The organism is Winogradskyella maritima, from assembly GCF_042650215.1.
GTDB lineage: Bacteria > Bacteroidota > Bacteroidia > Flavobacteriales > Flavobacteriaceae > Winogradskyella > Winogradskyella maritima.
Map to the genome: position 1 here is coordinate 1,672,254 of NZ_JBHSAT010000004.1, position 57,671 is coordinate 1,729,924.

The window sequence follows — 57,671 nt, forward strand, 5'->3', positions numbered from 1 at the left end:
GCGCTAAAGACACTGGAATAGAAGACGCTATCGACCATGGTCGCTCTGGACTTTTAGTCAATGCCAATGATCAGACGGAAGTTATAGAGGCCATAGATCAGCTGTCAGAGCAATCCGAAACCTTTGCAGAAGGCGCCAAATTATGGGCGGCAAAGCACCAATGGTCTAACATTGTTGAGGCCTATAACAAATTATTGACCGAATGCGACTAGTCATTATATCCCATACCGAGCATTACAAATTACCCAATGGTGAGCTAGTGGGTTGGGGACCAACGGTCACGGAAATTAATCATTTGGCACAGGACTTTGAAAGCATTGTACATCTTGCCATGTTGCGGGATATGCCCGCACCACCTAGTGCCTTGCCTTATACGCCGTCCAATATCCAATTCAAGGCTATTCCAGCCGTGGGTGGCTCGGGCTTTGGCGCTAAAATTAGGGTACTTAGCCATGCATTTAAAACTATAAGTATAATTAATAAAGTCCTGAAACAAGCCGACGCATATCAGTTACGATTGCCCACCGGCATTGGGGTCTACCTTTTACCTTATTTAACGCACTTCTCAAGTAAAAAAGGCTGGTACAAATATGCGGGGAATTGGAATCAAACCAAACCGCCTTTGGGCTATCGTCTGCAGCGCTGGTTTTTAAAACGACAGTCGCGTCCAGTCACCATAAATGGGTGTTGGCCCACGCAGCAAACCCACTGTCTGACGTTTGAAAATCCCTGCCTAACACAGGAAGAGCTGAAAACAGGACAGCAGTGCAGAGCGACCAAAGCGAAAACCGATCAGCTGGTGTTATGCTATGTCGGGCGCCTGGAATCCCAAAAAGGGGTTGGGCGTCTATTGAAAGCACTAGAAACCTTGCCTCCAGAAACACAAGCGCGCATCGCCAAAGTACACTTGGTAGGGGATGGCCCAGAACGCCACAAGTTTGAAACCTTGGCGCAAGGTATTCCAATAGACATCAGATACCACGGCTATCTTCCAAGGCACGAGGTTTTTGAACTCTATAAAGCCTCACACTATTTTATCATGCCCACCTTGGCCTCTGAAGGCTTCCCTAAGGTCTTGGCAGAGGCGGCCAATTTTGGCTGTGTACCAATAGTGACCAATTTGTCTTCCATATCACAATATATTAAAGAGGGAGAATCAGGATATCTGATTTCACCAAATGACATGGATGCCTTAGCTGAACGCTTACACCGCATCCTGTCTAGTACTGATAGCGAGTATAGGTCGGTTGTGGATGGCGCCTCCTCTTTTGTATCACGCTTTACGTTTATCCATTATAGGGAGAAGATACAGGAGCTTGTAAAGGGAATGTAGGGATTTTCGATTTAGGATTTTGGGATTTGCAGTTGTCAGTTGACTATGTGCAGTCGGTGGTTTTTTTACGAGTCTATTTCGTCATATTAAAACTGAGATTGTCACCTTGAGCGCAGTCGAAAGGTTTTTTACTAAGATTAAGGATATTGAGGAGGTTTCGACTGCGCTCAACCTGACATTAGGGGAGTGTAGGGATTTGCGGTTGTCAGTTGACAATGTGCAGTCGGTGGTTGTTGTTACAAGTCTATTTTGTCATATTAAAGCTGAGATTGTCACCTTGAGCGCAGTCGAAAGGTTTTTACTAAGATTAAGGATATTAAGGAGGTTTCGACTGCGCTCAACCTGACATAAAGGTAATGTAGGGATTTGCAGTTGTCAGTTGACAATGTGCAGTCGGTGTTTTTTTTACGAGCCTATTTCGTCATATTAAAACTGAGATTGTCACCTTGAGCGCAGTCGAAAGGTGTTTTATAAGATTAAGGATATTCAGGAGGTTTCGACTGCGCTCAACCTGACATTAGGGGAATGCAGGGCTTTGCAGTTGTGAGTTGACAATTTGCAGTCCGTGGTTTTTATTATAAGTCTATTTGTTACAAGTCTATTGCGTCATATTAAAACTGAGATCGTCACCTTGAGCGCAGTCGAAAGGTGTTTTACTAAGATTAAGGATATTAAGGAGGTTTCGACTGCGCTCAACCTGACATAAAGGTAATGTAGGGCTTTGCAGTTGTGAGTTGAAAATTTGCAGTCCTTGGTTTTTATTATAAGTCTATTTGTTACAAGTCTATTGCGTCATATTAAAACTGAGATCGTCACCTTGAGCGCAGTCGAAAGGTGTTTTACTAAGATTAAGGATATTAAGGAGGTTTCGACTGCGCTCAACCTGACATTAGGGGAATGTAGGTATTTGCAATTGTCAGTTGACAATTTGCAGTCGGTGATTTCTGTTACAAGTCTATTTTGTCATATTAAAACTGAGATCGTCACCTTGAGCGCAGTCGAAAGGTGTTTTACTAAGATTAAGGATATTATGGAGGTTTCGACTGCGCTCAACCTGACATAAAGGTAATGTAGGGCTTTGCAGTTGTCAGTTGACAATGTGCAGTCGGTGGTTTTTGTTATAAGTCGATTTCGTCATATTAAAACTGAGATTGTCACCTTGAGCGCAGTCGAAAGGTGTTTTACTAAGATTAAGGATATTGAGGAGGTTTCGACTGCGCTTAACCTGACATTAGGGGGATGTAGGGATTTCGGTTTTAGGATTTTTGAGTTACGATTCGTGTTTGGAAGTTGGAATGCATTTCGACAAGCTCAATGTGACAAGTCGTTGGGTTTTGACTTATAGATATTAAGAATTTGGGATTTGGTGGCGGTGTCAAACTCCCCGTCTTCTCCCAAGGTCGAATCCACCCCTCTTCATCTGAAGCGGGGAGCTTTTTGATTTGTACCTAATATGATATTTTGTCTTTATTTATTTAAAATACTGAACTTATACTAGACCAAAAACTACAGAGTACTAGTCACAAGGATTCCTTCCCTAAATTAGGGAAGGTGGATGCAGCCGTCAGAGCGGCTGTAGACGGAAGGGTCTGGGCTAAAATTATCCATGGGCTAAAAATACCACCCTAATGTCAGTCCCGAAACATCGCAAGAGCCCTCGCATGTTTTGAAACTTTAGGATAAAAATAGCCGAAGTCATTAAATCAAAACACAAATTTGGAATCCCATGTCAGGCTGAGCATGTCGAAGTCGTCAAACTACGTTAAATATATATTCCAATGTCAATAATGAAACTATGGGAGAGCCCTCGCGCATTACCTGAAGCTTTAGTAAAAGAACAGTCGAAGTCCTTATTAGTATTAAGTAAAGAATAAACGATAAATAACCGATATAGATTCCTGCCTTCGCAGGAATGACAAATAAAGCTCTGCTGTTGTCATTATTTAGCTTAGAGAAGATAAAGTTTTTAGCTAAAGTTGCTTTATACAACAACACTAACTCCAAAAAATTATTTTGTTACATTAGCCCTAATGAATTGCGCCTTCATCTATGCCCATTAAACAACGTATCCAAAATGCCGATCCTTATCTAAGACAGGTGTTCTTGCACATTGGGCTGGGCGCCTTATTATTTGCCTTTAAGCCTTTCGCTAAAGTATTTTTTTTAGTGATTATGGGCTATTTCTTAATCAAAATTGTCTTATCACCACCATCAAAAGTCACCCAAAATGTCTTGCTGGGCTGTGCCTATTTTGCGGGTGCTGAAATTCTTTTTCGGATGACCAAAGGCGGCTTGGCCTATGAAGCTTCAAAGTATTTGGTGATACTCTTTGTTTTAATGGGCATGTTTTACAAGGGCATATCTGGGAAAGGTTATGCCTATTTTATTTATCTCATTCTTTTGGTGCCATCCATTCTAGTCGCTTCAGTCACCTTGAGTTTTGACGCACGATTTCGGACAAACATCGCCTTCGTATTAAGTGGTCCGGTGTGTTTGGGTTTGGCAGCTTTGTTTTGCTATAACAGAAAGATAACCTATCAACAAATCCATGAGATTATCTTATACATTCTTCTACCAATAATCAGTACAACGACCTATTTGTTTTTATACACGCCATCAATAAAAGATAAATTGACAGGAACAGCATCTAATGCGGCTTTGTCTGGGGGCTTTGGACCAAACCAAGTCTCGACCATTTTAGGCTTGGGGATGTTTTGTGTGGTGGTTCGGCTGTTACTAAAATCGCCAAATTTATTTTTTAAACTATTGAACTTGGCTTTATTGGGAGCTATGACCTTTAGAGCCTTTGTGACCTTTAGTCGCGGTGGGGTCGTGGCCGCCGTATTGGTGGTAGCGGCATTCTTATTTGCCTTAGTACCTCGTTTAAAATTAAGAAAAGTAGGACCGCTTATAGGGTCTTTGAGCCTTTTGGGAGTGGCGCTATTGTTTACATGGAATATCAGTTCATCCCAAACCCGTGGTTTGTTGGATAAACGCTATGCCAATCAGAATGCCCAAGGTGTCGAAAAAAAGGATTTAAGTACAGGTAGGACACAATTGTTTCGTGAAGAGATTGATGGCTTTTTGGAGGCACCATTTATAGGTATTGGGGCGAGTAGAGTGAAGGATAGGCGGGTGGAGGCGAGTGGTGAACAGTTACCCTCACATAATGAAATCGGCCGTTTATTGTCCGAGCATGGTTTATTTGGAATTATGTGCCTTATGATTTTACTCTTTAAACCGTTGGGGTTTCGCAGTTCCAACAGAAAAAACATTTTCTTCTTTTCCTTTTTAGCCTTTTGGTTTGCCACCATCAATCATTCTGGGATGCGCATTGCAGCGCCTTCATTACTATACGCTTTAGCCTTATTAAATATTGTCTATGAAAAACCTGCTCTACGTCGGAAACAACTTAAGCACGGCTAAGACTAACCTGTCCTCTATTCAAAATTTAGGCAGAACCCTTGAAGATGAAGGCTATCAGCTAAGATATGCTTCACATTTTGCACGGAAACCCTTACGCTTGGTACACATGCTGTGGGCGACCTTGCGCTATTCTAAATGGGCAGATAAGGTAATTATAGACACCTATAGTACCCAAAACTTTTACTATGCTGTGGCCGTCGCACAGCTGTGTAGATGCTTGGGCTTACCATACATCTGTTCCTTGAATGGCGGTAATTTACCGTACAGACTAGAACAAAATCCTAAGCATTCTAAAGCTTTGTTTGGCAGGGCCCAATACAACGTCAGCCCTTCCAGATATCTGCAACAGGCCTTTAAGACACAAGGTTTTGAAGAGGTGCTTTATATTCCAAATAGTATCGCTATAGACCAATACCCCATAACCAAAAAGACCTTTGATAGCATTCGGTTGCTTTGGGTACGCTCTTTTTCTAAGATTTATAATCCTGAAATGGCCATAGAAGTTTTACAAAAACTGAAAACTGCAGGGTATACGGTTGAACTCTGTATGGTAGGACCAGATAGTGATAGTTCTATGGCAAAGGTAAAGGCCTTGGCCAGTTCCAAAGGTCTGCAGCCTCGCATTACGGGTAAATTAACCAAGCCAGAATGGATAGCACTTTCGCAGGACTATAATATCTTTATCAACACTACCGATTACGATAATATGCCCGTAAGTGTGGTAGAAGCCATGGCTTTGGGGTTTCCTATTGTATCCACCAATCCAGGTGGCATGCCCTATCTCATTGAGGACGGAAAGGACGGCCTCTTAGTGAAAACAGGTGATACCAATGCTATGTGTCAAGCCATCATTCGTATTTATGAGGATGCTAAATTAAGGAAGGCGCTGCGATTTAATGCGCGTAGTCACGCCGAGCATTTTGATTGGCAGAACGTTAAAGAGCGTTGGCATATGGTTTTGAACGATTAAGCTTTTCAAGATAAAAAAAGCCATGTATATTTATGCAACCATAGGAATCAATGGCATCAGAATCTAGCATCCATTTCGAAATCTCAGAACGCAAGGTCCTATTGCGCCTTATGGACTTGGTTATGGTGTTCTTGGGGATATACTTAATCTCAGAATACACCGACTTTGACTACCTCAATTTTAATGTGACTAATACTGTACCCTTAATAGTATTAGCCGTTTATATAACCATTTTTGGAACCGTGTTTGAGATGTATGACCTTCAAAAGTCTAGTCGCCTGGATGTCAGTTTTAGGAACATCGTCATCTGCATGTCTACCGTCGTCCTATTCTATTTGTTGACGCCCTTTTTAACGCCATTTTTACCAGAGCAACGGATGCAAATCATTTATTTCTACCTTATTTTGGTGCTATCCGTCTTTACTTGGCGCTTAGGGTATAATACGTTTATTGAATCGCCACGCTTCTTTAAAAAAGTTCTCTTGGTAGGTGAGATGAGCCAAATTGGGCCTATTGTAAAGACCATGAACGATGCCGACCCTAATTATCAGTTCATCGGGTTTATAAATTCTGAAACCGCTAGGACAGATTCTATCAGTTATAAGGGAATGAAAGAATATAAAGTACAGGATTTGCACCAAATTGTTAGGGAAGAAAAATTGTCCGAAATCTTAATCGCCTCCACGAATTCTGAATTAATTACGCCAGACTTATACCATGAACTCATGGTATTGTTAGAACAGGGTTTCAAGATTAGGGAATTTACCCAGGTGTATGAAGAAGTCACCAATAAGGTGCCGATTCAGTACGTCGGAAAGGATTTTTATAAATACTTCCCATTTAGTCGGAATAATGAAAACCAGCTCTATCGGTTTTTCCATCGGACGTTTGATATTTTGATATCCTGTGTAGGATTGCTTTTCGGATTAATCATATTGCCTCTTGTTTTACTCGGAAACCTTATCGGAAATCGAGGGCCTTTATTCTACCATCAGGAACGTATAGGACGCAACAGTACTCTTTTTACGATTTATAAGTTACGCACCATGATAAGGGATGCGGAACAAGGTACTGCACAATGGGCACAGAAAAATGATGCTCGAGTGACCCCATTCGGAAAGTTTCTCCGTCGTTCCCGTTTGGATGAAATCCCACAGTTTTACAATGTCTTAAAAGGTGAAATGAGCATGATTGGTCCACGACCAGAGCGCCCATTCTTCGTCGCTGAGCTGGCACAATCCATCCCATTTTATGAAACACGACATATCGTTAAACCAGGCTTAACAGGTTGGGCACAAGTCAATTCTAGATATGGCTCGTCCGTCGAGGACAGTATGACCAAATTACAATATGATTTGTACTACATTAAACATCGGAGTTTATTCTTAGACCTCAATATTATGTTAAAGACGTTGAGTACGGTGTTGTATTATCGGGGACAGTAGTTTTTAGTCGGCAGTTGGCAGTTGGCAGTTGTTTTTTTGTTTAGTCGTTTAGTCGTTTAGTCGTTTAGTCGTTTATGGTTTGGCTGTTGTCTTGAATCATTGAAACAGAAAAGTGCGACTGTGAACTAAACCCTAGCTTTCCTAAAATAGCTAATCAAAAACACAAATAACGCTACAAACATCCCAATCCTGCCGATGTAATCACCGGCTATTGTATAAAATGTCATTTTATCATTTAATGTGATATTAGCCTTTATAGCCCCTTGTTTATCATAGCCTAATTGTTTTGTGATTTCTCCCCGTTCGTTAATAAATCCTGAAATGCCTGTATTTGCACTTCTTGCAATGGAACGCCGCGTTTCTATAGCGCGTAAACGAGCATAACTTAGGTGTTGCTTGTGACCTTGGGTCTCATTCCACCAGGCATCATTGGTAATAATTGCTAAAAAATTGGCGCCATTGCGAACGTAACCAGTGACAAATTCGCCATAGACGGATTCGTAGCAAATAATCGGAGCCGCTTTTTGGGTAGTGTCTATCCCTAAAAATACCGAACGTTCATCCTGTGTGGTTTTCATGGCAACGGTACCGCCGAGGTCAATCATAGCATCACCAATCAAGGGCTTTAAAACCCCTTGATAAGGGAAATTCTCAACGCCAACCACCAATTTGGATTTGTGGTACATTTTGGTGTTGTTGTCCGCATTGATAAGTACTGCAGAATTATAATCATCATACCAAAAGCCATTAGGATGCTTATTAGTTTCTTTGCGCACACGACTAGAATCTGTAAAAATATCAATAAAGGAAACACCTGTCAGAATATTGAGGTTGGGATGCTCATTTATTAGTTGGTGTAATTGCATCTTAAAAAGAGAGCGTTCAAATTCGGGAAGTCGAACCCCTTGGGCAAAGACGGTTTCCGGGGCTAGTAAAAAATCGGTATCTGCAGTGATTTCCGGTTCAGATAAATCAATCAATAACTGTGCAATTCGCGTATTCGGTAAGTCGTATTTTTCGCTGTAGGGGTCGATGTTAGGTTGCGTTACAATCACTTCAACCGTGTCTGTACCGCTTTCGTAGGTGTAAAAAATGATATATGAGATTCCAATAGGAATCAAGAACCAAAGTATAAGCGCAATACCATGTTTGCGAATGGCTTTTAAATTCTTTTGCTGTCTATACTTTAGTAGTGCATAAAACCCGATGATGTTAGCTGTCCAGACCCAAAGTGAACCACCAAAAGTTCCGGTATATTCATACCATTGAATCCAACGGATATTTTCAGAGAAGGCATTCCCCAAATTCAACCATGGCCATGAGAATTCCCAACCCAGATGTAATTTTTCAAAGGATAGCCATAAGGCCATTAAAAATAGGAGCGACTGTAATTGGGATGCGCGTATAGCTACACCATGGTAGATTCTAAAGACCGTTGCCATCAACAGACTATTCACTAAAATGGCGAAACTGGCACCAAATGGGTCGGCAAACCATAACCAATTGGTGGTGATGAGATTCCAAATAAAAAAACTGAGATAAGAGAGACCAAAGACTTTTAGACCTTTTCGCTTTTCATCACTAAGTCGAATGTCATATTCCACTTTCAGTAAGGGGATGAATGAAAAAAATAGTAGTAATGAAAAGCCGTAAGTCGGCCAGCTGAGTGCTAATAATAATCCTGAGGTAAGCGCAAGGACAAGTCGTTTCATAGATTCGTTTGAACGCTTAAAGATAAAGTTTTGAATTATTATGCATGTATAAACCCATTCAAATGTCAAACTGAGGATTGGTCGAGGCCAAAATATTTTTTGAACGAGAGCACTTTACAACGTAAGTCGAAGTGCTTATACTTCGAACTATCTAAACAAACTAAAATCCAGCTTTAGCGAAAACACATTTGAGTAGAGTGCCGCACTCTGGTCGCCAATATCTGTGTAAGCATAATCAATTTGAATGCCTTTATACTTGAATCCTACACCAAAATTAGGTTGAAAGGTGAGGTTTTCAGAATTATCAATCTGTAATTCATTCTGAAAGTTTCCCAATCCGGCACGCAGAAACACTAAATCCGTATAACCAAACTCGAAGCCCAAGGCTGGTGCTACGCTGGCGAAAGAGGAGGAGATGATATCATTAGTTTCAGCAAAGCGAACATTCAAATTTACGGCCGCTAAAAGTGTATAGTCATAGTGAAAGACCCAAGATTTTGAGGCACCAATTTCAAGTTTTGGAAGCGTAATCTCAGTCTTTTCAGGTAACTCCTGATTCTGACCTTCTACCGCGCCACTGATTTGACTGAACTTTTCTTCATCAATATTCCAAGCGTTGTAGGTGGTAGTGATATCCCGAGCCATAAACCCGAATTTCCAGTCGTTATTACCTTCAAACTGAATACCGGCATCTAATCCAAAGCCCCATGCTGATGCAAAGTCACCAATAACACGACGAATGATTTTGGCGTTGATACCATAATTCAAACCTTCAATAGGTAAACGTCTAGCGTAGGAAAAAGTCACCCCGTAATCTGCTGTGGAGAACAGGTTAATACGGTCGTAATTAATGTTACCTTGCTCATCAATCAGCTGCGTGGTATCTAAGATATCATCGACGCCAAACCGAATCAATGATAGACCAATAGCGCTTCTATCATCCAATGGCATAGCATAACCGATATAATTGTAATTGGCAATGTTGGCAAAATAACTGGAGTGCATCAGTGCCAGTTCATTGTCTTCCAATTTTACTAAGCCGGCGGGATTCCAATAGCCGGCGGTAACATCTGAGGTATGGGACGTCACGGCATTGCTCATGCCTAGGGCCGCCGCATCCACGCCAATATTCATAAATTCATTAGAATATTTACGGGCTGCTTGTCCTTGAGCTACTAAGACAGATAGCGTAAAAACAAAGAGTAAAGCCTTTTTCAAAGGGCACAATTTTTTACAAAGATGCATATTATTTTCTTTCTATTTAACTGTCTAAATCAGTACTTATTGTTTTGTAGCACAAGCATTGCCAAATACTTTTTTATTTTTACAAAAAACCAACCGAATGAATCTAAAGCGACACATTCCCAATTTTGTTACCCTTCTCAATTTAATGTCGGGTTGTATTGCCGTATTATTCGCTGTCAATGGCGTTTTCGACATGGCGGCCTTGTTTGTATTCCTCGGTATATTTTTCGATTTCTTTGATGGCTTATTAGCTCGAAAATTGAATGTCCAAAGTCCGCTAGGCATTCAACTGGATTCCTTGGCCGATATGGTGACTAGTGGTTTGGTGCCGGGTATCGTTATGTATAAATTGATTGCTATGTCTTATGGAACGGACGGTTTTTTTAGTCATGCCTTAACCTGGGATATGGACGGCAAGCACATCGCAGAAGGCTCCTTAAATTTTATTCCATTAATCGGGTTGTTTATCACCTTGGCTTCGGCTTATCGATTGGCCAAATTTAACCTAGACGAAGACCAACAGACTTATTTTAAAGGCTTACCCACACCAGCAAATGCCATTATGATTTTGTCATTGCCCTTAATCTTGAATTATGAACAGGAACTCTGGGTCGTCCAACTCTTATTGAATCCTTGGTTTTTAATCATACTCACTCTAATTAGTTGTTATTTATTGAATGCCAATGTGAAACTATTTGCCCTTAAATTCAAAAACTGGAGTTTAAAGGACAATATGATGCGCTACGGCTTTTTAATCACCGTTCTAGTCTTATTATTTATTTTGAAGCTCGTTGCTATTCCACTTATTATTTTTTTATACATCCTCTTATCTCTTTTTAATCAAAAATCGATACACTAAATTAACATGGCTGAAGTTATTTTTACATTATTAATGCTTGTAATGCTACAGGCTGTTTTAGGTTTTGATAACCTACTTTATATTTCACTTGAATCTAAAAAAGCGCCAATCAGTGAGCAAAAGCGCGTTAGGAAGGTTGGAATATTGATTGCCATTGCCTTACGAATTGTATTGTTATTTGTTTTAGTATCGGTCATTGATTATTTTCAGGAGCCTTTTTCGTTTTTAACGGGTGAGATTGAAGATGTTCTAAAATTTGCTTTTAACGGCCATAGTTTGATTGTTTTAGCAGGTGGTGCTTTCATTATTTATACGGCTATAAAGGAAATTTGGCATATGATTTCAGTAAAGGACCTTCATGATTCTGCTATGGTGGATACCTCGAGAAATAAGTCTGCAAATGCCGTCGTTACAAGTATCGTGATAATGAATTTGGTGTTCTCTTTTGATTCTATTTTAGCGGCGATTGGATTAACCAGTGATATTGAAAATTCAACCACAGCGTTTATCGTTATGGCGATTGCTATAGTTGCGAGTGGTTTATTGATGCTTTTAATGGCAGATAGAATTTCCGTTTTCTTAGCTAAAAATAGAATGTATGAAGTTTTAGGCTTATTTATTTTATTTATCGTAGGCATCATGCTTGTTACGGAAGGCGGTCATTTGGCGCACCTTAAAATCTTTGGGAATGAGATTGTTCCTATGAGTAAGACAACCTTCTATTTTGTGATTGTGGTGTTGGTGATTGTGGATATCGTACAAGGGCGTTATCAGAAGAAGCTGATTCGTGAGGAAATTGCGAAGAGTACTGATTCTGATAAGTAGGCAGTGATTTAGTTGGCAGTATTTTAGTAGGCAGTAGGCAGTAGGCAGTCTGTTTTAATCGCAGTAGTCAGTCCCAGTTTTCTGTTGCAGTTTGTAGTCACTGTTTTAAGTGCTTAGTGCAAAGTTGGTAGTGGCCAGTCGTAAGTTTTTTTGAGATTAACCGTGGTAAGTAGGTTTCGACTGCGCTCAACCAGACATTCGGGGCGAAATCGCAATTTTCAGTAACACTTCGCAGTCACAGTGTTTTGTTTGAAGTCCGAAAAGCTCCAAATCACATCCTCTAAATTCCAAATGTTTTAATTTAATGAAAGAAACCATCAATTATTATGAGATTTTAAAGTCGAATCCTATGAAATTAGTGCTCATAATAATCCTGATTTTGGCTGGAGGGTATATGTACTTTGGGCATCAAGACCGGATTCATCATTTAAATGGAGACGTTGAATATACAATAGGTGAAATAACAGATTTTCAATGGGGCTCAAAAGCTTCACCTTATTTCAAGTTTTACTTTTTTGTTAACGGAGAAAAAATTCTTGGGCGTTACGATATCACAGATGACTTTGGAACGAAAGTGACCAATGAACTAGCAAAACGCTATTTTGGTAAAACTTATTTTGTAAAATACAGTGTTGAAAAGGCTAAATACCATGAATTATATTTTTATAATGTTGTGCCTGACAGCATAAAAGACTGCTTTGAGTGCTCTTGGCTTGAAAAACCGTTTTAGGTTATATTGTTTTGGAATTTGTTAGAGTTTAGACTCGAATCTTTTTCTTTCGAAGCTCAAAATTCTGGCCGAGATAGACTTTACGTACCATTTCGTCTTCTGCTAATTCTTCAGGGATTCCGGCTTTGAGAATACCACCTTCAAACATTAAATAGGTTCTGTCGGTAATGGCCAAAGTTTCCTGTACGTTATGGTCGGTGATAAGAATACCGATATTTTTTTCGGTAAGTCTTGCAATGATGCGCTGAATATCTTCTACAGCAACTGGGTCAACGCCTGCAAAAGGTTCATCCAATAATATAAAGTTAGGGTCAGTGGCTAGTGCTCGTGCAATTTCAGTCCGTCGACGCTCACCTCCAGAGAGTAAATCGCCTCGATTCTTACGGATATGGCCCAAACCAAACTCTTCAATTAGGGATTCCATTTTGTCGTGCTGTTGCTTTTTAGACAGCTTGGTCATTTGCAATACACTCAAAATATTATCCTCAATACTTAATTTTCGAAATACAGAAGCTTCTTGGGCTAAGTAGCCAATACCGTTTTGCGCACGCTTGTACATTGGGTATTTGGTAATGTTGGTGCCTTCCAAATAAATATTACCGCCGTTGGGTTTAATGATACCCACAATCATGTAAAACGACGTGGTTTTTCCTGCCCCGTTAGGGCCTAGCAATCCTACGATTTCACCTTGATTGACTTCCAACGAAACGTCTTTGACGACTTTTCTTCCGCTGTAAGATTTCATTAAATTTTCGGCACGTAACTTCATAATTAGTTTTAGTATCGCTTCAAAAGTAGCGTATTTCAGGAATTTTGAATTGTACTTAAGTGAAATTTAACTTAGTTGAAGGTCTCTTCTTTCTTATTCAAATTTAAATATATTTCTTAAAACACCCCTAAAGTCCCCTCAAGGGGACAATCCTACAGACATAAATAGAATTAGTGTCCCCTTGAGGGGACTTTAGGGGTGTCTAACAATATTAATTAAAGTGTTTTGCTCTTGGTAGATTTAAGTTATTTCTTCCAAAGCCTCCCAGTATTCGTAAGCACGTCTTAAATGTGGAATCACTATGGTGCCACCAACTAAAGTCGCTATACCCAAAGCTTCCGCAACTTCGTCTTTGGTGAGTCCCACTTTGTGTGACTCTTCCAGATGGTAACGCACGCAATCATCACAGCGCAAAACAGTGGAAGCTACTAAACCTAGAAGCTCTTTTGTCCGTTTATCTAATGCGCCTTCTGCAAAAGCATTGGTGTCTAGGTTGAAAATTCGCTTGATGATTTTATTGTTATCCGCCAATATTTTCTCGTTCATCTTAGAACGGTAGGCATTAAATTCTTCTACGATGTTTGACATGGGTTAAATGTTTATTTGTTGAATCGTTTATTCGTTGATTTGTTTCCTGCTTCGTTGAGGCTTAAAAGAGTGAGTTGTTTATCGTTATTTTTAGTATTGCTTTACGCCTTTATTAGCACTTTGACTTTACACTCGTCACTAAACACTAACTCGCGTTCCCTTTGCTCTTTTTTGCCGTTTCACTACCACTGCCGAAATATAAATACTGACTTGGTATAATATTAAAATTGGAATCGCCACAATAACCTGACTTGTTAAGTCCGGAGGTGTAATAATAGCGGCGAGTATTAAAACGAGCACCAAGGCAAATTTTCGATATTTCCTTAAGATTTGAGGCGTCACCACACCAATCTTGGTTAAGAAAAATATAACAATAGGCAATTGAAATACAATGCCCGAAGCCAAGGCAGATGAACGCACAATAGCAATGACGGAGCTGAGGTCAAATTCATTGATAATTTTATCACTCACGCTGTAGTTGGCCAAAAAATTTAAAGATAACGGTGTCACAATATAATATCCGAATAACACCCCACAGAAAAATAAAAACGATGAAGCCAAAAGAAATCCTCTAGAATTTTTCCGTTCGTTGTTTTTCATACCAGGGCTGATAAACTTCCAAAGTTGGTAAATGACATAAGGAAAGGCGATGACGAAGCCTGCATAAATGGCGGTCCAAATGTGTGCTGAGAATTGTCCGGCTACGGTTCGGTTCTGTATGGTAAACGGAAATTCCTGATTGCAAAAGGTGCTGTCAAAATTGAACAATTGCGCCATCTTACACAAACCTCTATAGGTAGGGAAATCCATTTCAGTAGGGCCAAAAATGATGGTTTCAAAAAGAAATTCAACCAAAACAAATGCAATCACCGCACCAATAAGTACACCGATGGTCGCCCGGATTAAATGCCATCTGAGGTCTTCGAGATGGTCTAAAAACGACATCTCATTTACATTTTTCTTTGCCATTAGATGATGCCTTCTCTTATTAAATCGTGAAGATGAACCACACCTGCATATTTACCTTCACTTTCCACTAAAAGCTGTGAGATACCGAACTCTTCCATAAGTTCTTTTGCATCAATGGCCATGGCATCTTCTTCAATACGTCTGGGATTAGTACTCATGATATCCTTGGCTTTTAATCCTGAAATATCATCACTTTTGCTAAGCATACGTCTTAAATCGCCATCTGTGATAATACCAACAATGGTATTGTCTTCGGTTACGGCAGTAACGCCCAACATCTTTTCAGAAATCTCAACAATCACTTCTTTTAAGGTTGCATCAGGAGTAACTTGAGGCTTTTGGTTAGGGCCCGAAAGGTCATTCACGCGTAAGTATAATTTTTTGCCCAAAGCACCACCGGGATGGTATTTGGCGAAATCCTTGCTTGAAAATCCCCGTAGTTCCAAAAGGCAGACGGCAAGCGCATCGCCCATCACCAGTTGTGCTGTAGTACTAGTGGTTGGTGCTAAATTATTAGGACAGGCTTCCTGTGTTACAAAAGTATTCAAGACGTAATCGGCTTGTTGCCCCAAAAAGGAATCTGTATTTCCCGTAATGGCAATCATTTTATTCTTCGCATTCTTAATGAGTGGCACCAAGACTTTAATTTCAGGCGTGTTACCACTTTTCGAAATACAAATGACCACATCATCTTCCAGAATCAGACCCAGGTCGCCGTGAATGGCATCGGCGGCGTGCATAAATATGGCTGGTGTTCCGGTAGAATTCAACGTTGCTACAATTTTGCTTGCAATAATGGCACTTTTTCCGATTCCTGTAATAATAACCCGTCCTTTTGAATTCAATATTAGGTTAACTGTTTCCGAAAAATCATCCGTCAAAAATTCGGCTAATTTACCAACGGATTCACTTTGTAGTTGTATGGTGCTTTTGGCAAGCGCTAAAATGGAGGAGGTGCTGTTCAAAACTTCTTGTTTGCTAAATTTTCTTAGTTTACAGAAATTCTTATCTTTAAACTAATTGCAAATGTATAGATAAAATAGCAATAGGGATTAATGACAAATCATGAAATTGATTTACACGCCGAATTAAAAAAATACTTCGGCTTTTCACAGTTTAAAGGCCTTCAGGAAGAGGTCATCAAAAATGTCGTTGCGGGTAATAACACCTTTGTTATTATGCCTACTGGCGGTGGAAAATCGTTGTGCTACCAACTGCCAGCTTTGATAAAAGAAGGGACGGCAATCGTGGTGTCACCTTTAATTGCTTTGATGAAAAATCAGGTCGATGCTATCCGTGGTGTCTCTGAGCACGAAGGCGTAGCACACGTTTTAAATTCTTCCTTGAATAAATCTGAAGTTAAACGTGTTAAGGAAGATATTACAAACGGTATCACAAAATTGCTTTATGTAGCGCCAGAATCCTTGACCAAAGAGGATTATGTTGAATTCCTAAGAACCGTTACCATTTCTTTTATGGCGGTGGATGAAGCGCATTGCATCAGTGAATGGGGTCATGATTTTAGACCAGAATACCGAAACCTTAGACATATCATAAAACGTATTGGTGATGATATCCCAATTGTAGGATTAACGGCTACAGCGACGCCGAAAGTGCAGGAAGATATCCTGAAAAGCCTTGGAATGACGGATGCCGTGACCTTTAAAGCGTCTTTTAATCGTCCTAATTTATATTACGAAGTCCGTCCGAAAACCAAGAATGTTGATGCGGATATCATACGATTCGTGAAACAGAATGAAGGAAAATCGGGCATCATTTATTGTTTAAGCCGAAAACGGGTTGAAGAATTGGCACAGGTGCTTCAGGTTAACGGTGTCAACGCGGTGCCTTACCATGCAGGGTTGGACGCCAAAACACGGGTAAAACATCAAGATATGTTTTTGATGGAAGACTGTGATGTGGTTGTAGCGACCATAGCCTTTGGAATGGGAATTGATAAACCCGATGTGCGCTTTGTGATTCATCATGATATTCCCAAGAGCATCGAGAGTTACTACCAAGAAACCGGACGGGCTGGACGCGATGGAGGTGAAGGCCATTGTTTGGCGTATTATGCCTACAAAGACATTGAAAAGCTCGAAAAGTTTATGTCTGGCAAACCTGTGGCCGAGCAAGAAATCGGTCATGCACTTTTACAGGAAGTGGTTGCTTTTGCCGAGACATCGGTATCCCGACGAAAATTTATATTGCATTACTTCGGGGAAGAATTTGATAATGAGACGGGCGAGGGCGGTGATATGGACGACAATGTCCGAAACCCAAAACCTCAAAAAGAAGCACAGGAGGATGTCAGCATTATTTTAGATGTAGTAGATAAAACTAATGAAAAGTATAAATCAAAAGATTTGGTGCAAGTCATTATTGGGAAATCCAATGCATTGATTTCATCTCATAAAACCGACCAACAGACCTTTTTTGGTGTAGGTAAGGCCAAGGACGCTAGGCATTGGATGGCGCTGATTAGACAAGTACTGGTCGCCAAATTGCTCAAAAAAGATATTGAAACCTATGGCGTTCTTCGTCTCACTGACGCTGGACATGATTTTCTGAAAAGCCCATCATCCTTCAGGATGACCGAAGACCATGTCTTTAATGAAGGCGGTGATGACTCCATTGTAACAAACGCTAAAGGCGGTGGTGGGGTTGCCGATGAAAAACTGATGACCATGCTAAAGGACCTTAGAAAGCGAAATGCTAAGGCTTTAGGTGTACCGCCATTCGTGATTTTTCAAGACCCTTCACTCGAAGATATGGCGTTGAAATATCCTATAAATCTCGACGAATTATCCAACGTACACGGTGTTGGTGAGAGCAAAGCAAAAAAATACGGAAAAGACTTTATTGCTTTAATTCAGGAGTACGTCGAGGATAATGATATTGTCCGTCCGGATGATATGGTTGTAAAATCGACAGGAAGCAATTCGGCTATTAAGCTATACATTATTCAGAATGTAGACCGAAAATTACCATTGACCGATATTGCATCTTCAAAAGGCAAGGAAATGCCAGAATTGGTCAAAGAAATGGAAGCTATTGTCTTTTCAGGCACAAAACTTAATATTGATTATTGGATTGACGAAATTCTGGATGAAGACCAACAGGAAGAAATCCATGATTACTTTATGGAATCCGAAACCGATAAAATCTCCGAAGCGGTTGATGAATTTGATGGCGATTACGAAGAGGAAGAACTCCGTTTGTATCGTATTAAGTTTATGAGTGAGGTGGCGAACTAGTTGTCTGTTGTTTGGTGTTTAGTGTTTGTTGTTAAGTCGTTTAGTTGGCAGTTGGCAGTCGGCAGTTAGCAGTCAGTATTCACTTAATAAATTTCAAAGACAAAATTTCACATTCACCTCTTCTTCCCTTGGGGAAGATGTACGCAGGACAGATGGGCTTTCAACTTCATTTGTTATCTTTGCACCCTTAAATAAAACACAGAACAATGCAAGACGGCTTATATGCAAAATTCAATACGCCAAAAGGTGATATTTTGGTGCAGTTAGAATTTGAAAAAACCCCAGGAACAGTAGGTAACTTCGTAGCTTTGGCAGAAGGAAACATGGAGAACTCTGCGAAACCACAAGGGAATCCGTATTATGATGGATTAAAATTTCACCGTGTTATTCCAGACTTTATGATTCAAGGTGGATGCCCACAAGGAACAGGAACAGGGAATCCTGGTTATAAATTTGATGATGAAATCCATCCCGATTTAAAACATGATGCGCCCGGAAAACTATCCATGGCTAACGCTGGTCCAGGCACTAACGGAAGTCAGTTTTTCATTACTCACATTGAAACGCCTTGGTTAGACGGAAAACACACGGTTTTTGGTCATGTCGTTGAAGGTCAGGATGTAGTGGATGCTATAGCACAAGGCGATACTATTGAGAAATTGGAAATCATTCGTCAAGGAACTGAAGCAGAAAATTTTAATGCTATTGAAGCTTTTAGGGTGTTTGAAGGTGCTCGTGAAAGACGCATCCAAGAAGAGCGTGAAAAAGCAAAGGCTGAGCTCGATAAATTAGCGACTGGTTTTGAAGAAACCGAAAGTGGCTTACGTTACCAAGTCATCCAAAAGGGCAGTGGTAAAAAAGCTACCAAAGGCGATATGGTATCGGTTCATTATAAAGGCCAATTGGCTGATGGAACAGTTTTCGATTCATCATATAAGAGAAATCAACCGATTGATTTTCAGGTTGGTGTTGGCCAAGTGATTAGCGGTTGGGATGAAGGCATTTGTTTATTGAATGTTGGTGATAAAGCCCGTTTTGTGATTCCTAGCGATTTAGGTTACGGAAGTGCCGGAGCTGGCGGTGTGATTCCAGGTGGCGCCACTTTGGTTTTTGATGTGGAATTAATGGCTATTAAATAAGTCTCTTTTTTCTGAATTAATCACGTAACAAATTAGATTTAAAATCGTCTCATTCATAGAATGGGACTTTTTTTATGTCTCTATTTAACCAATCAATCCTTATGAAATTTCAAACTAAACTATCCGTTTTACTCGCCTTAGTTCTTCTTACAAATTGTGGGAATTCCGTTGACTACTCTGAAGATTTTAAAAACGATGTCGCTGGAAAATACTTGTATAATCCTGATGATCTCATTAAAGTCTATTTTAATGATAATACATTGATGCTCAATTGGCGAGGTGCCAATATTGAACCTGTTGCTTTAGATGAGAATGAAATCTTTATTGCGGATATGTATGCGAAATATCGCTTTTTGATGCATCCTGAAACGGGTCAGCGCTATATGTCTCAAATTCCAGAAAATAATCCAGATAGCTTACGATACGACTACTTAAAAGTTTCCGATGACTTTAAAACCCCAAGCCAGTATTTAAAAGCCAAGAATTTTGAAAAAGCATTAGAAGGTTATCTTGCTATAAAAGCACAAGATTCCACGAGCGATTTAATTTCTGAGCGCGATTTTAATCGACAGGGATATCGCTATTTTAGAGACCAAGATTGGGCTAAAGCCATTGAAGTTTTTAAGATGAATGTGGCTTTACATCCTAATAGTTCTAACGTGTATGACAGTTTGGCCCAGGCCTATTTGGTTAGTGGCGACAGTATTAATGCTTATGAAAATTATTCCAAAGCTTTGGAAAAGAACTCGTCTAACAATAGAGCTAGAACCTATATTGAGGAATATGAGGCAAAGCGGAAAGACTAATATCTAAGAGGTCAGATTATTTTAGAGCAACCTTAGCATATTTGGATTTAATGAATAAAAATACGCCATAACCGACCAACCCAATAGCAATTAATCCGAGAACTGTAGCCCCAAATTCTTGTTTAATAAATGAAAAAGCATCAGTTTTTGAGCCTAAGGAACTATCGTTTTTAAGCGCACCTCGTCCAGTTAAGAATCCCATTATTATAAAAACTAGTGCGCGGGATGTGATACCAAATCGAGCCCATTTTAAAAAGACCCCTTCTGCATTGGTTCCTAGGGTAGCACCAATGTCTTCCTTATATTTTTTACTGTAGGCTCTATAAAGTTCGTAGATACCTTTAGCTAAAAGACCTAATGCTATTAAAAACAGAACCATTGTCTTTGTTGTTTCATTATGTATAAAGTTGAGAAAGTCACTTGAATTCCCAGATGAGTTTCCTGAAAGAAGCGTAAAGCTATATACCGAAAGTCCCAAATAAATAATACCACTAATAGCATAACCTACTTTTTTAATTGCACTTTTCTTGGAATCTTCTTCTGAAGCATTTCCCACTTGGTAGAATCTAAAAAATGCATAAGAAAGAAGCCCCAATCCCATTATAAAGAGTAAGACCTTGCCATAACTTTGTTCGGCTAAAAAGCTAAGGGCGTCTCTGCTACCGCTCTGACCACCTCCAAGATTAAAGGCCGACATTGCTGTAAGGATGCCTACTATTGAATATACAATTCCTTTGGAAATGATTCCGAATCGGGCAACTTTTTCTCTTTTTTCAGACATTTCTTGATAGTTTTAATGGATTTGCTCAAAATTATCCATGATTAAGACGACCTATTAACTAGAATACATTTAAAATTTGCTGTGATGGAAATTTGGTCTAAGGCACTATACTGGTGAAGAATTATATATGCTTGTTAGTAATCTGAAAACCCACATAACGAAAAATAATATTATGGTTTTCGTTTCAACACATAAAACTGCTCATTCAAAATATCCGTTGGCTTGGATTGAGTATTGTGGTGATATAATTTTGAACAGGAATAATAGTCTTCTTGTTCTAATAAATCATAATCTTTCAAGTTTAAATAATAACTATTCGGGATGGTTTGAAAGCCGTCATCACTAGCGTCATCAACGCCTTTATTGGCATAAGCTATCAATCTTTTGTAGGCATCTGTGGCTTTGACGTCTTCCTTATAAGACACGCTTCCTACGTAATCGCCGTGAGCTTGTACTTCGGAAAATAAATGAAATAGGCCGTCTGTTTGTTCTCTATTCAGGAAGAATAGGACGCCTTCTATAAGGATAAAACACCGACGATTCTGCTTTAAAGATTCGATGGTTGAGATGAGTTCCGCTTGATAATCTGTGCTGAAGTCTACGGGAATACTGGTAATATGTCGTTTTGGTAGTGTGCCGTTTTCCATCCATTGTTTTACTTGTTCGGATTTATAGTCCACCACTTCAGGTTTGTCAATTTCTATGTGCTCAATTGTATCTGGTAGCAGAAATGGATACATGCTAAAGCCCGCACCAAAATTAATGAGTAGGTCAATCTTCTCTTGTTCGACGAGTTTCGCCAATGTTTCTAAAAAATACCGATTCCGTATGCAATGTGTCGAGACTTCTTCTGTTGAGACGTTTTCTAAATAGTCCTCTAATATAGTTTCAGCCCGCTCGTTTGTCCATAATTTTGCGTATCGGTCTTGGCTGAGGTTGTCGTTCTTACTTCTAAAACTGCAGGTAACGAAAGCGGTATCGCTTACTTTGACATGTTTTTTGGATGGGTTCAAGGTTTGGTTAGTTTCTTTATCTAAAGTAATAAAAAAAGACCTGTCAGGTTTCGGAAACCTGACAGGTCTGAAAATTCAATAACTAATAACTCTATTCTAAGTTATTTCTCAACCCGCTTCGCTGTAAAGGTGCCGTTGGGCTGAATGGATTTTACTGCATTTACGTTGCCTTCATCACCCCGCACAAACTGGGCTTTAAAACCGTCTAAAATCTTAAAGGCAAAGGTGTCTTTTTCAATCGGAACTAGTTCATATTCAGGTTGGCCTTTGATGAATAGGTGTAATTTTTCATCCTTTACATAGGTTTTAAAGGTAGCTCCTGGTAATTGGAACTCGCCCGTATATTCTTCTAACTCCTCCGCTGTAATATCTAATTCGTTTGGTGTTCTTTCAAATCGTATAGGGTCAATTGTCGGTTCTATGGCAATGGTCATTTCCGAAATATCCCCAGCTACATTGGTATTAAAACTAGCCTTTAGGGACTTATCATAACCTGTTGTGTCTACTTTTCCTTCAACGACGTCAATCAATTCAAAAGTGTCATAATGGTAGTGTCGTAAAAATTGACGTTTCTCATTCAACTGTGTAAATAACGAATCGTTTTCAACAATGATATCAAACTTACCATAGCCTTTGTTTTCGTATTTCCCTGTGTAATCCAACTTGGCGTGAGATGGTCGTGTGCCTTCAATTCTTGAGCTTTCTTGAGCCTCTTCAGCTTCTTCCTGATTCTCCTTGGCTTTCTCTAAGCTTTCTTTATGTTTTTCTATCCAGTTGCTCTTTTTCAATTGTAAAACATAATCAGATACTGTATTTCTTACTAAAGATGGTACCGCAGAACCATTTTGATTGGCCAATACCACAATACCGATATCATCCGAAGGGAAAAACGCAACACTCGCAGAAAATCCATCAATATTACCACCATGTTCGACACGATAATGTCCTTTATACGAAGACATAAACCAGCCATAGCCATAGTTGGCAAAGTGTATATCTGGATTTTTTTCCGAAGGTAAGGCAGGCGCAATCACCATTTGTGAACTCATGGCCGATTGTACGTAAGATTCAGGAATAATCTGCTTCTCTTTGTATTTTCCGTCGTTAATCCAAGTCATGAGCCACTTAGTCATGTCGTTTACGGAGCTGTTAATGCTTCCCGCAGGTGACATTCCTGCTATATCATAATAATCCATTTTTATAATGTTGCCATCTTCAGCTCGGTAGCCCAATGAGGCATTACTGGCGGTTTTCATGCCGTCAATGTCCATTTCCGTGCGGTCCATACCCAGAGGTTTTAAAAACAACTCCTTGATATTATCTTCCCAAGATTTACCCGTTACACGTTCGGCAATCACGCCTTGTGCTAAAAACATAAAGTTATTGTAGTACCATTGCTGTCTTATGCCTGTAAATGGTTCTTGGTATTCCACACGGGCCAATAAACTGTCCTTATCTTTTGAAGGAAAGAAGTACCAAGCCCCATCGTGACGAGGAATTCCAGTGCTATGACGCATCAAATCACGGACGATAAGATTGTTGTTGAGATTATCGTTGTAGAAGGATAATTCTGGAATATATTTTCTAGGATTCTCGTCAAAATCCACTTTGTCTTCTTCTTCAAGAATGCCCAGAATGGCAGATGTAAACGCTTTTGTAGATGAACCAATAGCAAAAATCGTATTGGCGTCCACCGGGATTTTATTTTCATAATCTCTATAGCCAAAGCCTTTGGCATAAAGGACTTTGTCGCCTTCCACTACGGCAATGGCAAAGCCAGCTGTGTCCGTGATGTCAAGTACCGTATTTAATTCTTTGGTAAGACCTTTAAGGCGTTTGTCAGTTTGTGCTTGGTGTAAATTGGTTGCGAGGATTAGGCAACAAAGTGCTAAAATGCGTTTCATGCTATTGGTTTTAGTGTTGCTGAATAAGTAGCGTTTTGAAGGAAAAAGTTACGCTTTTCTGAAATGATTATTGAAAAATTTACAATTCGTCTTCAAATTTCTACAATTCGGTCGTTTCGATTTCTGAAAAACGGTGGTTTCATTGAGATTTGTATCAAACAATCAGAAATCATGAACACGTTAATCAAAATTATCACACTAATTATTTTTCAAACGGCCGTTACTACTATATCGAGTCAGTCGGCTTATGAAAAAGGAATGCAAAAAGCTTTCGATTTATGGGAGACCAATCAAATTGAAGAGTCTATCAATCTATTTGAGCGTATTGCCAATGCTGAAAAGAACGAATGGTTGCCTCACTACTATGTGGCTTATTTAAACAGTTCTATCAGTTGGAATGAGAAGGACGAAGCCGTTTTAAAGGCTCACTTAGACAAGGCTCAAGCCCATTTAGATAAAGCAATTGCAGTTAGCGACAATAATGCAGAGCTTAAAGTGATGCAGGCTTATCTCTATACCAATTGGGTAGCCTTTGACGGCATGAAATACGGTATGAGTCTTGGACCAAAAATCAGTCAGCTCTATCAGGAAGCATTAGCTATTGACGGGAATAACCCGCGGGTCATTTTTGGGAAAGCCGAGTGGGACATGGGCAGTGCCAAATTCTTCGGAAAGGACATGACACCATATTGTAAGGACATTGAAAAGTCCATAGAACTTTTTGCTAACTTTAAGCCAGAAACCAAGTTCAGCCCAAACTGGGGTGCAGAGCGTGCAGAGCAGGTTTTACAATCTTGTAAATCATAATTTTAGACTAAACCAACATGACCAAGTCCACAAAAAATATCATCGTAACCATCATTATTGGTGTCCTTGTATTCATCATAGCGAATATATTTGACGGTGGATTTAAGTTTGAATCCACAAGCGACCTTCTGGTGGAATTGGGCTTTTATCAATTATACTCTTTCGTTTTGGGGTACAGTAACATGTGGTTTTTCGATATGTTAGAAAAACGCCAGTGGAAACAAGCCGATACCATAAAGCGCATTGTTATTGGAATTATCGGCGCAACCATCATAACCATAATTGGGCTATTTGCGCTAAGGAGTTTTATTTCGGTCATTATTTATGGCAATTCGTTTGAAGATTATTGGTCACGTGAAAAGTGGTCTTATTATACCTTCGGACTGTGGATTACGCTGTCTATTGTATCTGTGTTTCACATTATCTATTTCTATAACAGATACCAAAAGAATAAACTCAAGGAGCAAAAGGTCATTGCCGGAACGGCAAGCGCCAAGTTTGATGCCCTAAAAAATCAACTGGACCCACATTTTCTCTTTAATAGTTTAAATGTTTTGACGAGCCTTATTGAAGAAAATCCAAATAACGCGCAACGTTTTACCACGTCGCTTTCAAAAGTGTACCGTTATGTGTTGGAGCAGAAAAGTAAGGAATTGGTTACGGTAGATGAAGAATTGAATTTTGCAAGAACCTACATGTCTTTGCTTAAAATGCGGTTTGAAGACAGTATCATTTTTGAAATTCCGGAGAAGGCTTCAAATCCTGAAAGTAAAGTCGTGCCATTGTCCTTACAGTTATTATTGGAGAATGCCGTAAAACACAATATGGTAACGAGTAGCAAACCGCTTCATATTAAAATTTATGAAGATGGGAATCATCTAGTCGTAATGAATAACCTTCAGCCGAAACAAATCGTAAAGAAGAGTAGTGGCGTCGGTTTAGAAAATATTAGACAGCGTTATAAGCTGTTATCAAAGAGAAATGTCATCATCAATCAACGAGAATCGGATTTTGCAGTTGCCATACCGATGCTCACAAAACAAGTAGAAATCATGAGAACAACACAATTACCACAAAGCAAGTTAGACGACCGTTACGTAAAGGCTCGTAAGCGAATGGAAGAACTTAAGGCCTTTTATTACAGTTTAGTATCGTACTGTCTGGTTATACCATTTTTAATATTCATTTGGTATCGTTATACATCAGACACCATCCAATGGTTTTGGTTCCCAATTTTGGGTTGGGGCTTAAGCCTATGTTTCCAGGCCTATCGGGTATTTGTTGACGACGGTGCTTTTGGTGCCCAATGGGAAGAGCGTAAAATACGCGAGTATATGGAGAAAGAAGACCAAAACGGACGTTGGAACTAATCTAAAGAACCATGGAAAACAAAAATGACATATTTAAAAGAGAACGCGCCAAGAATAAGGTTGAAAAACTGAAGCGATTTTACTCACACTTAACGGTTTATCTGATTATCAACGTTCTGATAATGGCTATGCGTTTGAGAAATGATTTAGATAGCTGGGATAGTTTTGTTTCAGAATTATCAAGTTTCGGAACGTGGAGCACCTGGCTGGTTTGGGGTATCATTTTAGCCATACACGCCTTTTCCGTATTTCTTTTTCCCCTGATTTTGGGATATGATTGGGAAGAGCGAAAAATCGAAGAATTAATGGAGGAAGATTTAAAATACAAAAGAAAGTAATGGAAAAATATAGTTTAGAACCGTACGAGGAAACTTTAGAAGCTAGAGATTATAGTCAGGAAGAAGCTTATATCAGAGCGAAGAAGCGCGTAGACGAAATCATTGGATTTTACTGGCATTTGGCGTCTTATGTAGTAGTTAATATCTTTTTGATTTTACTTATTGGCTTAAATTCTGATGAAGGCTTCACTGGATTCGGGCCTTACGCCACCGCCTTCTTTTGGGGTATAGGATTAGCTTTTCATTTTATAGGCGTTTTTGGAATACGTGCCTTTTTCGGAAAGAATTGGGAACAGCGCAAGATTGAAGAATATATGGAAGAAGAGGAAAAGAAACGAAATGAATACAGGAATTATGAATAGCCTCAATTGTGAAATTGAAATAAAGCGAATTACAAAAACTAACTAAAAGATTTTATGCAAATCATCATTATAGAAGACGAAAAACCTTCCGCAAGACGCCTACAACGCATGTTGGATAAACTTAATTTTGAAGCAGAAACCCTTTTGCATTCCGTAGAAGAGTCTATTGCTTGGTTTAAAAACAATCCACACCCCGATTTAATCTTTCTGGACATTCAATTAAGTGATGGTCTTTCGTTTGAAATATTTGAAACCATAGATATAAAGTCTGCTGTTATTTTTACAACAGCTTATGATGAATACGCTTTACAGGCCTTTAAACTAAATAGTATCGATTATCTCCTAAAACCTATTGACGAGGATGATTTAAAACGCGCCGTTGACAAATACAGAGACCGCGCACCACAAAAGCAAGACGTGACTTTAGATTTTAACGATATTAAAAAACTCTTGGTCAATCCCATTGAGCGCGAATACAAAAAACGTTTTTCGGTAAAAGTTGGCCAGCATTTAAAATTGATAAATATTGAAGATATAGAATGTGTCTACAGCGAAAACAAGGGGACTTATGTCTTCACCAGCGATAATAGAAATTATCTGTTAGACCAAACCTTAGACCAGCTTGAAGACGAATTGGACCCACGAACATTCTTTAGGGTCAGCCGTAAATTCTATGTGAATATCAATGCGATTAAGGACATCATCAGTTATACCAACTCGCGTTTAAAAATTATTCTACATCACTTTAAGGAACAAGAAATTATTGTGGCAAGAGAGCGTGTCAAGGATTTTAAAAATTGGTTGGAATAGTCTAGAATATATCAAAGATATCTCCGATATCGCCTAAGGCATCGCCAAGTGTATCACCGATATTATCAAATAGCCCAATAAATCCAAAATCGAAAAATAGGTCGAGCAGTAGAAGTTCGGTTAATGGGGTTTCCCATGAAGTATCCGATTTCTTTTTAGCTTCTTTTTGCCAATCTTCATACTGCTGTTCTTCTTTCTCAGTAATAACTGCGACTTCAGTCGGAGTTTGGGATTTCTTCAAAAGGATATCGTATTCCTTTCGCTTTTCGGGATGTGATAACACATTAAAGGCTTCCACTAAAGCATCAAACTTTTGTTTAGCATCTGGGTGGCTATTGTTTTCAGGATGGTATAAGGCAATTTCCCGTCTAAATGTTTTTTTGATGGTTTCTAAGTCACTGTTTTCGGAAACTCCTAAGATGTTATAATAATTGAGGATTTTCATAATGCATATTTATCTATGAGTAGGCTTTATTTATATTTTGTTACATTATCGGATAGTTTAATTATTGGAGTTATCCGATAAAATTGTATATTTGTGTGTGTGGACTATTAAAACAACATACAGAGAGGAGCTTAACTCAACCTTTAAGCGGTTAGAGGATAAGGTGTCGGTTTTAAACAAAGCAAGGCCGTTGCCCAATATTGTTGTGCAAAATATCCGTGAAGCCTTCTTGGTAGAGTGGACATTTAACAGTAACAACATAGAAGGTAATACGCTGAGTTTAAGGGAAACGCAAATGGTGCTTCAAGAAGGCGTAACCATAAAAGGCAAGAGCTTAAGGGAACACTTTGAGGCTAAAAACCATGAAACTGCCATAAATAAGCTTTATGAGTTGGTAAAACCCAACTATGTTTTAAATGCCAAGGATATTTTAGATATACATGGTTTGGTGTTGCGCTCAATTGAGGATGAGCATGCCGGTCGGTTACGTAATGCAGGGGTGCGTATTTCAGGAGCTAATTTTGTACCTCCAAATGCGCGTAAGGTTTCGGGCTATTTAGATGATTTAATCCAAGCTATCAATACCAATACACAGCAACTTAGTCCTGTAGAATTGGCAACGCTTTTTCATCATAAGTTTGTGTGGATTCATCCATTTTTTGATGGTAATGGCCGTACGGTACGTTTGGTGATGAACTTATTGCTGATGCGTCATGGTTATCCGCCAGCCATTATTTTGGCCAATGATAGGGCAAAGTATTATTTGGCATTAAATCAGGCCAATCATGGTAACTATACTAAACTTATGTTGCTGATGTCTCAGGCTTTGGAACGTACATTAAATATTTATCTAAATGCTGTGCCTGGCTTAGACAAGGATTATCAAACCATATCAAGCATCGTAGAAGAACCAGATATTCCCTACGGACAAGAGTATGTCAGTCTTTTGGCCCGCCAAGGTAAAATCGATGCCCATAAAGAAGGGCGTAATTGGTACACTACCAAAGAGGCCGTATTGGCTTATGTAAATTCAAAATCTTAATTACTCTTCAATTCTATTGTCATCAAACGCTGATGGCAATAGTTTGGGGATAAACCGGATGAATAAGGGTAATAACAACATCCCGCCAGGTAGCATAAATATGGCCAAACTTGGTATGGACTTAAAAATATCCAACAACTGATTCTGAATTTTTTTCTGCTCTTCTTCCGTTAAAGTGCGCTGTGTCGATTGTCCCAAGAGATAAAGGGCTTCCTTACTTTCGGATAATTCTTTCAGCAAACGCTTACTGTTTCGTTTTATAAGCCGTGATACCAATTTACTATTGGTGTCGTAGAATGTTTTTGCGCCATTATTGGACTTTAAAAGCTTGATTTTCGCCCTGTTATTTTCGTAAAATAAGTTCAGGTCGTCTACGGAATTTATAATGCCGTCCGTGGATATTTCGAGTTCAGCCTGAAGCTGTTTTAAATATGAAAACTCTTCGGTATCTATAAATTGGTCTGTCCATGAGACCATACAGGTAATGTCGACTACGTACTGTTTTTCGAGATGAGTCTTTACGATGTCTTTAAAATCCAATAATTCTAGTTGAGGTCTTTCCGATGTTCTCATGGAGGCTTCAAACAGGCGCGAAATATCTTCGTGATAATGGTCTTTATCCTTTTTGTTGGCAAGGATGGATTTTAGAATGCTTTCTATAATCCCTTCAAACTGCTGTAAATAGATTTTCGGTTCTATGGTATGCCTAAGGAAATGGTGATAGGCGAGAACGTCAATAAATAAAAGGGCGTTGACTAAAAAGGCGTTAAACTGTTTTGTAAATGGATTATCATCCACCTGAATGCGCTTATTGATTAATTCCTCAGCAATGGTATAATGGTCTTTACTTTTAAATATATCTGTGCGTAACCAACGTTTATGGTCAACTATTTGGTTGTAGAATGTAACCAAGGTTGTTTCAAATTTAAGTTGAGACTCCTCTAATTGATGAACATATTGAAACGCTAAAAGGAGGTTGACCTTACAACATTCAATCTCTGTAAAGTCGGAATCATCTATTGCATTGTTATAAATGGAAAGGTTACTACCAAAGATAAACCCCGTCTGTTTTAATTGATTATAAAACACTTCTGGCGAGACTTTGGTGTTTAAATCTTCAGGAATGCTTTTTAGTAACTTTTTTATCCAGCCTTTTGCTGATGGATTCATTGATTGAGAGCCTTTGAGAATTTAAAGATAGAAGATTATGGGGCATCACAAAATAACGCCTTCAAAATAAAATTCAGAAAAAATAAAACCGCAACCAAGAAAACTTCGTAGGTATTGGTAAGTGGGACTTTCCACCCAATATAAACTATAATATAATGAAAAAACAAAGATTACTTGGCGTTTTAGGACTTTTAGCCCTTGCAACGTTTGTGGTTATTGCCGCAGACCATATAGATGCGCCCAATGTCTCTGGTGGTACCAGTGATATTACGGATTACTATGCCTTTCAGGGGGCAAGCAACAACAATATTGTGTTCGTTGCCAATACACAAGGCTTACTGAGCCCAACGGCTACGGCCAATGCAGCGTTTGACGAAGATGTATTAATTGAGTTTAATATTGACACGAATGGAGATAATGTTGAAGATTTAGTGATACAAGCTATTCCAAGAGATGGCGTCATGTATTTCTTTGGCCCTGTTGCACCTTCTGCGCCTGGTACAAACAGTACTATTATGGCAGACGGTGGTGTTCAAGGTTCTGTTGCTATAACAGAATATGGACAAACTGCTGAAATTGGTTCTGCCAACGGAATGACCTTTTTTGCAGGCCCCAGAGATGATCCTTTCTTTATGGATTTTGCCAGATTTGGAGAAATCATAGCTGGTGATGCTACTGGTTTTAACGATCCAGGAGCGGATACATTTGCAGGTTCTAACGTAATGTCAGTAGTTGTAGAAGTACCAAAATCTATGATAGGTGGTTCAGGAACTATCAATACATGGGTTGAATCTAAGCGTAAGCAATAACATTAAAACACAGAACAAATGAAACTTAATATAAAATACTTAGCAACTTTAGTTATAGTTGCCTCTACAGCGTTTAGTTGTAGTAATGATGATGATAGACCAACAGGACCTACAGGGCCTAACTTTACGGGGACTTTCGCTCAGGAAGATCAAATGGGCCGACCTGCCGTTAATACGGTTTTTGTATCCTCAACGAGTAAAGATCAGTTTAACATCACCACTCCTTCTATGCAGAGTGCGGCGTTTCAAAGCATGTTTGAAACTAACTTAATGGCTGTCAGTCCAGCATATAATAATGACACGGATGCGAACGCCTTAACCTTAACAGCAGCTCAATTTTCGGGATTGTTGGCTACAGATGTGTTGAATGTTTCTTTAGATGGAACGACAACATTTTTTGATGGTACCAATGTACTAACAGGTCGTGCTTTAGCCGATGATGTAATTACTGTAGAGTTGACACTGATTTTTGGAGGAGAAGACGGATTAACAAATCCAGAATTTCCAGGTCTAGTTGACGATAACGTTGATGCTAATGACAAAGCCTTTTTAACGGCTTTTCCTTACTTGGCAACGCCTTGGTAAACATTTAATACAAGCCTGAAACGATTTCCCTATAAATCGTTTCAGGTTTTTTTATAAACTCAAAACTAATTAACCATGATAAAATATATCTTTCCCCTCGTTATTTTATTGTTGTTAGGAAGTTGTCAGTCTAAAACCATAACCAATTCTGAAGACTACAACAAATTCTTAGCACAAACCAAAAGCACTACAGAACTTACTGATGAACTCAATTTCTGGGATGATAAGCTTAAAGCAAGTCCAGAACAGCATCCATATCTACTTAAGAGAGCATCAGCCCACAACTCAATTTTTGACCAAACCGGAAAAATTGAACATCTTATCAATGCTGAAAAAGATTTAGTTGAAGCCAGTGAGCACACCCAACACAACAATGCTGGGTATTTAAGAGCATTAGCGTCTAACTACATTTCGCAACACCGCTTTAAGGAAGCGTTAGAATTACTTAAAAAAGCCGAAATCAATGGTGAAAACCTTAAAGGCACCAAGAAAATGCTTTTTGATGCACACATGGAACTTGGTAATTATTTACTAGCGAAAACGTATTTAGACGAGATAAAATCGTCGCGTGATTTTGATTATCTCATCCGCTTAGCCAAATGGGAAGACCATAATGGTAACCTAGAACAAGCTATTGTTTACATGGAACAAGCTATGGAAATTACAGAATCATCGAACATAAAGGCCAACAAAATATGGGCCTACACCAACTTGGCCGATTTTTATGGTCATGATGGGCAGATTGAAAAATCATACAACTACTACCTAAAGGCTTTAGAGTTAGACCCCAAAAATGCCTATGCCAAAAAGGGGATAGCATGGATTGTCTATAGTTATGAGAGAAATCCTAATGAAGCCTTAAAGCTAATGAGCCATATCAAAAGCTATTATAGTGCTCCTGATTATGACTTATTAATTGCGGATATCGCTGAATTTAAAGGCGATTTGGATTTAAAATCCAAAGCACTGGAAGACTACAGATTAAAAGTAGATAATCCTCTATACGGCGATATGTACAACAAATACAATGTATTGATGTATACGGATGCGGAGCTAAATCTTGACGAAGCTCTAGCCATTTCAAAAAAAGAAGTGAACAATAGACCAACGCCAGAATCCTATGATTTGTTGGCTTGGAGCCTCTTTAAATCTGGAGAAACAAAGAAAGCGTTAGAGGTAGCAGAGCAAAATATCATCGGAAAAACGTCTGAACCAGATGCCTTATACCATCTTGCCGAGATTTTAAAACAAAACGGCAAGCGTGATGAAGTAAGCCCACTCAAAGAAGAATTATTAGAAGCGATTTACGAGCTCGGACCTACGATGGAATCTAAAATCAACACACTTTAGACGTGGACGGTTTTAGATACACATATATTGTTTTTGTACTATTTATTGGCTGTTGTTTTCAATTGAAAGCCCAATCTTTAAAAGGAACAATTACAAACACGGTTAATCAACCTCTAGAAACGGTTTACGTTTTTAATGCGTCAAAAAATACGCATGCGCACACGGACGAAAATGGTTTTTTTCTATTGGAAAAAACCGAAGTTGGAGATTCGCTACGCATTGGTTTGTTAGGGTATAAAACCATAAATCGAATTGTTAAAGATTCAGATTTTAATTCGAAAGTGTTAACGATTATTCTTGAAGAAAAAGCCTTTCAACTTGAAGAGTTGGTTCTAACTGAAAATATTGATGCCCTTAATACCATAAGCCGGTTAGATTTAAATATCACTCCAGTGAATTCATCCCAAGATGTGCTTAGAAAAGTACCAGGTTTATTTATCGGACAACATGCCGGTGGAGGCAAAGCAGAGCAGATTTTTCTTAGAGGTTTTGATATTGACCATGGTACGGATGTGTCCATTCAAGTTGATGGCATGCCAGTAAATATGGTTTCCCATGCGCACGGACAAGGTTATAGTGACCTGCATTTTGTCATTCCAGAGACTATAAAAGCTATAGAATTTGGAAAAGGGGCTTACTACGGTAAGGAAGGCGATTTTAATACCGCAGGCTATATCGATTTTGAAACGAAGGACTTTATTAATGAAAGTTCCATTTCTGTATCGGCCGGACAATTCAATACCTTAAGAACGGCAGGTGTTTTTGATATTCTGAAGGACAGAAATAATCAAAATGCTTACATGGCGCTAGAATATATTGAAACCGACGGTCCTTTTGAGTCGCCCCAAAATTTTAACCGTATTAATTTATTCGGAAAGTACAGCACATTTGTTCCGGGTCGTGGTAAAATATCTGTAACAGGTTCACATTTTACAAGTCGTTGGGATGCTTCAGGGCAAATTCCCCAACGTGAAGTAGATAACGGAAACATTACACGCTTCGGCGCTATTGATGATACTGAAGGTGGTTCAACACAACGCACCAATTTTAATCTAGAATTCAGTAAGTCTGTTTCAGACAAAACCACGTTTAGTGCCAATGCCTTCTATTCGCATTATGAGTTTTTGCTGTTTTCAAATTTCACCTTCTTTCTGGAAGACCCTGAGAATGGCGACCAAATAAAACAACAAGAAGACCGGGATATTTTTGGGTTTAACCTTAATTGGACGTCAAATCTGCATCTAGGGAATACACCTTTAGAAGTGACCAGTGGTGTAGGGTTGAGACACGATATTATTAATAATGTAGAATTGTCTAGAACCTTAAATCGAAAAACAACTTTAGAACAGGTGCAATTTGGTGATGTCAATCAAACCAATGCCAACGCTTTTGTTTCTGCCGAATTCGATTTTGGAAAATTTAGGATGATTCCAGCCTTACGATTGGATTATTTCAATTTTCTATATGAAGACCAATTGCAAGAGGCTTTTGAAACACAATCTGAAACACAGGCCATTTTAAGTCCTAAACTGAATTTTTTCTATGATGTCAATTCCAACCTACAGCTCTTTGCCAAGTCTGGATTAGGATTTCATTCTAATGATGCTAGGGTAGTAGTAACAAATACAGAAAAAACCTTACCTCGCAGTTACGGCGCTGATTTGGGTGCTGTTTGGAAACCGACAAAGAATCTTTTTATAAATACCGCTTTGTGGTATCTCTTTTTAGAACAAGAATTTGTCTATGTCGGTGATGCTGGCATTGTGGAGCCAAGTGGCGAAACAGAACGTTTTGGATTAGATTTTGGTTTAAGATACCAACTTACGGATTGGTTATTTGCAGATACGGATGTAACGCTTACCAAAGCAAGAAGTATTGAAGAACCAGATGGTCAGGATTTTATTCCCTTAGCACCAAATTTCACGATGGCTGGCGGTCTTTCCGTTACGGATATTAATGGGTTTTCAGGTGGTTTACGCTATCGTTATTTAGATGATAGACCTGCAAATGAAGACAATAGCATTGTCGCCGAAGGTTACTTTGTCATAGACTTTAACATGAATTATAAAATTAATAAAAACATACAACTCGGTGTAGCCATAGAAAATCTGTTTGATGTGGAATGGAACGAAACCCAATTTGCCACAGAATCGAGATTGCAAAATGAGCTGACATCGGTTGAAGAAATACATTTTACGCCAGGTACGCCATTTTTCATCAAGGCTACTGCGACGTATCGTTTTTAAAAGAAACCAGTTTTAATTTTGAGGGAAGCAAAATTAAGATTTGGCGATTGCTAACAGAGGTGATTAACATACGTTAACCACCGTATCATGGTAACATGATATGTTTTTTTGAGTTTTTTTGTTAGTAGAACACCCAGCTATTTTTTGGTTGGGTGTTCTTTGTTTCCTAAAATATAGAAGCAATTTTTATCTGTTTCACTATCCATAAAAAAATCACTCTTGTGGAAGAGTGATTTTTACTTAGTATTACGTTACTTTCTTTATTATGGCGTCGCAGAGACAACGCCTAGAGTATATAACTGTTCCATCGTTGGACTTTCACTACCACCAGCAGGCTCTAAGGTTATACCAAAGGCCTCGCTCTCATTGGTGTTGGTAATGGCAAATATTTTATTATCGTCTGTATTAAAGTCGTCTATTGTACCTAAACTAGTTGGCGTTAAAGGATTCAAGGTTAAGGACCACACTTGGTACACTTTACCTTCTGGTGCTTCAGGTAAGCCATCAGCATCTAAAAGTACTCTGTTATTATCCTTGTCCCAATACACATTGGCATAGGTTTCAGCAAAATCACCCTGACCACCTAGAGGAATCTTTGTGACATTGTTATCTCGCATTACGGCTAGTACACTATTGGCATCGCTGAGATTATCTCTAATGCTTTCAATTTGTTGTTCTAGGGCAATGGCATCAGTATTAGCCACTTCAAGATCGGACTGGAGTTCTGCATTTCTATTTAAAGTCCAAAGTAAGCCACCAGCCAACAAGACTGAAGCTGCCCAACCCGTATAAGACATCCAATTTGGTTTCTTAGGTTTAAGGTCAATAACTTTGGTTTCAGAAGTATTTAATCGTCCTGAGAAGGATTCAAAATCTATAGCATGCGGCGATACGGACGCGGTCAATTTAATGACGGCAGCCTCAATCTCTAAAACTTCCTGTAGCAATTCAGGATGTTTCTGAAGCAGACCATAAATCTCTTCATTTTCTGTTTCAGACAAACGTCCTGCAACGTATAGTTCTAGTATCCCTGATTCTATGTAAGCCTTTGTATCCATATTATAAAACCATATCTCTTAATTGTTGAATACAGTTTCTATTTCTCGTTTTAATTGTGCCAATTGGCATATCTAATTCTTCAGAAGCTTCCTTTTGGGTAAATCCTTTAAAGTAAAGCAACTCTATCACAGCAATACATTTTTGTCCTAATTTTTTGACAAACGATTTAATGCCTATGGCATCAGTACTATCGTCAAGACTTTCATTGCTCTGTATGATATCTACGAAAAAATCGGAGTTGAGGTTTTTCTTTGAGTTCTTAAAAGCTTTGGATCTTGTCTTATCAATGGCGGCATTGCGCGCAATATTCAGCATCCAGGTAAAAAAACGTCCTTTTTTAGAGGAATAGCTGTCCGATTTATTCCACGCTTTAATAAAGACATCTTGCATTACTTCTGAGGCAATAGCTTCATCACGTACAATATTATAAATCACGCCATGGATACTATCACTGTACATACTATACAATTCACCGAAAGCGCGTTCGTCTTTATTTTGGAATTTTGGAACTAAGGTCTCTACCGACATGTTGATGCTAAATTTTAAGCCTTCAAATTACTCTAAAGTAAATGAAATGTGTGCTTCTATGATTTTTTAATTTCACCTTATTGAATAATACCGCCACAGCTTACACGGCTACCTGCTGCACCAGACGGCTGAGAGGTAAAGTCGTCTGTACCTTGGTGAACAATAATGGCTTTACCTAAGATATCTTTGTTCTCGTCACCGCAACCGATACACCATTCGCTAGTTGCAAAATCAACTTCACCAATACCGTCGGTGCCAACTTCAAAATTACCGATATCACCTTTATGGTATCCAGTTTCAGCACCCCATTGTCCGTGAGGCTGTGCCGTAGGATTCCAATGGCCTCCAGTGGATTTTCCATCTGCCGAGGAGCAATCTGCTTTTTCATGGATATGGATAGCATGTGTACCTTCAGAAAGGCCAGTGAGCCTTGCCGTCATTACAATTTCTCCAGCAGCTGATTCTTCAAATTCAACGGTACCTTCAACAGCACTGTCACTCTTTGGGCTTAAGGAAATAGTTAAATTTTGTGGATCAGAAGCGGATACTTCTTCAACTTCAACTTCTTCGACTTCCAAAACCTCTTCGGTTTCGGATTCTTTGTCTTTGCATGCCGATAGTATAACTAATGAGGCAAAGGCTAAATATTTTAATGTTTTCATGTGTATTGGTTTTTGTTTTAAAATTAAGGAGATAATAATGGATGTGCAAGAGTAGCTTAGTTTTCCTTAAACAAAAGTTTTTGATCATGAAAGCCACGTTTCAAATTTGAACACAATAAAAGACTCTTGTCTATTTTTGTTTGACTTGATTTATAACGTTTTACCGCATAGATAATGCTACGTTGTTTCCCTTTGGTAAAGCTTTCAAAAATTTTGTAAGCCTCATAATCCGTAAGGAGAACAGCTTCAAGTTCTTCGGGTAAATCTACGCCGTATTTTGAATCATCCTCAAAAAGCTGAACGGTAAACTCCTCTCCAAACGCTATTCCGAGTTCATCTTGTTTTCCTTTGCTGAAATACATTAGGTAATCTCCAGAAGAATGTCGCTTTAGTGCAGCATGGTAATCAATTGACTTTCCATTAAAGTTAGTTTTTACTTTTACACGACTTCTTGAATCCTTGGGAAGTTGTTGCACTAGATCTTCAGGAATAAGAATTGTTGACTTGCTGGCTAATGAAGTTTTAAACGATTTCATTTTATGGTGTAGCTGAACTTTAAAATGAAAAACGTCCAACTTTAGGAAGGACGTTTTTTAAGTTTTTAAAAATAATAATTAATCCAAGCCGAAAGACTTCGTTTCCTTAAACGGATTCATCTTCACGTCTTCCATCTTCGCTTTGTATTTAGGCCATTCGTCATTAAAGAACGCATTGGTTTCGCCCAACAAATCATCTAATGCTTTTTTTGCATGACTAATCAATGTGGTTTCCGTTGACGTTAATCCATTCTGACTATTAAATACATAGTTGTTGGCTAATCCAAGACGTTGTAAAGCCGTAACTTCTGGATTTCTGGTGATGCCTTGACGCTCATCTTGCTTTCCGAAATACTTATCTAAAAGACTATCTATTTTTTTAGAGACTTCGCTAGACAGCTTTATTTCTTCCTTGTATTTGTCTTTATCTAAACCCGATAAATCTTTTTTGAATTTATCTGCAATGGCCTTACTACTTACCAATTGTTTGGCCGCATCTGCAGCGGTTTGCTGGTATTTTTCCAATTGTTTTGCAGCGGCATAAACTTCGTCGATATTCTTTTGGGAGACTTCTAATCTAGGATCAGATGCTACTGTTATCATAGTTTCAGACATTAAGTCCCCGTAATGAAGAACGGCTTTATACGTTCCCGGTTTTACAGAAACACCGCCTGGTTCTCTATTGCTATTTCTATCTCTTCTTGATGGGCGGTTGACGCCAGCTTCATCCATATACCATGTCCAGCGGTGCAAGCCATTTTCTTTAGGCGCTTTTTGCTTCAAAGTTCTTATGAGGCGGTCGCCGTCGTAGATTTTGAGTTGCAAAGAATCCCATTTTACGCCATTGTCTTCTATATCACCTTTTTTGTCACTTACAGTTTTATCTGATTTTTTGGAGTCTGATTTCACGTCTGATTTTTCCAATTCCTTTTTATTAAAAACATAGGCAAAACGAGCACCACCACCACGATTTTCACCGTGATACATAGCATCTGCGCCAAATCGACTTCCTGTTGGTTGCTGATAAGCGGCCTGATAGGCAGTAGGTGGATTGAATAACTTAATATGCTCTTTAGTTATAGCATTGTTCCTTGCCATAGCACGTAAAGGTCTAATATCATCCAAGACCCAAGCGGCTCGTCCAAAAGTACCTATGACCAAATCGTGCTCACGCGGATGAATGACTAAATCCTTAACAGAAGTTGTTGGGAATCCGTTGGTCCACTTGGTCCATTTTTGACCTGCATTCAAAGACATATAAAGTCCATCATCAGTCCCCAAAAACATAAGATTTGGTTCCTCTATATCTTCAACTATGGCCAACGTGTAGCTTTGTACATCATTTTCATCGACAATCCGTTCCCAGGTTTTTCCATAATTTTTTGTTCGGTAAGCGTAAGGTGTATAGTTGAAGCGTCTATAATCATTGGCAATGAGTAAAGCTTCACCTTTATTTTTTGCTGAAGCTTTGATTTGTGCAATCCAGCTACCTTCGGGCAGTCCTTTCAAATTTTTACTAACATCAATCCAATCGTTACCACCATTTGTGGTGTAATGGACACGTCCGTCATCCGAACCAGCCCAGAGCATGTTTCGTTCTACAGCTGAAGGTTCAATCACCAAAATGGTCGTATGGTTTTCTGCACCGGTGGCGTCCATAGTTAATCCACCACTTTCAGATTGTTTTTGTTTTTCTGGGTCGTTTGTAGTGAGGTCTGGCGAAATGACCGTCCATGTTTCTCCTTTGTCAGTTGATTTATGTACGAATTGACTTCCGAAGTAAATGGTACTATTATCAAAAGGGTCGATATTTATAGCGGAGTTCCAGTTAAATCGTAATTGCACGTCTGGGTCAGGATGTGTTGGTCGTACACCATAATTATTTCCGGTTTGCCAATCATAACGACTTACGTAGCCTTGCTGACTCATAGACCAGCCGTAGCGTGAATCGTCACGGTCTGGAACGACGTCAAAACCATCACCAAAACTGATTTCTTGCCAATAACTGTTACGGATGCCTTGGGCACGCCAAACATAGGCTGGGCCTCGCCAAGAGCCGTTATCTTGCATACCACCGTATACATTATACGGGTATTCATTATCAACAGCTATATGGTAGAATTGCGCTACAGGAAGATTCCCGATAAAACGCCACGATTTACCGCCGTCTCTAGTGATATTCATACCACCATCATTACCATCAATCATAAAACTGCCATCTTCGGGATGAATCCACCAAGCGTGATGGTCTGGGTGAACTCCATTATCTACACCATAAGCTGGCATAAGTTGCGAAAAGTTTTTGCCACCGTCTTCAGATACATTCACATAAGTAAAAACGGAATACACACGGTTTTCATTTTCAGGGTCCACATAAATTTCAGAATAATAGAACGGTCTGTTTCCGATATCGCTTTTATTGTTAATCATTTTCCAACTAGCACCACCATCTTCGCTTTTGTAAAGCGCATTCTTTTTGGCTTCAACCAAAGCGTAAACTATGTTTGGTTTGTTCGGCGCAATGGCCACACCGATACGGCCTAAGTCACCTTTTGGAAAACCTTCTTCGTCAGTCACTTTTTTCCAGGTATCACCACCATCGTGGGTAATATGCAAGCCTGAACCTTGTCCGCCAGAATTAAAAAACCAAGGGTCTCTCTTGTGTTCCCACATGGCAACGATGAGTTTATTAGGGTTTTTGGGATCCATCACCATATCGGCAACCCCCGTTTTGTTATTGGCGAATAATATTTTATTCCACGTTTTTCCACCGTCTGTAGTTTTAAACACACCACGCTCTGGGTGTTCTCCCCAAGGCGAACCAATTGCGCCAACGTAAACCACATCAGGATTGGTCGGGTCTACAATGATTCTATGAATGTGCCTCGTTTTTTCAAGCCCCATGGCCATCCATGTTTGTCCGCCGTCTAGTGATTTATAAACACCATAACCACCGTTAAGTGAATTTCTTGGGTTACCTTCTCCTGTGCCTACCCAAATAACGGAAGGGTTAGACTGCTGAATTTCAACAGCACCGATTGAGGCAGTTAATTCATCATCAAAAATTGGTTCCCATTTTATACCACCAGAGGTAGATTTCCAAAGTCCACCAGAGGCTGTTCCAACATACATCACATCAGTATCCGAGTTAACGACGTCAATGGCTGTTACTCGACCAGACATACCGCCAGGACCAATGTTGCGCGGTTTCATGTTTTTAATAAGGTCCATTGAAAATTCTTGTGCAGAAAGCGATGCAACGCAGAGAAGCATTACAAAAGAGAAAAATTGTTTCATTTTGGTTTGGTTAATTAATGAAGACATTAAAAGTAATTAAAAGTTTTTAGGGATTTCTAAAAGAGATGTTAATACGTTTCATAGCCCTTTTAAAAGCCGTATTTTTATACAGCTATGAATAACAAAAAAAGACCATCGGGTTTTGTGTTTAAAACCTATTCTGCTCCAGAACAATCCCCGTTTGAAAAACTTTTTGAAATCTTCAAAGAGTTAATTACCTACACATCTGGTGATTTTGATGAAGCTATCGATTGGTTAAAGCAACTCGATAAAGAGTACAAGCTAACCACATCAGACTATACCATTGAAGATTTTATCGAAGACCTGAAAAAGAAAGGCTACATCCGTGAGGAAATTGACCCAACTGGTAATGGTGCTGGCTTGAAAATTACTGCCAAAACCGAACGTGCTATCCGCCAACAAGCCTTAGACCAAATCTTCGGTAAGATAAAACGAAGTGGTTCCGGGAATCATAAAAGCAAAAGCCCTGGAATTGGGGATGAGCATACGGGTGAATTTAGGGCCTACCGGTTTGGTGACGCTTTAGAAAAGGTGTCCATGACGGAAAGCCTAAGAAATGCCCAGATTAATCACGGTATAGGGAACTTCAACCTAACTGAGGACGATTTGGTGGTTGAAGAAACCATGCACAAAAGCCAAATGAGTACCGTACTGATGATTGATATCAGTCATAGTATGATTCTTTATGGCGAAGACCGAATTACACCTGCAAAAAAGGTGGCTATGGCTCTAGCGGAATTGATTACGACGCGTTATCCAAAAGATACTCTAGATATTTTGGTCTTTGGGAATGACGCTTGGCCGATAGCAATCAAAGACTTACCTTATTTAAAAGTAGGGCCATACCATACCAATACCGTAGCAGGTTTGCAATTGGCTATGGATATGTTGCGTCGAAAGCGAAATACCAATAAACAGATTTTTATGATAACCGACGGTAAACCGAGTTGTTTGCGTTTACCAGACGGCCAATACTATAAAAACAGTAACGGCCTAGACCCTTACATTACCAATAAATGCTACGCAATGGCACAGCAGGCGAGACGTTTGCATGTACCTATTACCACATTTATGATTGCTGAAGACCCATATCTCATGAAATTCATACGTGAGTTTACCAAAGCCAACAGAGGAAAAGCATTTTACACAGGACTGAAAGGTCTGGGCGAAATGATTTTTGAAGATTATGAAACCAATAGAAAGAAACGGATAAAGGGGTGAAGCCCCATCTAACTTCCCCTAAGGGGAAGAATGAGCTACTTTGCGAAAAATAGGTGTAGTTACAACTTTGAATTGAAATATAGATTATTAAAATTAAATACCCACAACAGTTCTCTCTCCTTTGGAGAGAGTTATATAGAGGAATATGAAAAACATACAAACACTAAAAGAATTAAAAGCATCAGGCTATCAATCAAAATCTATAAAGGATGAATTGCGTGACAACCTGATTGAAAATATAAAAAACAAAAAGCCATCATTCACAGGTATACACGGTTATGAAAATACGGTAATCCCAGAATTGGAACGGGCTATATTATCGCGTCATAATATTAACTTATTAGGATTGCGAGGACAGGCCAAAACACGTTTAGCGCGATTGATGTTGCAGTTGCTGGATGAAAATATCCCTGTAGTTGAAGGCTCTGAAATCAATGACGACCCTCTCAATCCAATTTCGCGCTATGCCAAAGAACTGATTAGCGAAAAAGGCGATAACACACCAATTACTTGGTTACACAGGGATGAACGTTTTGCTGAAAAATTAGCCACGCCAGATGTGACTGTCGCCGATATTATTGGTGATGTGGACCCAATAAAAGCGGCCAATTTAAAACTGAGCTATGCTGATGACCGAGTTATTCATTATGGGATGATTCCCAGAGCTAATCGGTGCATCTTCGTGATTAACGAGTTGCCTGATTTACAGGCTCGAATTCAAGTGGCCTTATTTAATATTCTACAAGAAGGCGATATTCAGATTAGAGGGTTTAAGTTACGAATGCCTTTGGACATGCAATTCATTTTTACTGCAAATCCTGAAGATTATACTAACCGTGGAAGCATCGTTACGCCTTTAAAGGATAGAATTGGGTCACAGATTTTAACCCATTATCCCGCAACGGTTGAGATTGCAAAAACCATAACTGCCCAAGAAGCAAAATTGGATGAGCGCCAGAAAGGTCGAATTTATGTGCCTGAGTTGGCAACCGAATTATTGGAGCAAATCAGTTTTGAAGCTCGCGAAAGTAGCTATGTCGATGTAAAAAGTGGCGTAAGTGCGCGTTTGAGTATTACAGCCTATGAGAATTTGTTGAGTACGGCAGAACGACGAGCCTTATTGTCAGGTGATGAGAAAACCACTGTACGCCTTTCAGATTTTATAGGTATTATTCCAGCGATTACAGGTAAAATTGAGTTGGTGTACGAAGGCGAGCAAGAAGGCGCCGACGTAGTCGCCAATGAACTTTTGAATAGTGCCATTGCTACCTTGTTTCCAGAGTACTTTCCGAAGATTGAAAAATTGGAAAAGCAAGGGGAAGAAACCCCTTATGATGATTTAGTGTCTTGGTTTTTTCAAAAAAGCGATGGTTTTGAGTTGCTTGATGAATTTGATGATGAACGTTATAAAGCAGAATTGGATGCCATTTTACCGCTTCATGACTTAATAAAAGAACATCAACCCGATATCGACGAGCGCGACATTTATTTTGAAAAGGAATTTGTGCTTTGGGGCTTAGTGCAATTTAAGAAGCTCAGTAAGTATGAATATGCGGAAGGACTAAAATTTCAAGACCCTTACAGTGATTTTATAAATAGTATCTAATAAAAAAGAGCAGTTGTCGACTGCTCTTTTTTCGTTTATTCTTTTGGTTCAAAAACCCACCAAACTACGCCGTTGTCTGGATTAAAGCTTAATTTTAAGGTTCCGAGTTCCGATTCAATAAGGTATTTACCTTTTATTCGAATGTAATTATATTCCTCGTTTAAATATGCTCGGTATTTATCATCTTCATATAAAAAGGTAATTCCATTACTTAGTTTAAATTGTAAATTCTTTTTTCCTTTTCGATCTTTGGAATCAGTTACTGTGTAAGAGCCAGAGACCCCATTACTTTTTATAGAGTAAGCCTTGGTTGGCATTTGGGAATGTGCAGATGTCAATACGTTTTCAATTTTACCTTCTTTCAAATTGAATACATCGGCGTCATTTTTCCAGCTTGGATAAACATATAGCGTGTACGCGTCATCAATAGTTATAATTCCAGGGTCGTTACTATTTTTAAATACAATGTAACCATGTTTATTCTTTAGCTCAAATTTAGTTCCAGGTGGATACATTTCGAAGTCATTTTCCTTGTCACTTTTTGTAATTTTCAAATAGGTTTCTTGGGCAAAACCAAAGTTTATAGTCAATAATAAAACAACAACTGTTAGTAAGTTCATCTTTTTAATTCTTTTAGTTTCCATCATGTTTTGTTTTAAGATTATTAAATTCTATTCTTTTCATTCTCTATACTTGTACTCCGTTTTCGAGCTTTTTTTATTTCATTACGTCCAAAATTGTAGGTGAGATTAAATCGCACATGTCTGCTATCACCGCCTCCGCTACCATCAATAAATAGTTCCCCAAAGCGCGTGGTGCCTTCCCAAGGCGAGGTAAATAAAATATCATTAAAGTTTAGCGCCACGGTGAGTTTATCATCGAAAAAGCGTTTTTGAAATGCAACATTCAAAGAACCTAGACTTTCGGTTTGGTAGGTGCCTCCCCATACCGAAGGGGAACTATACCAGCCAGAAATTTCCATGGTTACATTTTTAGGTAATGTGAATGTGTTAGAGGCAAATAGACTCAGTGTATTCTGTGACGTAGGCAAGAAGTCTGGATTGGTCGCTTCAAAAATACTTCTAAAGGCACTAACGCTGGCATAGATTCTCCACCAGTCGTTGATTTTAGTGGGATAAGATACACTCAGGTTGATGACTTTTTGGTTGGCTACGTTTCTTGTATTCAGAAAATTAGTGCCATCATCTTTAGCTTCGGTGACCTGTGCAAAAAAATCACGGATAAAGCTATAACTCAATGAGGTGGTAAGTCTATAATTGTAGGTATGGGAGAGTTTTAAGTTATCAGTATACTGAGGTTGCAAAAACGGATTGCCCTTGCTGAAGGATAGCTCATCAATACGGTATTCAAATGGGTTTAGGTTCTGATAGTTTGGCCTTTGGATGCGCTTGCTATAAATCAAAGTGATACTGTTTTTTTGATTCATTTGATAGGTAAGTCCTCCACTGGGAAACCAATCGGTATAATTTCTTGTAACACGGTCTTCAATAGAGGTTTGGTTACTGAAAAGTTGTCCGTCAGAATCCGTATTTTCCATTCTCAAGCCCACCTGAAGATTCCATTTTTTTAATATTTTACTGAAATTTAAATAACCAGCAATGATTCGCTCGTCATAAATGAAATCGTTAGAGCGGTCTTCATTGAGCTGATTATTTCCATTGACTATATCAAAAACATCAAAGCTGTTGTCGGTTTGCACACGACCTAACTTGGCGCCAAGGGAAAGCTTTCCTTTTAAGAAATTTTGTTCGTAATCAGCTTGAGTAGAAAAAATATCTATAGCAATAGGCGTGTCAAAAAAGCGGATGATTTCCTCATTGATTTGCGTCTCATCACCGTTTAAAAATTGATTCGGTTGGAGGCTCTGCCGATCACTGCGGTATTTACCTAAGTCCACATCAACGTTTAATTCGTGACCTAGGGTATCCTTAAAACGATAATTTACATTGCCATAAAGATTGTCTGTTACATTATGATTTCTATTATTTGCTACCAACACCTCACTTGGTTCAGTCTCTCCGGAGGGTGTAATTGGGGTCCTAGAGTTAGAATCCGAAAAACTGTTACTAAAGTTGCCGGTTAGAAGTAGACCAAAGGTAGATTTTGATGAGGTATAGACATCTGTCCCAATTCTAAGGTTGTTACTATTTGTGTTGAATATGGTAGTAGTTCTAGCATTAAAGTTGGTGCCATCTTGCGTACGGTTGAGGTAGAGGAACCCTGTGTTTTTTCCAAAATTATTGCTGTATGTGCCATACACGTTCATTGATTTTGTGCGGGTATTGAATGACACTGCATTGTTTGTTCTTGCAAAATCACCAAAAGTAATCCCAGAAGACAGTGAGCCATTTGTACCTAAGGATTTGTCGCGCTTTAAAACAATATTGATTATTCCTGCATTACCTTCAGCATCATATTTTGACGAGGGTTGCGTAATGATTTCCAACGCATCAATGTCAGAGGCTTGTAAGGTTTTTAGAAAATTGACTAAATCCTGACCGCGAAGTACGGAAGGCTTTCCGTCTATAAAAATTAGAACGCCTGCCTTTCCTTCGACCATAATGTTTTCAGAATTATCAATCATTACTCCGGGCGCTCGTCGTAATAATTCTAAGCCCGAATCACCAACGGTTGCCACTGTATTTTGAACATTAAATACCGTCTTATCAGCTAAAACCTGAACCATAGGTTTTTCAGCGGTAATGGTGACTTCATCAAGGGCTTCCGTATCTTCAATCAATGAAATCCTTCCGAAGGCTCTTGATGAATTGTTAATAGTAAATACATCCGAGATATAGTCTTTGAAGCCTAAGCTTTCAACTTTAAGACGGTAACTATTGTTCTCTACAGCTTTAAATTGAAAATAACCTGAAGCGTCACTAATTTCTGCTTTGACAAAACTGCTGTCTTTTGCCGTTATGAGTGAAATGACAACTGCTTCAAGAGTTGTTTCATTCTGATCGGTTATGCGACCATCGACGGTATTTTGACTAAAAGTCAATCCAAAAAAGCAAAGTATTATGTAGCTAATTAAATGTTTCATAATGATTTTAAAAGTATTGATGCCCCAAAACTACGAGTGATGTTTTTGCTATGCACGTGCAATACGCTGAGCGTGCCTATACGGCGACGAGTTGACCGGGCCGTTCGTCGGGCTATAGGACCATTCGGCTTTTAAGACTGTTTTCGGAATGGCTTATATCTTATCTTTAAATTTTAAAAAGAGACCAATGACAAAGATTACGAGACAACATATTTTTTTAATTGTAGCGTTTTACCTGTTCTTTTCGCTATTGTACCGTATCGTTTTATGGTACAACGGCTTAGGTTATGAGAGAGATGGGTTTTGGGGATGGGCGGACCCTTCGGGATATTGGGGTATGGCTGGCATGCAATATGTTTTCTATTTTTTCGCTTCAATTTTAATTTGGTTTCTTGGAGTGAGATTGCTGAGAAAGCAAAGCACTACCTATCAAATTGTGGCGGTGGCGATTCTCATTCCTATTGTGGTTTATTTTACCAGAGAAGGGCGCTACGTGATTATCGACTACCTGGGACGGCAACGTTTAAGAGATACAGGTACAGTTTGGGATTGGTACATACCAACGTTATTTATGATGTTTCAATTTGGATGTTTTTTTGCTTACAGATATTTTAGGGACAATCAGAAAAAATTAAAACTGGAGGGTGAACTAAAAACAATGGCCTTAAAAAGTGAATTATCTGCCTTAAAAGCGCAACTTAATCCGCATTTTTTATATAATATATTCAATACCATCAGTGCTTCGGTACCTCCAGAACAAGAGAAAACCAGACACCTTATTGCAGAGCTTTCAGATTTATTTCGTTATCAATTAAAAGCCTCAAAGTCTGATAAAGTTCCATTGCATGAAGAATTAGACTTTGTAAAGAAGTATCTCGCTTTAGAAAAGGAGCGTTTTCAAGAGCGATTAACAATAAATATCGATGTAGATCCAGAATTATATCACGAAATGGTACCTCCAATGATTCTTCAGCCTTTGGTGGAGAACTCCGTAAAACATGGTTTATCTAGCCTTATCGAAGGCGGTGAATTGTCTATAAAAGTCCGTAAGAAAGGAGAGAAGCTACATTTTGATATTTCTGATACTGGTGTAGGGATTGCCGACAAACCCAAGGCCCTAAACTCGGGTGTAGGATTAACGAATACGAAGTTGCGCCTAGAAAAAATTTACAATAGTACTTTAATGCTCAGTGATAATTCGCCCAAAGGTCTTAAAATAAGCTTCGCTATATGAAAAAAGTAATTGTTGTAGACGACGAGCAAGCCGGAAGAAAACTGATTAAGGAGTATCTATCAAATTATGAGGACTTTGTCATTTTAGATGAAGCCAATAATGGAGTCGATGCCGTAAATAGCATCAATAAATTTAAGCCAGACCTCGTCTTTTTGGATATACAGATGCCAGGAATGACGGGTTTTGATGTGCTAAAAAAATTAGATGAACTTCCCCAAATCATCTTCTCTACGGCTTATGACCAGTATGCACTTCAGGCTTTTGAGGTTCATGCAGTGGACTATCTTTTAAAACCCTATACCAAAGAGCGTTTTAAGAAGGCCATGGACAGAATTGCGAATGATGAAATCAATACAGCAAGGCCTTTAGCGGAGAGTTTAATATTGGATACGGCGAAGCATCCAGAGCGCATTTTAGTACAGTATCAGAATAAGCTGATTACGATTGCACTTAAGGATGTGGTACGAATTGAAGCCTACGGGGATTATTCAAAGTTGGTTACGGCAGAAAAGACTTTTTTGAGCAACTATGGTATTTCTACGCTCGAAGAAAAACTAGATAGCAACCAGTTTATTCGTGTGCATCGCTCTTCAATTATAAACCTGAATGCCGTGCAAGAATTGAATAAATATTTAAAAAGTTATGATGTCACCATGACTAATGGCGATGTAGTAAGGGTTAGCCGTGGTTATATGGATAACATCAAAAAGTTGATGTTTTAGTCTAGCGCACTGAGCGCGATTTTATATTCGCATCACATAACGTAATAATCTCAGCAATGCGCTTCTGACGTGTTTCCTCGCGTTTAGCACTGTGCAACCAAGATAAGTAGCTTTTCCTGTAGCCTTTTGCAAAACTCTTGTAATTCTCTAATGCCTTTGGGTTGGCATCAAAAGCGGATTGCAAATCGGGTGGAATTATACCATTTTCCACATCATCCATTTCGGACCATTTACCAGATGCTTTAGCAAGGTTAATCATCGCCATACCTTGGTCTTGCATCAAGCCTTCAGAGATAAGTTCCTTAACGTGTTTTTTGTTGACCGCACTCCAGGTGCTTGATGGTTTTCTGGGACAGAAATACTGCTTGCGCTTGCCATTGCCTAAACTCTTTACGGTAGAATCTATCCAGCCAAAACATATGGCCACACGGACGGCTTCTTCCCAGCGCATGGTGGGTTGACCCGTTTCTAGTTTGTAGAAAATAAGGTAGATGCCATCATTGTGCTTGTCATGATTTTGTTGTAGCCAATCGTACCAATCGGTGTCGCGGGGGAAGTATAATTCTGGAAGGTCTTTGTTAGTCATAGCTTTATTCCTGCGTAGGCAGGAATCTTTTTTGTGTCTGAATGGAGTGTCAACCTTTTTTAAGGTATGAAATTTACAAAATGTATTAATGAATTAGCTAGACATAATAATTTGTCATTCCTGCCTACGCAGGAATGACAAATGGGAGGTCTTGGTTTCTAATGAAGGAGTCTGTCATTCCTGCGAAGGCAGGAATCTAATTGTCAAACCAATCATCTGCTAGGTCATTCCAATTCGGGTTGTCTTCAATGATTAAGCTTATTTTCCAATCTCGTTTCCATTTCTTCATGTTTTTCTCTCTTTTTATAGCATCGTTAACATATTGATAAGTTTCAAAATAAACCAATTTGTTTAAATTATATTTTGATGAAAAACCTTGAACAAGTTTATTCTTGTGTTCAAACATTCTTCGTTCTAAATCGTTTGTAACACCAATATAGAGCACGCCATCTTTCTTATTGGTAATAATGTATAAATAATATTGATGGATTGTTTTAAACATGATATTTTGAGATTCCTGCCTTCGCAGGAATGACAAATGATAAGTTTTTGTTTTTAATTATTTGGAGCTTTCATTCCTTCGTATGCAAAAATCTTTTTTGTGTCTAAATGGAGTGTCAACCTTTTTTAAGTGATGAAATTTACAAAATGTATTAATAAATTCATTACAGATAATAATTTGAGATTCCTGCCTTCGCAGGAATGACAAATGAGAGGTCTTTGACTCTGGAAGCAACTGTCATTCCTGCGTCCCGAAGTGTCGGGAGCAGGAATCTATTTCTTCTTTACATCCACATAAAAATTGCGGTCTACAGAAATTTCATCGTCGTCAATATGCATCGTTTGCCATTCACTTGAGGGTTTTAGCCATTCTGTTTCATCTCCAACTTTGATTTTTAGTGGCATCTTAAAATTGTCGACTGTTTTGGTGTATCTATATTTCAATTCGCCATTGTCTATCGAATATTCAAACACAGGAATATCTACCTCACGCAAATACTGGTCAAAAATAGGAGCGAGGTCGTGATTGATGCGTTGGTCTATGTAGTTTTCAATCTGTTGGGTGGTGACCGTTTGGTGGTAAAATTCCTTATTTAGACCACGAAGAATTTGTCGCCATTGTTCATCGTCATCCGCAAGTTGGCGAATGGTATGCAACAAGTTCGCCCCTTTGTAATACATATCTCCTGAGCCTTCGTTATTGACATGGTATTGTCCGATTATTGGACGTTTATTCTGAATGTTGTCGCGAGTACCAATCACGTAATCGGCTGAGGCTTCCTTTCCGTAGTAGTAATCTAAAAAGATATTTTCGGAATATGCGGTAAAGCCTTCATGCACCCACATATCGGCAATATCCTTATTGGTAATATTGTTGGCAAACCACTCGTGACCAGCTTCATGAATGATAATAAAATCGAATTTTAAACCCCAGCCGGTTCCAGATAAATCTCTTCCTAAATAACCTTTTCTATACTTATTTCCGTAAGTAACGGAGCTTTGATGTTCCATGCCCAAATAAGGCACTTCTACTAATTTAAAACTATCTTCATAAAATGGATAAGGGCCGAACCAATGCTCAAAAGCCTTCATCATTTTTGGGGCATCTTTAAAGTGTTCTTTGGCTTTTTCGAGATTATCGCTCAGTACCCAATAGTCTAAATCGAGTTGGCCTTTTTCACCTTCGTATACTTCAGAAAAATTGACATAATCACCGATATTAATATTTACGCCATAGTTGTTTATCGGGTTATCGACGTACCAGTGTGTGGTTACTGAGTTATCAGTTTCTGTCTTTTTTCTCAGTCTGCCATTAGACACATTCATTAAGCCTTTTGGATGGGTAACACTAATTAGCATACTATCGACTTCATCGTACATGTGGTCTTTGTTAGGCCACCAAACACTGGCACCCAAACCTTGACAAGAAGTAGCGATAAAGTGTTTTCCATTGTTGTCTTTTTTCCACGATAAACCACCGTCCCAAGGCGCACGTTTAGCTTCTCTTGGGTTGCCTTCGTAATACACATCTAGAGATTTTACAGCACCGACGGGTTGTTCGGTGGTCATTTTAATGAAATGGGCATTACCATCATGTCGCACTTCCAACTCCTTCCCATCTTGAATGACTTTGGTGATTTTCATCGGTTCTTGGAGGTCTATTTGCAATTCGGGTTTAGCCTTCAAAACTTTGTAATGAATCGTATTTTTTCCCGAAATGAATTTTTGGTCAGGGTCTACGTCGATATCCAAATGATAATAGGTTAAATTCCACCATTCACGCTCTGGGGTGATGCTTCCCCTAAGCGTATCTTGATGTGTGAAATTGGCTTTTTCGCTCATCAGTTGAGCATGACTACTAAGTGTTATAAAAGCTAATAAAAGTGCGAAACTTAATTTTTTCATTGTTTAAATTTTTGCCATATTTTGAATCTTTCTGCAGGAACAGAATCCATAATTATTTTAATAGATTCCAATCCGTTTTTCCCTGGTTTATAGACCGCTAAATGCAAATGCGGCATGGTCGTCCAACCAGTAAATCCCGAAAGCGCAATCGGCTGTCCCTGCGCTACGGAATCCCCAAGGGCGACCAAGTTACCATTTTGTTTTAAATGTACATACTGCGAAAATGTGCCATCGGTATGATACACCATTATATAGTTGCCGTATTTATTAAATTCCACGGTGTCGCCTTGCATATTATGTGACACTTCAACCCTCACAACACGTCCACCACGAGACGCCGTTATGGTATCTCCAATAGCCATACCAAAGTCCAAACTGTATTGTGAATAGGCCCCTTTATGCGTAAAATCGCTAGTGTAACCTTGTATTAATTCTGAAGTGTAGCCGTCTTTAAACGGAAGTGCGTAGTTGTAGTTAGAATCGTAATCCTTTAAATTATAAATGCCGTATTCGCCTTTAAACTTGAAGGTATTGAGGATTTTGATAGAATCGAATTGGTTTGAAGGTAGAGCCAGAATTTCAGTTTCGCTCTTTTCACGTGTGTTTACAACTTGGATAGAATCTGTGTTTAGATTTTCAATCTTAAAATGAATCGGAAACAGATAATAATTTTTTGCGATGACTTTAATGGAGTCCTTTTCAAGCTTGAAGGAAATGAAATTTGGTTTGGTTGGTTTTTCCTGATTACAGTTAAAAAAGAGGAAACTCAAAGCAAGCAGAAAAACTCTATTCATCAAACAATAATTCTAGAATCGTTTTTATCGGGACCAGCTCTATATCATTAGTCGCAACTGACTCTAAAATACTTGTTCCGACGACATTGAAATTATTCTTTAGGGCTTTTAAATAACTCTCCGCCTGTGCAATAGTTAATCCGTTATTTACGCAATAATAGGTTTTGCTGTAGGATTTGGGGTCGAGGCAATCCACATCAAAATGAATGTAAATATTTTCGATGCCCTTTTTGTCCATTGTTTCAATGAGGTGATTGATGTTGGTCGTTAAAGGTGCGTAAATATGGTCTTTTGCGATTCTTGCTTGTTCAGTCTCATCAATATCCCGAAGGCCAATATAATGGATTTGCCTTGGTTTTAATTTTGAAAACAACAGCTCTTCCAGCTTTGAATCGCTTTCCCCCAAGAGTGTCCGCAACGGCATCCCATGAAAATTATGGCTTGGTGATTCTGAAGGCGAATTGATATCCGCATGCGCATCAAACCAAATAACACCTAGATTTTTGTATTTGCTGGCGAGATAACTGACTGGAACAATTTCTAGTCCGCAGTCGCCACCAATGGTTTTAACGGTTTCGGGCTGTGCATTTTTTAATGCTGTCTTAAATTGCGATAATTGTTCGTAAATTGCTGTAAAGCCATTGATATTTGTAACCTTGTCGATGGGCGATTCAGACAATGGTATACCGACTATCGTTCCTCCAATGGTAGATTTAATCATTTCAGCACCGTCTAAAATAGACTTTCCAGTGCCAGAGCCTTGCCATTGTGGAACGTAAAATATCATCTTATCTGATTATTTTATTCGGAAAAACGACTACGGATTCATGGCCATCTTTTCCAACTGATGTAACTCCGAACAAAAAATTATCAATGACAATGCCTTCCAATGTAAATTCTGAAACATCACCAACATAACGACTGTGGTCCCAAGTCGGGGAAGTGGTATCTCGCCAATAAATTTTGTAGCCGACAGCGCCATCGACTTTAGACCATTGGAATTTAGCAGAGGGTTCTACTATTCCACCAATTCCGACGGTTTTTGGTGCTGGTGGCGCGGAAGCGAGGCTTGCCATAGTAATGGCATTGACAGCGGTTAACTTTTTTGCGTATTCAAAATTAACATGCTCAAATGTGTCACCGTAATTGATGCCATCTTCGGTACGGATGTCCTGATGCTGTTGTGTGTAATTTTCATGCGCTTCCATAATTCTCAGGCCTGTAAAACCAACGTCGTTGAATGGTCTATGATGCCCACCACGACCAAAACGGTCTAAACGGTAAATCATAATGGGATTCATATCTGGCATGTAGGTTTTTACCGTTTTATGCACGTATCGGGCTAGTTGTCTGGAAGTACCATCAACTTCGCCACCATAGAATCGTCGTGCTCTGGCATGCTGTGCTAATTTTTGTGGGTCTTTTTCGCCCGTAGTGATTGGCTCTGAAAAAATTCTAAAATCCCTGTTGTCGATAACGCGATCTACGCCAGTAATGTTTCCAATCATGTCGTTGTTGAGGACACCGATAATATCCCAGTTATTTTCTAAAGCATATTGTGCCATACCTTGTCCACCAAATAAACCTTGTTCTTCACCAGATAAGCCCAAATAAACGACGGAGCTTTCAAATTGATACTTTGAAAGTACGCGTGCGGCCTCAATAGCACCTGCCATGCCAGAAGCATTATCATTAGCACCTGGAGAATCCGAAGTGAAATCTGTAGGGTCAGAAACTCGTGAATCAATATCGCCACTCATAATAATGTAGCGATTGGGATATTTTGTACCGCGTTGAATGGCAACCACATTAACTACTTGCACATCTTTAACAATGCGTTGGTTGGTACCTTTTTCTACTAAGTTACTTTGGTAGAATACCTCTAAACAGTTGTTACAATCACTTGATATAGCATCAAATTGGCCTTTAATCCAGCGTCTTGCGGCGCCAATGCCTCGTGTTTGAGAGACGGTATCACTTAAGGTGTGTCGCGTGCCAAAATCAGCAAGGGTTTTGACGTCTTGTTTTAATCTTTCTGCGGATACGGCATCAATGATATCATAGATTTTTTGGTCGGTTTGGGCGTTGACACTAACGGAAAGTGCAAGTAGAACAAGGAAAAATAGTTTCTTCATGGTATATTTTTAAATGGTGAGATTCCTGCTCCCGACGCCTCGGGACGCAGGAATGATAAGCTACTGTTTTTTATAATTAAATTTTACAATGTCAACATCGCCATTGTCGTTCTTTATGTCGACATAGATGTTCATTTCTTTCGGGCTGATTTTTTCAAAGGTCATGCCTTTAAAAACGGCTTTATTTTCGGTGAGTTGTATCAATGGAAAATCGACGGTTTCGTCTTTGGTTTCCCAACCTTTTAAATCGTTGTTAAAGTGTTTGAGTTGTAGGATGAGCGAGTTCTCCACTTCTCTTATAATTTCAATTTCGTAAAAGGTCACCTTTCCATCATTTATGAGTTTAAATGTCGCCATCATGGAGCCCGCGGAAGGCTCGCTCCAAATTTCTTCGGTTTTACCACCGAAGGCTTCGCCATGCCAAGTGCCGGAAATCCAGGCAATGTTTTCGATTTTTGGTTCGAGTTGTTTCTCTGCTTGTGCGTTACAGCTCAGGTTTAGAACCATAAGGATGGATAAAAGGTGTTTCATGTTATCTAATAAAAGTTACTTTAGATATTAGTCCATTTTCCACTTCGTATATAGCAACGGCTTTAAAGGAGTTTCCGTTGGCAGTCACCAGCTCATGGTCAATCACTTTATTGCCAATAACAATGCGTTTTTGAATTTCGCAACGTAAATCTGGTGAATTGTCGAAAAAACTCTCGTACCGATTCCGCATGGGGACCTGACCTTCAGACCTAAGCTCGTTAGGAAAATTATATAATTTTATGTCTTCAGTATACGTCGCCATAAAGGCATCGATATCCCTTGCATTGTAGGCATCGAGTTGTTTTTGCACAATAGTTTCAGGAGATTCATCAGACACAACGCTTAGCATAGTTCCGTTTTTACTGGTAGAAAGTCTGCTGATATTTTGAAGTCCATTGTCTTCGAAATTCGCTAAAATAGATGGCGCTTCATTAGTTTTAGGTGTAAACTTGTAAATGATGTTTTTTCTGGGGATAAGGATATGACCACCAGCAAGCCAGCACATATCTTCAGCATTTCCTAATGTGCTCATTATTGGAGTAATGTCTCCGTTGGAAGGATTTATGGAATTTATTGCCCATTTCTCCTCAGCTTTCGAAATAAAACTCATCAAATTAGAGTTTGGGATTTTGTGAAACGAGCGACCTACATTTTCAGCGTATTTGGTATTGGTTTTTGTTTTTAAATTTGAAACGTAGAGGTTAAGGTTATTGTCTTCAATCACAGCAGAAACAATGATGTTTTCATCGTACCAAGTATAGTAAGCCACGACTAAGTCTTTGATTAATTCCGAAGATTTCCCAGTTTCAAAATCATATCGGTAGAGGCGTTGTTTACCATCATTATCTAATCTCACCGCAGAAATATCCTTAGAATTAGGTATTCGCTGTGGTGAATATTCGCCACCGTTAGGGGTGTCGTTTATAAACTTAAGTTGCTTTTCCGCGATATTATAAATGGCAATATCTGTTTGATTGTTTCGAGTGGAAACAAAAACAATATGGTTATCATCATAAAAAGAAGGTTGATTGTCGTAGCCTTCATTGTTTGAAACGTAAAGGTTTTCCAACGGTTCCGAAACACCATCTACTGTGTTTATATTAAATAAATAAACATCGGTATTGGTTTGGCTAACACAATTTGAAGTAGAGAGGATGAATGAAAAGAATAGTAAGTGTCTCATGGTAGAAATTAAAGAACTAAAGGTATAAAAATAAAAAACGCCAAGCTGTTAAATACAGTTGGCGCTAAAATTGAAGTAATGATATAAGTCAACCTAGTTGTCTTGCTCTTTTTTTGCATCCATCATTTCTTTGGCTTCCTTATGGTCGTGGGCATTCTGTATTTCAATATTTGTTGGAAATGGTAAATCAATACCAGCATCGTCCATGGCATTCTGAGTATTAAGTATAACGTCAGAGAATACTTTTACAACATTTGCACGTTCACTATCTGTCCACCAGCGCACACGGATAGTAAGCCAACTATCAGCCTGATCCCATGGTAAAATATCGACTGGTTTTTCATTTGAAACGCCCTTTGTATTTTCAATGGTTTCCTTGAGAATTTGTAAGGCTTTTTCTCTGGGTTGGTCGTAGCCTAGACCTATGTCGTATTGCGATCGAATGAGTTCATTAGCCGTTATTACTTTTACCGCATTAGTATATATTTCGCTATTCGGAATTACTATCCGTTGTCCATCGTATTGTCTAATAATGGTGGCTCTTGTTTGAATACGTTCTACACTACCTTCAAATCCATTGACTACAATCTGATCGTCTAATTCAAAAGGCTGTCGCATTAATATTAATATACCAGCCAACCAGTTTTGTAGAATATCCTTAAATGCAAATCCAATGGCGACTGATGACACACCTAATCCTGCAATAAGATCCGCAGGACTTAAATTTGGACTGATAATCGTTAAACTTAACATTAGCCCAAGAATGGTCAAAGACCAACGTGTAAAACCGCCTAAAATTTCTCCAAAGTTATCACGCCCTCTGCTTACTAGTATCTTTTTTACAGCACGCCCAACCCATTTTGAAATAAAAATCATTAGTATGAATACGGCAATACCTACCAATATATTGGGGATATTGCGTATAAAACCATCAAGTCAAGTATCTAATTTTTCAATGATGCTATCCGTGTTAACATCCAG

Annotated in this window: 50 protein-coding genes and 2 pseudogenes (1 of these 52 only partly in view); 25 read left to right on the forward strand and 27 right to left on the reverse strand. The window is 39.0% G+C overall.

Translation table 11 applies throughout. The features are described 5' to 3' along the window. From ACFOSX_RS08700 to ACFOSX_RS08720, 5 genes are all read left to right on the forward strand, one after another. Positions 1–212, forward strand: partial view of a glycosyltransferase family 4 protein gene (locus ACFOSX_RS08700; protein WP_386099348.1) — the end only. Its footprint begins 895 nt before the window's first position; only the last 212 of its 1,107 coding nucleotides appear in the window; its start codon lies beyond the left edge, outside the window; it ends in the stop codon at positions 210–212. Then, complete coding sequence (locus ACFOSX_RS08705) at positions 203–1,333, forward strand: glycosyltransferase (protein WP_386099351.1); 1,131 nt, start codon at positions 203–205, stop codon at positions 1,331–1,333. The genes ACFOSX_RS08700 and ACFOSX_RS08705 overlap by 10 nt, the downstream gene beginning before the upstream one ends. 2,049 nt (positions 1,334–3,382) lie before the next feature. Continuing rightward, the gene (locus ACFOSX_RS08710) at positions 3,383–4,759 is read left to right on the forward strand and encodes an O-antigen ligase family protein (RefSeq protein ID WP_386099354.1); all 1,377 of its coding nucleotides are present in this window, start codon (positions 3,383–3,385) and stop codon (positions 4,757–4,759) included. After that, complete coding sequence (locus tag ACFOSX_RS08715) at positions 4,716–5,729, forward strand: glycosyltransferase family 4 protein (protein ID WP_386099357.1); 1,014 nt, start codon at positions 4,716–4,718, stop codon at positions 5,727–5,729. The genes ACFOSX_RS08710 and ACFOSX_RS08715 overlap by 44 nt, the downstream gene beginning before the upstream one ends. 50 nt (positions 5,730–5,779) lie before the next feature. Then, on the forward strand, positions 5,780–7,174 hold the full coding sequence (locus ACFOSX_RS08720; RefSeq protein ID WP_386099360.1) for a sugar transferase: 1,395 nt from the start codon (positions 5,780–5,782) through the stop codon (positions 7,172–7,174). Between the two features lie 125 nt (positions 7,175–7,299). Here the strand turns inward: ACFOSX_RS08720 and lnt are convergent, their stop codons facing one another. Together lnt and ACFOSX_RS08730 are read right to left on the reverse strand one after the other, a co-directional pair. Next, positions 7,300–8,886, reverse strand: a complete 1,587-nt coding sequence (gene lnt / locus ACFOSX_RS08725; RefSeq protein ID WP_386099363.1) for an apolipoprotein N-acyltransferase — start codon at positions 8,884–8,886, stop codon at positions 7,300–7,302. A gap of 147 nt (positions 8,887–9,033) precedes the next feature. Next, positions 9,034–10,104, reverse strand: a complete 1,071-nt coding sequence (locus ACFOSX_RS08730) for a putative type IX sorting system protein PorV2 (RefSeq protein ID WP_386099366.1) — start codon at positions 10,102–10,104, stop codon at positions 9,034–9,036. Between the two features lie 124 nt (positions 10,105–10,228). Here ACFOSX_RS08730 and ACFOSX_RS08735 point away from each other — a divergent pair, with 124 nt between their 5' ends. The 3 genes from ACFOSX_RS08735 to ACFOSX_RS08745 all read left to right on the forward strand — a co-directional run bounded on the left by ACFOSX_RS08735 (position 10,229) and on the right by ACFOSX_RS08745 (position 12,545). Next, the gene (locus tag ACFOSX_RS08735; RefSeq protein ID WP_386099369.1) at positions 10,229–10,990 is read left to right on the forward strand and encodes a CDP-alcohol phosphatidyltransferase family protein; all 762 of its coding nucleotides are present in this window, start codon (positions 10,229–10,231) and stop codon (positions 10,988–10,990) included. A 6-nt stretch (positions 10,991–10,996) separates the two neighbouring features. After that, positions 10,997–11,815, forward strand: coding sequence for a TerC family protein (locus ACFOSX_RS08740; protein WP_386099372.1), 819 nt, complete (start codon positions 10,997–10,999; stop codon positions 11,813–11,815). A 304-nt stretch (positions 11,816–12,119) separates the two neighbouring features. Beyond that, complete coding sequence (locus ACFOSX_RS08745; protein ID WP_386099374.1) at positions 12,120–12,545, forward strand: hypothetical protein; 426 nt, start codon at positions 12,120–12,122, stop codon at positions 12,543–12,545. A gap of 28 nt (positions 12,546–12,573) precedes the next feature. On the opposite strand, the gene lptB is transcribed toward ACFOSX_RS08745, so the two are convergent. The 4 genes from lptB to ACFOSX_RS08765 all read right to left on the reverse strand — a co-directional run bounded on the left by lptB (position 12,574) and on the right by ACFOSX_RS08765 (position 15,836). Next, positions 12,574–13,314 (reverse strand): LPS export ABC transporter ATP-binding protein, encoded by a 741-nt coding sequence (lptB, locus tag ACFOSX_RS08750; RefSeq protein ID WP_386099377.1) that lies wholly within the window; start codon positions 13,312–13,314, stop codon positions 12,574–12,576. Positions 13,315–13,554: 240 nt separating this feature from the next. Further along, positions 13,555–13,902, reverse strand: coding sequence for a carboxymuconolactone decarboxylase family protein (locus tag ACFOSX_RS08755; protein WP_386099380.1), 348 nt, complete (start codon positions 13,900–13,902; stop codon positions 13,555–13,557). 138 nt (positions 13,903–14,040) lie between these two features. Next, positions 14,041–14,871, reverse strand: coding sequence for a twin-arginine translocase subunit TatC (gene tatC / locus ACFOSX_RS08760; protein ID WP_386099383.1), 831 nt, complete (start codon positions 14,869–14,871; stop codon positions 14,041–14,043). Beyond that, on the reverse strand, positions 14,871–15,836 hold the full coding sequence (locus ACFOSX_RS08765; protein WP_386099386.1) for a KpsF/GutQ family sugar-phosphate isomerase: 966 nt from the start codon (positions 15,834–15,836) through the stop codon (positions 14,871–14,873). Before ACFOSX_RS08765 ends, tatC begins: the two co-directional genes overlap by 1 nt. 90 nt (positions 15,837–15,926) lie before the next feature. On the opposite strand from ACFOSX_RS08765, the gene recQ reads away from it, so the two are divergent. From recQ to ACFOSX_RS08780, 3 genes are all read left to right on the forward strand, one after another. Further along, entirely contained in the window at positions 15,927–18,128 is a 2,202-nt protein-coding gene (recQ, locus tag ACFOSX_RS08770) for a DNA helicase RecQ (RefSeq protein WP_386099389.1), read from the forward strand. 206 nt (positions 18,129–18,334) lie between these two features. Further along, positions 18,335–19,267: a peptidylprolyl isomerase gene (locus tag ACFOSX_RS08775; protein WP_386099392.1), complete on the forward strand. Its 933-nt coding sequence runs from the start codon at positions 18,335–18,337 to the stop codon at positions 19,265–19,267. Positions 19,268–19,368: 101 nt separating this feature from the next. Continuing rightward, the gene (locus tag ACFOSX_RS08780) at positions 19,369–20,073 is read left to right on the forward strand and encodes a tetratricopeptide repeat protein (protein WP_386099395.1); all 705 of its coding nucleotides are present in this window, start codon (positions 19,369–19,371) and stop codon (positions 20,071–20,073) included. 16 nt (positions 20,074–20,089) lie between these two features. Here the strand turns inward: ACFOSX_RS08780 and ACFOSX_RS08785 are convergent, their stop codons facing one another. From ACFOSX_RS08785 to ACFOSX_RS08795, 3 genes are all read right to left on the reverse strand, one after another. Then, on the reverse strand, positions 20,090–20,854 hold the full coding sequence (locus tag ACFOSX_RS08785; protein ID WP_386099398.1) for a DUF1206 domain-containing protein: 765 nt from the start codon (positions 20,852–20,854) through the stop codon (positions 20,090–20,092). A gap of 170 nt (positions 20,855–21,024) precedes the next feature. Then, positions 21,025–21,867 (reverse strand): class I SAM-dependent methyltransferase, encoded by an 843-nt coding sequence (locus ACFOSX_RS08790; protein WP_386099401.1) that lies wholly within the window; start codon positions 21,865–21,867, stop codon positions 21,025–21,027. Between the two features lie 101 nt (positions 21,868–21,968). Then, the gene (locus ACFOSX_RS08795; RefSeq protein WP_386099404.1) at positions 21,969–23,771 is read right to left on the reverse strand and encodes a serine hydrolase; all 1,803 of its coding nucleotides are present in this window, start codon (positions 23,769–23,771) and stop codon (positions 21,969–21,971) included. Between the two features lie 171 nt (positions 23,772–23,942). Here ACFOSX_RS08795 and ACFOSX_RS08800 point away from each other — a divergent pair, with 171 nt between their 5' ends. Genes ACFOSX_RS08800 through ACFOSX_RS08820 form a run of 5 tightly spaced genes read left to right on the forward strand, consistent with a single transcriptional unit; the run spans position 23,943 to position 27,458 of the window. Then, positions 23,943–24,578 carry a tetratricopeptide repeat protein gene (locus ACFOSX_RS08800; RefSeq protein ID WP_386099406.1) on the forward strand — a complete coding sequence of 212 codons (636 nt, stop codon included), beginning with the start codon at positions 23,943–23,945 and terminating at the stop codon, positions 24,576–24,578. A 17-nt stretch (positions 24,579–24,595) separates the two neighbouring features. After that, positions 24,596–25,948, forward strand: a complete 1,353-nt coding sequence (locus tag ACFOSX_RS08805) for a histidine kinase (RefSeq protein WP_386099409.1) — start codon at positions 24,596–24,598, stop codon at positions 25,946–25,948. An 11-nt stretch (positions 25,949–25,959) separates the two neighbouring features. After that, positions 25,960–26,286: a 2TM domain-containing protein gene (locus ACFOSX_RS08810; RefSeq protein ID WP_386099413.1), complete on the forward strand. Its 327-nt coding sequence runs from the start codon at positions 25,960–25,962 to the stop codon at positions 26,284–26,286. Then, on the forward strand, positions 26,286–26,648 hold the full coding sequence (locus tag ACFOSX_RS08815; RefSeq protein ID WP_386099416.1) for a 2TM domain-containing protein: 363 nt from the start codon (positions 26,286–26,288) through the stop codon (positions 26,646–26,648). Before ACFOSX_RS08810 ends, ACFOSX_RS08815 begins: the two co-directional genes overlap by 1 nt. A gap of 54 nt (positions 26,649–26,702) precedes the next feature. After that, positions 26,703–27,458, forward strand: coding sequence for a LytR/AlgR family response regulator transcription factor (locus ACFOSX_RS08820; RefSeq protein ID WP_386099419.1), 756 nt, complete (start codon positions 26,703–26,705; stop codon positions 27,456–27,458). A gap of 1 nt (position 27,459) precedes the next feature. Here ACFOSX_RS08820 and ACFOSX_RS08825 read toward each other — a convergent pair whose 3' ends face one another. Next, positions 27,460–27,903, reverse strand: a complete 444-nt coding sequence (locus tag ACFOSX_RS08825; RefSeq protein ID WP_386099422.1) for a J domain-containing protein — start codon at positions 27,901–27,903, stop codon at positions 27,460–27,462. Between the two features lie 97 nt (positions 27,904–28,000). On the opposite strand from ACFOSX_RS08825, the gene ACFOSX_RS08830 reads away from it, so the two are divergent. Further along, the gene (locus ACFOSX_RS08830) at positions 28,001–28,945 is read left to right on the forward strand and encodes a Fic family protein (RefSeq protein ID WP_386099425.1); all 945 of its coding nucleotides are present in this window, start codon (positions 28,001–28,003) and stop codon (positions 28,943–28,945) included. Here the strand turns inward: ACFOSX_RS08830 and ACFOSX_RS08835 are convergent, their stop codons facing one another. Further along, a complete protein-coding gene (locus tag ACFOSX_RS08835; RefSeq protein ID WP_386099428.1) occupies positions 28,946–30,115 on the reverse strand; it encodes an LETM1-related biofilm-associated protein in 1,170 nt (389 codons plus the stop codon). Positions 30,116–30,270: 155 nt separating this feature from the next. On the opposite strand from ACFOSX_RS08835, the pseudogene ACFOSX_RS08840 reads away from it, so the two are divergent. The 4 genes and pseudogenes from ACFOSX_RS08840 to ACFOSX_RS08855 all read left to right on the forward strand — a co-directional run. After that, positions 30,271–30,543, forward strand: a pseudogene (locus ACFOSX_RS08840) (DUF4331 family protein); the annotation flags it as partial. A gap of 87 nt (positions 30,544–30,630) precedes the next feature. Then, a pseudogene (locus tag ACFOSX_RS08845) lies at positions 30,631–31,509 on the forward strand (DUF4331 family protein). Positions 31,510–31,584: 75 nt separating this feature from the next. Beyond that, positions 31,585–32,859 carry a tetratricopeptide repeat protein gene (locus ACFOSX_RS08850; protein WP_386099431.1) on the forward strand — a complete coding sequence of 425 codons (1,275 nt, stop codon included), beginning with the start codon at positions 31,585–31,587 and terminating at the stop codon, positions 32,857–32,859. Between the two features lie 2 nt (positions 32,860–32,861). Continuing rightward, entirely contained in the window at positions 32,862–35,105 is a 2,244-nt protein-coding gene (locus ACFOSX_RS08855; RefSeq protein ID WP_386099433.1) for a TonB-dependent receptor, read from the forward strand. A 263-nt stretch (positions 35,106–35,368) separates the two neighbouring features. Here ACFOSX_RS08855 and ACFOSX_RS08860 read toward each other — a convergent pair whose 3' ends face one another. The 5 genes from ACFOSX_RS08860 to ACFOSX_RS08880 form a co-directional block, all read right to left on the reverse strand. Next, a complete protein-coding gene (locus ACFOSX_RS08860; protein WP_386099436.1) occupies positions 35,369–36,163 on the reverse strand; it encodes an anti-sigma factor in 795 nt (264 codons plus the stop codon). Between the two features lies 1 nt (position 36,164). Continuing rightward, positions 36,165–36,692, reverse strand: a complete 528-nt coding sequence (locus ACFOSX_RS08865; protein WP_386099439.1) for an RNA polymerase sigma factor — start codon at positions 36,690–36,692, stop codon at positions 36,165–36,167. Between the two features lie 77 nt (positions 36,693–36,769). After that, the gene (locus ACFOSX_RS08870; protein WP_386099442.1) at positions 36,770–37,354 is read right to left on the reverse strand and encodes a superoxide dismutase family protein; all 585 of its coding nucleotides are present in this window, start codon (positions 37,352–37,354) and stop codon (positions 36,770–36,772) included. Between the two features lie 56 nt (positions 37,355–37,410). Next, positions 37,411–37,890: a YdeI/OmpD-associated family protein gene (locus ACFOSX_RS08875; RefSeq protein ID WP_386099445.1), complete on the reverse strand. Its 480-nt coding sequence runs from the start codon at positions 37,888–37,890 to the stop codon at positions 37,411–37,413. Between the two features lie 78 nt (positions 37,891–37,968). Then, positions 37,969–41,187: a WD40/YVTN/BNR-like repeat-containing protein gene (locus ACFOSX_RS08880; RefSeq protein WP_386099448.1), complete on the reverse strand. Its 3,219-nt coding sequence runs from the start codon at positions 41,185–41,187 to the stop codon at positions 37,969–37,971. A 114-nt stretch (positions 41,188–41,301) separates the two neighbouring features. Here ACFOSX_RS08880 and ACFOSX_RS08885 point away from each other — a divergent pair, with 114 nt between their 5' ends. Together ACFOSX_RS08885 and ACFOSX_RS08890 are read left to right on the forward strand one after the other, a co-directional pair. Then, positions 41,302–42,429: a vWA domain-containing protein gene (locus ACFOSX_RS08885; RefSeq protein WP_386099451.1), complete on the forward strand. Its 1,128-nt coding sequence runs from the start codon at positions 41,302–41,304 to the stop codon at positions 42,427–42,429. Positions 42,430–42,574: 145 nt separating this feature from the next. After that, on the forward strand, positions 42,575–44,035 hold the full coding sequence (locus tag ACFOSX_RS08890; protein WP_386099454.1) for a magnesium chelatase: 1,461 nt from the start codon (positions 42,575–42,577) through the stop codon (positions 44,033–44,035). A gap of 35 nt (positions 44,036–44,070) precedes the next feature. Here ACFOSX_RS08890 and ACFOSX_RS08895 read toward each other — a convergent pair whose 3' ends face one another. Together ACFOSX_RS08895 and ACFOSX_RS08900 are read right to left on the reverse strand one after the other, a co-directional pair. Further along, entirely contained in the window at positions 44,071–44,679 is a 609-nt protein-coding gene (locus ACFOSX_RS08895) for a hypothetical protein (RefSeq protein WP_386099457.1), read from the reverse strand. 20 nt (positions 44,680–44,699) lie between these two features. Continuing rightward, a complete protein-coding gene (locus tag ACFOSX_RS08900) occupies positions 44,700–47,099 on the reverse strand; it encodes a TonB-dependent receptor domain-containing protein (protein ID WP_386099460.1) in 2,400 nt (799 codons plus the stop codon). 187 nt (positions 47,100–47,286) lie between these two features. Between ACFOSX_RS08900 and ACFOSX_RS08905 the strand changes: the two genes are divergently transcribed. Both ACFOSX_RS08905 and ACFOSX_RS08910 read left to right on the forward strand, forming a co-directional pair. Continuing rightward, positions 47,287–48,333 (forward strand): sensor histidine kinase, encoded by a 1,047-nt coding sequence (locus ACFOSX_RS08905; RefSeq protein ID WP_386099462.1) that lies wholly within the window; start codon positions 47,287–47,289, stop codon positions 48,331–48,333. Continuing rightward, a complete protein-coding gene (locus ACFOSX_RS08910; RefSeq protein ID WP_386099465.1) occupies positions 48,330–49,055 on the forward strand; it encodes a LytR/AlgR family response regulator transcription factor in 726 nt (241 codons plus the stop codon). The genes ACFOSX_RS08905 and ACFOSX_RS08910 overlap by 4 nt, the downstream gene beginning before the upstream one ends. Before the next feature lies 1 nt (position 49,056). Here ACFOSX_RS08910 and ACFOSX_RS08915 read toward each other — a convergent pair whose 3' ends face one another. The 9 genes from ACFOSX_RS08915 to ACFOSX_RS08955 form a co-directional block, all read right to left on the reverse strand. Next, positions 49,057–49,641: a YdeI/OmpD-associated family protein gene (locus tag ACFOSX_RS08915; RefSeq protein ID WP_386099468.1), complete on the reverse strand. Its 585-nt coding sequence runs from the start codon at positions 49,639–49,641 to the stop codon at positions 49,057–49,059. A gap of 196 nt (positions 49,642–49,837) precedes the next feature. Next, positions 49,838–50,143 carry a GIY-YIG nuclease family protein gene (locus ACFOSX_RS08920; RefSeq protein ID WP_386099471.1) on the reverse strand — a complete coding sequence of 102 codons (306 nt, stop codon included), beginning with the start codon at positions 50,141–50,143 and terminating at the stop codon, positions 49,838–49,840. A gap of 272 nt (positions 50,144–50,415) precedes the next feature. Further along, on the reverse strand, positions 50,416–52,047 hold the full coding sequence (locus tag ACFOSX_RS08925) for a M1 family metallopeptidase (protein WP_386099474.1): 1,632 nt from the start codon (positions 52,045–52,047) through the stop codon (positions 50,416–50,418). Beyond that, entirely contained in the window at positions 52,044–52,841 is a 798-nt protein-coding gene (locus ACFOSX_RS08930) for a M23 family metallopeptidase (RefSeq protein WP_386099477.1), read from the reverse strand. The genes ACFOSX_RS08925 and ACFOSX_RS08930 overlap by 4 nt, the downstream gene beginning before the upstream one ends. Beyond that, complete coding sequence (locus ACFOSX_RS08935; protein ID WP_386099479.1) at positions 52,834–53,628, reverse strand: arginase family protein; 795 nt, start codon at positions 53,626–53,628, stop codon at positions 52,834–52,836. The genes ACFOSX_RS08930 and ACFOSX_RS08935 overlap by 8 nt, the downstream gene beginning before the upstream one ends. Position 53,629: 1 nt before the next feature. Continuing rightward, positions 53,630–54,976, reverse strand: coding sequence for a M28 family peptidase (locus tag ACFOSX_RS08940; protein ID WP_386099482.1), 1,347 nt, complete (start codon positions 54,974–54,976; stop codon positions 53,630–53,632). A gap of 60 nt (positions 54,977–55,036) precedes the next feature. After that, on the reverse strand, positions 55,037–55,507 hold the full coding sequence (locus ACFOSX_RS08945; protein ID WP_386099485.1) for a DUF6265 family protein: 471 nt from the start codon (positions 55,505–55,507) through the stop codon (positions 55,037–55,039). A gap of 1 nt (position 55,508) precedes the next feature. Continuing rightward, positions 55,509–56,690, reverse strand: coding sequence for a nuclear transport factor 2 family protein (locus tag ACFOSX_RS08950; protein ID WP_386099488.1), 1,182 nt, complete (start codon positions 56,688–56,690; stop codon positions 55,509–55,511). Between the two features lie 93 nt (positions 56,691–56,783). Further along, positions 56,784–57,614, reverse strand: a complete 831-nt coding sequence (locus tag ACFOSX_RS08955) for a mechanosensitive ion channel family protein (protein ID WP_386100263.1) — start codon at positions 57,612–57,614, stop codon at positions 56,784–56,786. Positions 57,615–57,671 lie beyond the last annotated feature (57 nt).

What these genes read in the sequence shown, in the direction of transcription:
- ACFOSX_RS08705 (WP_386099351.1), top strand. Translation starts at nt 203, where the DNA reads ATGCGACTAGTCATTATATCCCATACCGAGCATTACAAATTACCCAAT.
- ACFOSX_RS08710 (WP_386099354.1), top strand. Translation starts at nt 3,383, where the DNA reads ATGCCCATTAAACAACGTATCCAAAATGCCGATCCTTATCTAAGACAG.
- ACFOSX_RS08715 (WP_386099357.1), top strand. Translation starts at nt 4,716, where the DNA reads ATGAAAAACCTGCTCTACGTCGGAAACAACTTAAGCACGGCTAAGACT.
- ACFOSX_RS08720 (WP_386099360.1), top strand. Translation starts at nt 5,780, where the DNA reads ATGGCATCAGAATCTAGCATCCATTTCGAAATCTCAGAACGCAAGGTC.
- lnt (WP_386099363.1), bottom strand. Translation starts at nt 8,886, where the DNA reads ATGAAACGACTTGTCCTTGCGCTTACCTCAGGATTATTATTAGCACTC.
- ACFOSX_RS08735 (WP_386099369.1), top strand. Translation starts at nt 10,229, where the DNA reads ATGAATCTAAAGCGACACATTCCCAATTTTGTTACCCTTCTCAATTTA.
- ACFOSX_RS08740 (WP_386099372.1), top strand. Translation starts at nt 10,997, where the DNA reads ATGGCTGAAGTTATTTTTACATTATTAATGCTTGTAATGCTACAGGCT.
- ACFOSX_RS08745 (WP_386099374.1), top strand. Translation starts at nt 12,120, where the DNA reads ATGAAAGAAACCATCAATTATTATGAGATTTTAAAGTCGAATCCTATG.
- lptB (WP_386099377.1), bottom strand. Translation starts at nt 13,314, where the DNA reads ATGAAGTTACGTGCCGAAAATTTAATGAAATCTTACAGCGGAAGAAAA.
- ACFOSX_RS08755 (WP_386099380.1), bottom strand. Translation starts at nt 13,902, where the DNA reads ATGTCAAACATCGTAGAAGAATTTAATGCCTACCGTTCTAAGATGAAC.
- tatC (WP_386099383.1), bottom strand. Translation starts at nt 14,871, where the DNA reads ATGGCAAAGAAAAATGTAAATGAGATGTCGTTTTTAGACCATCTCGAA.
- recQ (WP_386099389.1), top strand. Translation starts at nt 15,927, where the DNA reads ATGACAAATCATGAAATTGATTTACACGCCGAATTAAAAAAATACTTC.
- ACFOSX_RS08775 (WP_386099392.1), top strand. Translation starts at nt 18,335, where the DNA reads ATGCAAGACGGCTTATATGCAAAATTCAATACGCCAAAAGGTGATATT.
- ACFOSX_RS08780 (WP_386099395.1), top strand. Translation starts at nt 19,369, where the DNA reads ATGAAATTTCAAACTAAACTATCCGTTTTACTCGCCTTAGTTCTTCTT.
- ACFOSX_RS08785 (WP_386099398.1), bottom strand. Translation starts at nt 20,854, where the DNA reads ATGTCTGAAAAAAGAGAAAAAGTTGCCCGATTCGGAATCATTTCCAAA.
- ACFOSX_RS08795 (WP_386099404.1), bottom strand. Translation starts at nt 23,771, where the DNA reads ATGAAACGCATTTTAGCACTTTGTTGCCTAATCCTCGCAACCAATTTA.
- ACFOSX_RS08800 (WP_386099406.1), top strand. Translation starts at nt 23,943, where the DNA reads ATGAACACGTTAATCAAAATTATCACACTAATTATTTTTCAAACGGCC.
- ACFOSX_RS08805 (WP_386099409.1), top strand. Translation starts at nt 24,596, where the DNA reads ATGACCAAGTCCACAAAAAATATCATCGTAACCATCATTATTGGTGTC.
- ACFOSX_RS08810 (WP_386099413.1), top strand. Translation starts at nt 25,960, where the DNA reads ATGGAAAACAAAAATGACATATTTAAAAGAGAACGCGCCAAGAATAAG.
- ACFOSX_RS08815 (WP_386099416.1), top strand. Translation starts at nt 26,286, where the DNA reads ATGGAAAAATATAGTTTAGAACCGTACGAGGAAACTTTAGAAGCTAGA.
- ACFOSX_RS08820 (WP_386099419.1), top strand. Translation starts at nt 26,703, where the DNA reads ATGCAAATCATCATTATAGAAGACGAAAAACCTTCCGCAAGACGCCTA.
- ACFOSX_RS08825 (WP_386099422.1), bottom strand. Translation starts at nt 27,903, where the DNA reads ATGAAAATCCTCAATTATTATAACATCTTAGGAGTTTCCGAAAACAGT.
- ACFOSX_RS08835 (WP_386099428.1), bottom strand. Translation starts at nt 30,115, where the DNA reads ATGAATCCATCAGCAAAAGGCTGGATAAAAAAGTTACTAAAAAGCATT.
- ACFOSX_RS08850 (WP_386099431.1), top strand. Translation starts at nt 31,585, where the DNA reads ATGATAAAATATATCTTTCCCCTCGTTATTTTATTGTTGTTAGGAAGT.
- ACFOSX_RS08860 (WP_386099436.1), bottom strand. Translation starts at nt 36,163, where the DNA reads ATGGATACAAAGGCTTACATAGAATCAGGGATACTAGAACTATACGTT.
- ACFOSX_RS08865 (WP_386099439.1), bottom strand. Translation starts at nt 36,692, where the DNA reads ATGTCGGTAGAGACCTTAGTTCCAAAATTCCAAAATAAAGACGAACGC.
- ACFOSX_RS08870 (WP_386099442.1), bottom strand. Translation starts at nt 37,354, where the DNA reads ATGAAAACATTAAAATATTTAGCCTTTGCCTCATTAGTTATACTATCG.
- ACFOSX_RS08875 (WP_386099445.1), bottom strand. Translation starts at nt 37,890, where the DNA reads ATGAAATCGTTTAAAACTTCATTAGCCAGCAAGTCAACAATTCTTATT.
- ACFOSX_RS08880 (WP_386099448.1), bottom strand. Translation starts at nt 41,187, where the DNA reads ATGAAACAATTTTTCTCTTTTGTAATGCTTCTCTGCGTTGCATCGCTT.
- ACFOSX_RS08885 (WP_386099451.1), top strand. Translation starts at nt 41,302, where the DNA reads ATGAATAACAAAAAAAGACCATCGGGTTTTGTGTTTAAAACCTATTCT.
- ACFOSX_RS08890 (WP_386099454.1), top strand. Translation starts at nt 42,575, where the DNA reads ATGAAAAACATACAAACACTAAAAGAATTAAAAGCATCAGGCTATCAA.
- ACFOSX_RS08895 (WP_386099457.1), bottom strand. Translation starts at nt 44,679, where the DNA reads ATGGAAACTAAAAGAATTAAAAAGATGAACTTACTAACAGTTGTTGTT.
- ACFOSX_RS08900 (WP_386099460.1), bottom strand. Translation starts at nt 47,099, where the DNA reads ATGAAACATTTAATTAGCTACATAATACTTTGCTTTTTTGGATTGACT.
- ACFOSX_RS08905 (WP_386099462.1), top strand. Translation starts at nt 47,287, where the DNA reads ATGACAAAGATTACGAGACAACATATTTTTTTAATTGTAGCGTTTTAC.
- ACFOSX_RS08910 (WP_386099465.1), top strand. Translation starts at nt 48,330, where the DNA reads ATGAAAAAAGTAATTGTTGTAGACGACGAGCAAGCCGGAAGAAAACTG.
- ACFOSX_RS08915 (WP_386099468.1), bottom strand. Translation starts at nt 49,641, where the DNA reads ATGACTAACAAAGACCTTCCAGAATTATACTTCCCCCGCGACACCGAT.
- ACFOSX_RS08920 (WP_386099471.1), bottom strand. Translation starts at nt 50,143, where the DNA reads ATGTTTAAAACAATCCATCAATATTATTTATACATTATTACCAATAAG.
- ACFOSX_RS08925 (WP_386099474.1), bottom strand. Translation starts at nt 52,047, where the DNA reads ATGAAAAAATTAAGTTTCGCACTTTTATTAGCTTTTATAACACTTAGT.
- ACFOSX_RS08930 (WP_386099477.1), bottom strand. Translation starts at nt 52,841, where the DNA reads ATGAATAGAGTTTTTCTGCTTGCTTTGAGTTTCCTCTTTTTTAACTGT.
- ACFOSX_RS08935 (WP_386099479.1), bottom strand. Translation starts at nt 53,628, where the DNA reads ATGATATTTTACGTTCCACAATGGCAAGGCTCTGGCACTGGAAAGTCT.
- ACFOSX_RS08940 (WP_386099482.1), bottom strand. Translation starts at nt 54,976, where the DNA reads ATGAAGAAACTATTTTTCCTTGTTCTACTTGCACTTTCCGTTAGTGTC.
- ACFOSX_RS08945 (WP_386099485.1), bottom strand. Translation starts at nt 55,507, where the DNA reads ATGAAACACCTTTTATCCATCCTTATGGTTCTAAACCTGAGCTGTAAC.
- ACFOSX_RS08950 (WP_386099488.1), bottom strand. Translation starts at nt 56,690, where the DNA reads ATGAGACACTTACTATTCTTTTCATTCATCCTCTCTACTTCAAATTGT.